This window comes from Streptomyces echinoruber (assembly GCF_014651135.1).
In the GTDB taxonomy this organism is placed as follows: domain Bacteria; phylum Actinomycetota; class Actinomycetes; order Streptomycetales; family Streptomycetaceae; genus Streptomyces; species Streptomyces echinoruber.
The window spans coordinates 1-57386 of record NZ_BMWH01000032.1; the positions used below are offsets into that span (position 1 = coordinate 1).

Here is a 57386-nt window from a genome sequence, read left to right on the forward strand (position 1 = left end):
CTTCTCCCCCTTCTCCCCCTTCTCCCCCTTCTCCCCCTTCTCTCCCCTTGCGGCTCTCCCGCAGCTTTCCCGCAGCTCCCGCACCACCCCAGGCGACGGAGGACAGGGCATGGCCCCGCGTACGCACGACGACACCGAGCCCCCGCACCGGCCGGCGGCCGCACCGCCGGCCGGACCGGCGAAGCCGCCGGCACCTCCGCAGGACTCCGCCGCGACCCGGGAGCCCGAGCCGAAGGACATGCCCGAGCCCATGCCGGAGCCGAAGGACGCCCCCGAACCGAAGGACACCCCCGAACCGAAGGCCATGCCCGACCCGAAGGCCATGCCCGACCCGAAGAACGCGCCCGAGCCGAAGAACGCGCCCGAGCCGAAGGCCGCACTCGAGCCGAAGGACGCCGAACCGCCCGCCGCCGACGCCCGCGTGGCCGCCGTACGGCGCCTCGCCGCGGCCGGGCGGCGCCGGCACGCGGCCCGGCTGACCGGGTGCGCGGCCCTGCTGGCCGTGGCGCTGACGGCCGGGGCGGTCGCCGTGGGGAACACCCGGGACGGACGTACGGCGCCGGCCGCCGCCTCGGCCGTCGTGTCCCCGCAGTGGCAGACGGCCGGGGACCCGGACGCCGGCGTCCGGGCGCTGCAGGCCCATCTGCGCACCCAGCCGCGGGACTTCACCGGCTGGGCGACGCTGGGGCTGGCGTACGTGGAGCAGGCCCGCACCAAGGGCGACCCGTCACGCTACCCGCAGGCCGAGCGGGCCCTGAAGCGCTCGCTGGCCCTCGCCCCGGGCAACGACCAGGCCCTCGCCGGCCGCGCCGCGCTCGCCGCCGCCCGGCACGACTTCACCGGCGCGCTCGCCTGCGCCGATCAGGCCCTGCGGGAGAACCCGTACAGCGAACGCGCCCTGTCCCTGCGGATCGACGCGCTGGTGGAACTCGGCCGGTACCGGGAGGCGGCGCGGGCTGCGGACACCGCCGACGCGCGCCGGCCCGGCGTGCCCGTCTTCACGCGGTACGCCTACGTGCGGGAGCTGCGCGGCGAGACGGACGAGGCCCGGCGGGTGCTGGAACAGGCGCTGGCCGGTGCCTCTTCCCGCGGCGACGTCGCCTACGTCGCCACGCAGCTCGGCCAGCTCGCCTGGAGCCAGGGCGACCACGCCGGCGCGCTGCGCTTCTACGCCCGCGCGCTGGCCGCCGACGACGGCTACCTGCCCGCCCTGGAGGGCCGCGCCCGCGCCCAGGCGGCGAGCGGCGACACGACGGCCGCGATCAGGGGCATGGAGCAGGTCGTCGCCCGCTACCCGCTGCCCGGCCCGCTGGTCGAGCTGGGCGAGCTGTACGAGGCGCGCGGCCGGGCCGGCGACCGGGCGAAGGCCCGCGCCCAGTACGCCCTGGTCGACGCCTGGGTCGCCCTCGCCCGCGCCAACGGCGTCGACGCCGACCTCGACACCGCGCTCGCCGCGGCCGACCACGGCGACGCCCGGGCGGCGCTGCGCGCGGCCCGCGCCGAGTGGGCCCGCCGCCACACCGTGCACACCGCGGACGCCCTCGCCTGGGCGCTGCACGTCAACGGCCGCGACGCCGAGGCCCTCCGGTACGCCCGGCAGGCCACGGCCACCGGCTACCGCAACGCCGCGTTCCTCTACCACCGCGGCATGATCGAGGCGAAGGCCGGGCGGACGCGGGACGCCCGCACCCACCTCGGCGCGGCCCTCGCCCTCAACCCGGGCTTCTCGCCGCTGGGCGCCCGCGCCGCCCGGGCGGAGCTGAAGCGTCTGGAGGCGTCCCGGTGATCCTGCGCCGCCTGCTCGCCCCCGGCGCCGCCGTCCTCACGGCCGCGGCCGCGCTCGCGCTCGCCCCGGCCGCGCCGGCGGCCGCGCACCCCCTCGGCAACTTCACCGTCAACCGCTACGACGGCCTCGTCGCCGCCCCCGGCGCGCTGCGCGTCGACCACGTCGAGGACCTCGCCGAGATCCCGGCGACCCAGGCCGGGCCGGACCTGGAGCGGCTCGGCCGCGCGGAGTGGGCCCGGCGGCGCTGCGTGGCGGCCGCGCGGGGCAGCCGCGTCACCGTCGACGGCCGGGCCGCCGCCCTCACCGTGGCCGGCGGTACCGCGCGGCTGCGGCCCGGCCAGGCCGGGCTGCACACGCTCCGCGTGGAGTGCCGGCTGACGGCCCCGCTCCCGCACCGCGCCCGGGTCACGGTCGGCTTCCGCGCCGAGGGCGCCTCCTCCGGCCCCGGCTGGCGGGAGATCACCGCGCGCGGCGACCGCATGACGCTCACCTCGTCCGACGTGCCGAGGACCTCGGTGTCGCACGAGCTGACCCGCTATCCCGCGAAGCTGCTGTCCTCCCCGGCCGACACCTCCACGGCCCTGCTGCGCGTGCGCCCGGGCGGCCCCGCCCTCGCCGGTGCCGGTGCCGGGCGGGACGACGCGCCCGCCGCGGCCGTGCTGCCGCGCGGCGCCGACCGCTTCACGCGGGCCCTGGACGCCCTGGTGGCCCGGCACGACCTCACCGTCGGCTTCGCCGCGCTCGCCCTGCTGGTGGCGATCGGCCTGGGCGCGCTGCACGCGCTCGCCCCGGGCCACGGCAAGACGCTCATGGCCGCGAGCGCGGCGGCCCGCGGGGGCCGGGCCCGCCTGAGGGACGTCCTGCCGCTGGCCGCCTCCGTCACCGTCACCCACACCCTGGGCGTCGTCGCCCTCGGCCTGCTGGTCACCGCCGGTTCGGCCGCGACCGTCCCGGTCATCTCCTGGCTGGGCGTGGCCAGCGGCGTCCTGGTGACCTTCGTGGGCGCGGGCCTGGTGCGCCGGGCGTGGCGCAACCGGGGACACGGGCACGGGCACGGCCACCCGCACGACCACGGCCACGGCCACCCGCATGACCACGACCACCCGCACGAACACGGCCATCCGCACGACCACGACCACCCGCACGGGCACGGGCACCACCATCACCACTCCCACCACTCCCACGACCACTCCGCCGCCCCCTCCCTGCGCGGCACCCTCCTCATGGGTTTCGCCGGCGGGCTCGTGCCCAGCCCCTCGGCCGTCGTCGTGCTCGTCGGCGCGGCGGCGCTCGGGCAGGCGTGGTTCGGGCTGCTGCTGGTCGTGGCGTACGGCCTCGGACTGGCCCTCACCCTCACCGCGGCCGGGGTCGCCGTCGTGCGGCTGGGCAGCGGCGTGAGCCGGCTGCTGGAGCGACGGCCGCGCTGGACGGCGGGGCCGGTGGCGGCGCTGGTCCGCCGGGCGGCACCGCTGGGTTCCGCGTGCGTGGTGCTGGCGCTGGGAGCCGGTCTGGTGTTCAAAGGGGCGGCATCCGCACTGGGCTGAGCTACTTTTGGGGAGAAAACACCCGAGACGTCGGCCGACAGCAGGGGGCGCCCGTGTCCGAACCTCCCAGCGGTGAGCGGGTCGTCGCGGGCCGTTACCGACTGCTGTCCCGGCTCGGCGAGGGCGGCATGGGCACGGTGTGGCGCGCCCGTGACGAGGTGCTGCGGCGCGAGGTCGCTATCAAGGAGGTCCGCGCGCCCGCGGGGCTGCCCGAGCCCGAGGTGGAGCGGCTGTACACCCGGCTGGAGCGCGAGGCGTGGGCCGCGGCCCGGGTCGCGCACCCCAATGTGGTGACGGTGTACGACGTGGCCACGGACGGCGGCCGGCCCTGGATCGTGATGGAGCTGGTGCGGGGCGTCTCGCTCGCCGACGTTCTGGAGGCGCAGGGCCCGCTCGACCCGCGGCGCGCGGCGCACATCGGCGCCGAGGTGCTGGCCGCGCTGCGCGCCGCGCACGCCGCCGGGGTGCTGCACCGGGACGTGAAGCCGGGCAACGTGCTGCTGGCCAACGACGGCCGGGTGGTGCTCACCGACTTCGGCATCGCGCGGGTCGAGGGCAGCTCGGCGCTGACCATGACCGGTGAGGTGATCGGCTCCCCCGAGTTCCTCGCCCCGGAGCGGGCGCTGGGCCGCCGGCCGGGCCCGGAGTCGGACCTGTGGTCGCTGGGCGTGCTGCTGTACGCGGCGGTGGAGGGCGTCTCGCCGTTCCGTCAGGACACGCCGCTGAGCACCCTGCGCGCCGTCGTGGACGAGGAGCTGCCGCCGCCGCGCCGGGCCGGGCCGCTGGCCGGCGTCATCGAGGGGCTGCTGCGCAAGGACCCGGCCGAGCGGCTGCCCGCCGACCGGGCGGAGGAGGCTCTGCGCGCGGTGGGCGCGGGCGGCTCGCCCCGCGCGGACACCGTGGGCCCGTACGCGCCCACCGCCCCGCTCCCCTCCGGGCAGCCGCCGACCCGGCCCTACCCCGCTCCCTCCGCCCGGTCCCGGTCCGCCCGGCCGCACCCGGCGGATCCCGCCCCCGCCGCCCCGCCCGAGCGCCGCGACCGCCGCACCGCCGTCGTGCTGGTCGCGGGACTGGTCGCGCTCGCGCTGGCGCTGGCCGGCCTGACGTACGCCCTGCTGCACCACGAGAACACGGGCGACGCGGCGGGCGGCGGCAGCAGCCGGAGCGGCGCGGTGCTCTCGCCGTCGCCGGCTCCGCGCACCACGCCGCGGACGACGAACCTGTCCCCCACTTCGGGCATTTCGGGCACTTCGGGCAACAGCGCCTCGCACACGGCTTCGGCGCAGTCGGTGACGGTGACGGTGACGGGGGCGCGCACGGAGTACGACGGCGCGTGTCCGCCGCCGCGCGCGCAGGCTCCGTCGTTCACGGCGACGTTCACGGTGGGGCGGCTGCCCGCGCACGTGTCCTACCGGTGGGTGGCGAAGGGCGGTGCGGTGGCGGACGGCGGCTGGCGGACGCTGTCGTTCCCGGCGGGCGGCGGCCGGTCACGGCAGGAGAGGGTGGCCGTGACGACGTACTCCAAAGGCGGGACGCTGCGGGACGCGGTCGGCGTGGAGGTGCGCGATCCGGTGCGCGCGAGGTCGAACACGGTGCCGTTCTCGGTGACCTGTGCGTCGGAGACCCCGACGGGCGGGGCCTCCGGTTCCGCGTCGGCGAGCGCGTCGCCGTGAGGAGCGGCGCCGGTCAGGCCGCGTTGGTGAGCACCGGCAGGTAGCCGCCCGACTGGCCGGCGGCGGTGGGGTGGTAGGACTCGCCGATGTTGAGCCAGTCCACGCTGTGCAGCCAGGCGCTGCCGGAGCAGAGCTCGTGGCCGGTGAAGGTGGTGCGGACGTCGCCGAAGACGAAGCCGTGGCGGCCGGCGACGGCGGCGATGGCGCTGTCGAGGTGGTCGGCGGCGTTGTTGATGGCGGAGCGCTTGGTCTCGGACAGGCCGAGGCAGGTGGTGCCGAGCTTGTAGAAGCGGGGGTAACCGAGCACGACGACGCGGGCGTTGGGGGCCTTGGCGCGGATCGCCGAGTAGACGCTGTCGAGCTTGCCGGGGAGCGTGGAGTCGACGTACGCGGTGGCGGTGGCGATCCGGGACAGGCAGGTGCTGTCGGACTGCAGGACACAGGTCGTCATGACGTCGGAGAAACCGGCGTCGTTGCCGCCGACGCTGATGGAGACCAGGGCGGTGTCGGAGCCGAGCGGGGCGAGCTGACCGGCGAGCACGTCGTCGGTGGTGGCGCCCGAGCAGGCGGTGAAGGCGAAGGACGCGGGGGCGTGGGCGGCGTTCCAGAGGTAGGGGTACGCCTTCGTGCTGCGTTTGCAGTCGCCGCTGGAGCTGATGTAGCTGCCCGAGCCGACACCGGAGGAGTAGGAGTCGCCGAGGGCCACGTAGCCGCCGGTCGCGGACGCGGATGCGCGGGCCTGGGTCGCCCCACCGAACGCGAGACCGACGGCAAGGAGGAATGCACCGAAACGGGCGGTAAATCGGGAACGTCTCATGGAACCTCCCTTTAGCAGGATCTCTGCCGTAACCGTGGTAGCAACTACGCGCGTTGATCGGAAGTGTTCATGCCAAGAATTTTTGATCCGTACTAATGCCGCGACTGATCTGACGAAACGTCACCCGACCTGCGCGGAGCGGGGATACGACCGCCCGCCGGCTCCGGCGGAATCCCCCGTACGGGCGCACCCGGCCGGGCACACGTCTCCGCCACGGCCGGATGGGGCATCTTGACGCCCCCTCGGGACTGCGGGACGCTGAAGCCCGGCAATCCGGCGCTTCAGGGGGCGAAGTCGCCAATGCAGTCCATACGCGTCAAGAGAGCGACGCCGTCCGACGCCGCGCGCGGCCGGCCGGGACCGGAAAGGGGCCTGGCGGCACCGCTGCTGGCCGGCGTCGCGACGGCCGCCGGCGCGACGGGGGCGCTGTGCGCGCTCACCGGCTGGGGCTCGCCGCTGCGCGGCCCCTTCACCCTCTTCTTCCTGCTCGCGGCACCGGCCGCGGCGCTCGCCACCGCCCTGCGCGGACTCGACCCCTTCGGCCGTGTCCTGGCCTCGCTGGCCGGCGCGGTCGTCGTCGACATGCTGGTGGCGCAGGGCATGCTCGCCGTGCACCGCTGGTCGGTCCGGGGCGGCGTCGTCGCCGTGACCGTCCTGAGCTGCCTCGTCCTGCTGCTCGCCCACGCCGCCCGGAGACGGGGCGTCCGACCCGCCCGAAGGGGGTGACATTCCGCCATATGCCGTACGACAACGGCATACAAAGGCCGAACCATTAAAAACTGGGTCCCGTACACCCAGGTCTTGCCATTCTGGTTCAACCGTCAATACCGTCAGACATCTCACCGCACCGGCCCGTCGGTACGCGGCTCCAGGGGAGGGGAAAGGACCGCGACGGTCCGGCGCGGGGCGCGGTAGGGGGGTGCCGTGCTCGGTGACGCACGCGTGACCGAGCCGTGCCGCGCGACCGGCCCACCCTGTTCGGGGGTCGGCCAGCTCTGCCAGCTCACCCCGGCGTGCACGGAGTTCCATGCCGTCGTGCCGTGAGTGACACCAACCCCCCTTTCGAACCGGACCGACAGCCGGGCCGCCCGGGGGCGTGGCGGTCCGCCGGACGAGAGGGACACACCGATGACTTCCGCTCTGCACCCGCCCGCCTCGGGCGGGGATTCCGTGACAGCCCACGTGACAGCCCACAGGTACCGGCCCGTCTCCACCCACCTGGCCATCGCGCCGCCGGTGAGCGTGGTGATCCCCGCCATGAACGAGGCGGAGAATCTCCCGTACGTCTTCAAGACCCTGCCGGAGTGGATCCACGAGGTCGTCCTGGTGGACGGCAACTCCACCGACGCCACCGTCGAGGTCGCCCGCGAGATGTGGCCCGGCGTCAAGGTGGTCCGCCAGCGCGGCCGGGGCAAGGGGGACGCCCTGATCACCGGCTTCGCGGCGTGCACCGGCGACATCATCGTCATGGTCGACGCGGACGGGTCGGCCGACGGCAGCGAGATCGTGTCGTACGTCTCCGCGCTGGTCTCCGGCGCCGACTTCGCCAAGGGCTCCCGCTTCGCCAACGGCGGCGGCACCGACGACATGACCCTCGTGCGCAGACTGGGCAACCGCGTGCTGTGCGCGATCGTCAACCGCAAGTTCGGCGCCCGCTACACCGACCTGTGCTACGGCTACAACGCGTTCTGGCGGCACTGCCTGGACCGGATCGACCTGGACTGCACCGGCTTCGAGGTCGAGACGCTGATGAACATCAGAGTGGTCAAGGCCGGCCTGAAGGTGCAGGAGATCCCCAGCCACGAGTACCTGCGCATCCACGGCACCAGCAACCTGCGGGCCGTGCGGGACGGGCTGCGCGTGCTGAAGGTGATCCTGAGGGAGCGCTCCAACCGGCGTGCGCTGCGCCGCCGCGGCGGCCGCTCCCCGCTGCTGCACACGGTCTCCGGGGAGCCGCGTTGAGCGCTCCCGGCATCTCCGTCGTGATCTGCGTCTACACCGAGGACCGCTGGGAGGACATCCTCGCCGCGGTCTCCTCGGTGCGCGCGCAGTCGTACCCGGCCCTGGAGACCCTGCTGGTCGTCGACCACAACGAGGCGCTGCGGGACCGGCTCGCCCGGGAGTACAAGGAGACGGACGGGGTGCGGGTGCTCGCCAACGCGGGCCCCCGCGGCCTGTCCGCCGGCCGCAACACCGGCATCGCGGCCGCGCGCGGCGAGGTGATCGCCTTCCTCGACGACGACGCGGTGGCCGAGCGGGACTGGCTGCGGCACTTCGCCGCCGCCTACGCCGATCCCCGGGTCATGGCCGTCGGCGGCCGCACGGAGCCCGTCTGGGCCTCGGGCCGCCGGCCGGCGTGGTTCCCGGAGGAGTTCGACTGGGTGGTGGGCTGCACCTACCGCGGCCTGCCGCCCGGCCGGGTCCGGGTGCGCAACGTGCTCGGCGGCAACGCCTCCTTCCGGCGCACCGCGTTCGCCGCGGCGGGCGGTTTCGCCACCGGCATCGGCCGCGACGGCGACCGGCGGCCGCTGGGCTGCGAGGAGACGGAGCTGTGCATCCGCCTCACCCGTGCGGTGCCCGGGGCGGTGCTGCTGATCGACGACCGGGCGGTGATCCACCACCGGGTGCCGCGGGCACGCGAGCACTTCCGCTACTTCCGCGCCCGCGCCTACGCCGAGGGCCTGTCCAAGGCGCTGGTCGCGCGCAGCGTCGGCGCCGGCAAGGGGCTGGAGTCGGAACGCCGGTACGCCACGCGCGTGCTGCCCGCCGGGGTGGCGCGCGGCGTGCGGGACGCGCTGCTGGCCCGGCCGGGCGGCGCCGGCCGCGCCGGGGCGATCGTCGCGGGCGTACTGACGGCCGCGGGCGGCTACCTCGTCGGCAGCGTCCGCGCCCGCCGGGGCGCCGTCGCCTTCCCGGTGGCGGGCGGCGCGGAGAGGGGCGGTGCCCGGTGACGGCCCCGACCGCCCCCGTGCCGGTGCTGATGTACCACGCGGTGGCCCGCGATCCCAACGACTTCAGCCGGCGGCTGTCGGTGACGCCGGAGGCGTTCGCCGAGCAGATGGCGCTCCTCGCCGAGCTGCGCCGCACCCCGCTCACCACCGCGGAACTGGCGGCCCGCTGGCGGGACGGCGCGCCGCTGCCCGCGCGGCCCGTCCTGGTCACCTTCGACGACGGCTACGCCGGCGTGCACCGGCACGCGCTGCCCGTGCTGGCCCACCACGGCTTTCCGGCCACGCTGTTCGTCTCCACCGGCTGGCTGCGCGGCGCCTACGACACCGGCGGCGCCCCGGACACCATGCTGGACTGGGACCAGGTGCGCGAACTGGCCGCCGCCGGCGTGGAGATCGGCGGGCACAGCCACACCCACCCGCAGCTCGACCAGCTCGGCGACGCGGCGCTGTGGCGGGAGCTGACCCGCTGCCGGACCGCCGTCGCCGAGCAGCTCGGCGCCGAGCCGGTCTCGTTCGCCTACCCCTACGGCTACTCCAGCCGCCGGGTGCGCCACCGCGTACGGCAGGCGGGGTTCGCCCAGGCCCTCGCCGTCGGCAACGGCCTGGCCCGGCGCCGCCAGGGGCCGTACGCGCTGCAGCGGCTCACCGTGCGCCGCAGCACCGGCATCGAGGAGTTCGAGCGGCTGGTGTGCGGCCGCGCGATCACCCGCACCTTCGCCCGGGACCGTGCCCTCACCAAGGGGTACGCCCTGGTCCGCAGAGCCCGACAGGTCCGCCGGAAGGCCACCACAGCCCGTGTCTGACACGAAGACCAGCATTCCCGAGGCGCCGCGGACGGCGACGGACGACCGGCCGGGACGCCGGTTCGGACTGCCCGGACGGGGCGGGGGCGGCGGCAACCCGCTGTTCCGCAACGCCTACGCCCTGATGCTCAACACCGGCGTCTCCGCCGTGCTGGGCCTCGGGTTCTGGCTGGCGGCGGCCCGCTACTACCCCGACGCGGCGGTCGGCCAGGGCTCCGCCGCGATCGCCGCGATGAAGCTCCTCGCCGGGCTCACCGCGGTGACCCTGACCGGTGCCCTGGCCCGGTTCGTCCCGATCGCCGGACGCGCCACCGGGCGGCTCGTCCTGCGCACCTACGCGGGCAGTTCCGCTGTCGTCGCGCTGGCCGCGGCGGTGTTCCTGCTCACCCTGGACGTGTGGGGGCCGTCGTACCGCTTCCTGCACGGGACGCTGCACGGGCTGGGGTTCGTCGGCGCGGTCGTCGCCTGGAACCTGCTCACCCTGCAGGACGGGGTGCTGACCGGGCTGCGCAGCGCCACCTGGGTGCCGGTGGGCAACACCGTGTTCTCCGCGGTGAAGCTGGGTCTGCTGGTGGCGTTCGCGGCGACGCTCCCCACCAGCGGCGTCTTCGTCTCCTGGATCGCCGCGATCGCCACCTCCGTCCTGCCGCTGGGCTGGCTGGTCCTGCGGCGCCTGGTGCCCCGGCACGCCGAGGCGACCCGGGGGCACGCCGATCCGCCGACGCTGCGGGAGATCGGCCGGTTCCTGGCCGGCGACTACACCGGCTCGCTGTTCTCCCTGGCCGTGGTCTACCTGGTGCCGGTCATCGTCGCCTCGCAGGTCGGCAGCGAGGACAACGCGTACTTCTACATCACCACCACGATCGGCGGCACGGTCAACCTGCTCGCCGTCAACATGGGCGCCTCGCTGACCGTGGAGTGCTCGCACGACCCGGCGCGGCTCGCCGCCAACACGCGGGCGGCGCTCCAGCGCATGGCGCGGATCATGCTGCCGGTGTGCGCGCTGCTGTTCGCCGGCGCGCCCTGGATCCTCGGCGTGTTCGGCTCCGGGTACGCGCACGCGGCGACGCCGCTGCTGCGCCTGTTCGCCGTGGGCGCGCTGCTGCGGGTGGTGATGGAGACGTACTTCGCGGTGCTGCGGGCGCAGAGCCGCACCGCCGGACTGGCCTGGCTGCAGGGCCTGCTGTGCGTGCTGGTGCTGGGGCTGACGCTGCTGCTCCTGCCCCGGATGGCCCTGACCGGGGCGGGCGTGGCGGAGATCTCCAGCCTGGCGGTGATCGTGGCGATCGCCGCGCCCCGCCTGTACCGCATCGTCCGGGCCGCCCCGGCCGTCCCCGAGGACGTGCCGCCGGACGGGGACCTCGCCGACCTGGGGACGCCGAAGGCACCGGCCGCGCCGCGCGTGCGCCGGCCCGCGTGGGCCCGGGACGCCGACACGCTCGCCCTGGGCATCCACGCCGACTTCGACCACCAGGAGCGCCGGCCCGACGTGCGGCCCGGCCCCGGCACCCCGCCCGCGGGCGTTCCGGCCGGCGGGCTCCCGCCCACCCGGGTGCCGGGGGTGCGGGCGGCGGAACCCGCGCGGCCGCCGGCGGGGCGGGAACCGGGCGCGGCGGCCCCGGCGGGGCGGGAACCGAGCGCGGCGGCCCCGGCGGGGCGGGAGCGGCCCCCGGCCGGGAAGGGGCCCGCGCCGTCCACGCCGCCCACGCCGTCCACGTCGCTCACGCCGCCCGGTGACACGGCGGCTCCCGCCGACCCCCGCGCGGCCTCCTCGGTCCCGCCGTCCCGCACCGGGCGGGCCCGGCTGCGGCCCACCCGGCCCGGCGCGGTCCTCGGCGGCCTGCTGGCCGCGGCACTGCTGCTGTACTGGCTGCCCGCGCTGCGGCTGACCGAGACGGACCTGGACCGCATGGGCGGCCTGGGACTGGTGTCCGTGCTGCCGCCGCTCACCCTGGCCGGGGCGGCGCTGCTGGTCGTCGTGTTCACCTCGGCGCTGTGGCTGCGCCGCGAGCACCGGGCGCTGCTGCTGGTCGCCCTGCTGGCGACGGTGGTGTCGCTGCACGCGCTGCCCGCGGTGCTGGAGAGCCAGCCGCGTTTCCCGACGGCCTGGCAGCACCTGGGCTTCCTCGACCACATCGACCGCACCGGCGCGGCCGTGCCCGACCTGGACGCCCGCTGGAGCTGGCCCGGCTTCTTCGCGGTGGCCGCGTTCGTCGGCCGCGCCTGCGGGATCGGCGACTTCACCGAGGTCATCCGCTGGTGGCCGACGGTGATCCAACTGCTGTACCTGGCGCCGCTGTTCCTGCTCACCCGGGCGATGCGGGCGGGCTGGCGGGCCAAGTGGACCGGGGTGTGGGTGTTCGTGCTGGGCGGCTGGGTCGGCCAGGACTACTTCTCCCCGCAGGGCTTCACCTACCTGCTCTACCTCGCCTTCGTCGCGATCGTGCTGGTGTGGTTCCGGGCGCCGCGCATGCTGTGGGGCCGGATGCGGCCCGGGGAGGCCGAGGTCGCGCCGTCCACCAGGCGGCAGCGGGCGGTGCTGCTCGCGGTGGTGATCGGCCTGTTCGCGGCGAGCGTCCCCGCCCACCAGCTCACCCCGTTCGTGATGCTCGGCGTGCTCGCCGCGCTGGTCGTCCTCGGCCGCAGCGAACTGCGCGGCCTGCCGCTGCTGTTCGCCGTGCTGGTGGCGTTCTGGGTCGGCTATATGGCGGAGCCCTACTGGTCCGGCCACTTCGACGAGCTGTTCGGCGGCGTCGGCGGTGTCGGCAGCAACGTCTCCACGTCCGTCTCCGGCCGTATCGAGGGCGGCAGTTCGACGCACAAGCTGGTGCTGTACACCCGGGTGCTGCTGGCCGGCGGCGTCATGGCGCTGGCCTGCTGGGGCTGGTGGCGGCGGCGCGCCCACCGGTACCGCGAACGCGCGCTGCCGGTGCTCACCTTCGTGCCGTTCCTCGGCTTCGGCATGCAGTCCTACGGCGGCGAGATGGCGCTGCGCGTCTTCATGTTCGCGCTGCCCGGCGCGGCCCTGCTGGCCGGACTCGCGCTCTTCCCGCGCACCGGCGCCACCGCGGAGGAACGCGAGAAGGACGCCGCCAGTCTCGCCCCGCTCGCCGCCCTCCTGGCCGGCCTGCTGCTGATGGGCGGCTTCCTGGTCGCCCGCTGGGGCAACGAGCCCTTCGAACGCGTCCGGCCCGGCGAGGTCGCCGCCATGGACTACGTCTACGCCCACGACCGGCCGACCGTGCGCCTGCTGTGGCTCAGCGACGACACCGTCAACGACGTCACCCCGGCGATGCCCTGGGGCGCGCGGGACATGGAGTACGTCCAGTACGTGCCCACGCTCGCCCCCACCGACCCCGTGCTGGTGTCGAGCCTGGTCAAGGCGCTGAAGGAGGCCGGCCCGAACTCGTACCTCATGGTCAACCGCAGCCAGAGCGTCTACCTCCGCCTGGACGCCGGCTACCCGGCCGGCTGGGAGACACGGCTGCGGGCCAACCTCGACCGGCGGCAGGAACTGCGGACGGTGTACGCCAACCGCGACGTCACGCTGTACGCGCTGCGCACCCCGCCCTCCGGCCGGGCGCCCGCCGCGGACCCGGGGCCGATCGGGCCGCAGGTGACCTGGACGCCGTGGTCGGTGGTCGGCGGGCTCGCCACGGCCGCGCTGGTGGTGCTGCTGACCACGCGCGAGGCGGTGCGGGTGGCGGCGCGGCCGAGCGTGCGCAAGCTGCGGTGGCTGCAGAGCAGCTTCTGGTTCGCGCTGCCGCTGCTGACGGTGGTGTTCGCGTCGCTGGTGCAGCGGTTCCTGACGATCAAATAGCGCAAGTGGCGGCCGGGCGCGTGCGGCAAGCAGCGTCCGGGTGCGGTCCGGCGCGGCTCAACGGCCTTGGCGGGTACGGTTCGTGCGGCTCAACCGCCTTCGCGGATGCGGTCCGCGCGGCTCAACGGCCTTGGCGGTCGAGCCACTTCACCTCGTGGGCCGCCATGTCGAAACGCCGGCCGTCCACCTTGGCGCTGATCGTCCGGTTCAGGGTGTTGACGACGAGGACGGTCCTGTCGTCGGCCAGGACCCGGACGTTGGGCACGTCGTCCGGGGCGACGGACACGCTCGTGTAGCGGGTGCCGGGCGGGAAGGCGGCCGCGAAGCGGGAGAGCAGGCGGTACATCGGCAGGGCGCGGCCGCCGCCGGCGGTGCCGGTCGGCGTCCACAGGCAGCCCGGGCAGGCGGTGCCCCGCTCCTTCTCCGGGTTCCAGTAGAAGGCGGAGGAGGCGCCGCCCCGGGCGAGCGCGATCAGGCCGGCGGCCTGGACGGCCACACGGTGCTCCTCGCTCCAGCCGGCGCGCTCGTCGTCGCCGTCGGCCGGCTCGACGTAGTACTCGGCCCACCACAGCGGCAGGCCGCCGGTGCGCTGCCGCAGCCAGCGGCCGACGGCGGTGAACTTGTCGGTGGCGGCGAACTCGTCGGGCAGCAGGTCGTCGTCGTTGGTGTAGCTGGAGCCGTCGACGACGACGAAGTCGGCGCCCTTCTTGTGGGCGTTCCAGTAGGCGAAGGCGTCCAGGACCCGCTGGTCCATCGCGCCCCAGGGACCGGCGAGTTCGGTGGAGGCGTACTCCTTCTGGCGCGGGTCGACGCTGTCCATGACCAGGTAGGGGCCGCCGACCCGGATGTCCCGGTCCACCTTCTTCAGCGCCGTGTAGACCAGGTTGTACAGCCGGGTGTAGCCCTCGTAGTCCCAGCGGCCGGCGGAGGTGTTCCAGAAGCCCTTGAACTCGTTCCAGACGAGGAAGTGCTTCACGTCCGGGTAGCGCCGGGCGACGGTCGCGGCGAGGTCGGCGAAGTCCTGGTAGTGGTCGGGCGTCGGCGCGGTCTCCAGCGCGGAGCGGCTCCAGTCGGTGTGGTCCGCCCCGGCCCTGCCGCCCTTCATCCAGTCCGGGGCGCAGCACAGGGTGATCACCGGGGTGCCGCGGGAGGCGCGCACGAAGTCGACGCGGCGGTCCAGGTCGGCGAAGTCGTAGTGGCCCTTCACCGGCTCGGGGTTGTCCGCGCCCCAGCCCATGATGTGCTGGTTCTGCGGCAGCCCCGGGGAGGCGGCCAGCAGCCCGCGCACCCGCCGGGTCGCCGCGGCGCCGCCCTCGTCGGCGCTGAACTGGGTGTGGGTGAAGCCCCAGCCGACGTACGGCTCCGGCGGCCGGCCGGGCGTGGCGGGCGTGCCGTGCACCCGCGCGCCGTCACGCGTGGTGCCCGCCGTGCTCGCGCCGCCACCGGGCGGCGTGCCGAGCAGCGTCACCACCAGGGCCACCGCGGCCGCGCCCACGCCGAGCAGCGCGGTGAGCCGCCACCGCCACGCCCCCGAAACCCACCCACGACGTCCCATCAAGGGCAACAGTAACGGCGCGAGGGCCGCCGCGGGCAGGGCTCGGCCGGTCCCGTCCGCGCTCCGCCGCGCGGCACGCGCGCCGGGGGCGCACATGCCGCGCACGGGTGGGACACGTATGGGACACGGCTGGGAACGGCGGAACCGGCACCGCCCGCCCGGCGGGGACGACGAGGCCGGAAGCGGACGCCCGGCGGGAACGGAGGGACCGGAAGCGGACGCGCGGGAACCGGCTGCGCAAATCCGGTGCGCGCGGCGCCCCGGTGCCGGATCATGGGCGGCATGTCCGCGAACCCGCATGACGCCCTGCCGATCCGGCTCACCGTCGACGACAGCGACTCCCCGTCCGACGTCGTCGACGCGTTGTTCCTCGGCCGTTTCGCGACGGGCGAGCAGCCGTACGCGCACGCGGCGAACATCGACCGCGTACGGGCCGGCGTCACCCTGCTGCCGGCGGGCGCCCGGGTGCTGCGCGTCGCCCGCGACGACGACCGCAGCGCGACGCTCGCCGAGGGCGACGGCTGGACGATGCTCGTCTCCCGCTGGAACCGCGGCGCCGACGTCACCGTGACCGCGACCAGCGCCGAGCTCGCGGCGAAGGTGCTCGACGAGGCCACGGACGGCGCCGCCGACGAGCCCGAGCCGCAGCCCGAGCACGTCACCATGGGCTTCTGGTACTTCTCGCCCCGCCGCGGCCCGCACCGCACCACCCGCCGCATCTCCGCGGGCACCTGGCAGGAGGTGCGCGGCAACTACACCGCGCCGGTCGCCGAGGCCATGGACACCCTGATGCGCGTCACGCCCGAGGACATCGCCGGGCGCCTGCTGCTGCTGCACGGCCCGCCCGGCACCGGCAAGACCTCCTTCCTGCGCACCCTGGCCCGCTCCTGGCGGGACTGGTGCCAGGTCGACTGCGTCCTCGACCCCGAGCGGCTGTTCTCCGACGTCGGCTACCTCATGGACATCGCCATCGGCGAGGAGGACAGCGCGGGCAAGGGCCGCTGGCGGCTGCTGCTGCTGGAGGACTGCGACGAACTCATCCGCGGCGAGGCCAAGCACACCGCCGGCCAGGCCCTCTCCCGGCTGCTCAACCTCACCGACGGCCTGCTCGGCCAGGGCCGCAACGTCCTGGTCGGCGTCACCACCAACGAGGACCTGGAACGCCTGCACCCCGCCGTCGTCCGCCCCGGCCGCTGCCTCGCCCGCATCGAGGTCGGCCGCCTCACCCGCCGCGAGGCCGTCGAGTGGCTCGGGCGCGAGGAGGGCGTCGGCCGGGACGGCGCCACCCTGGCGGAGCTGTACGCGTTGCGGCGCGGGACCTCGCCGACGGCGCTGCCGGAGCCCCGGGGCGGGGTGGACGCGGGGCTGTACCTGTAGCCGCGCCGTCGTGCCGTCGCGCCGTTCGTGCCGTCGCGTCCCCGGTGTTCCACGGCGTTCCCCGCCCGTACGGCCGTGCCCGTACGACCATGGCCGTACGACCATGGCCGTATGACCCTGTACATCGGGACGTCCGGCTGGCAGTACCGGGACTGGCGGGGCGTGCTGTACCCGCCGGGCTGCCCGGCGCGGCGGTGGCTGGAGGAGTACGCGCGTCGCTTCGGCACGGTCGAGGTCAACAACGCGTTCTACCGCCTGCCAGGCCGGGAGACCTTCGAGACCTGGCGTGCCCGCACCCCGCCGGGTTTCGTCGTCGCCGTCAAGGCCAGCCGGTTCCTGACGCACGTCAAGCGCCTGCGGGAGCCGGAGGAACCGGTGGAGCGCCTGCTGACCCGGGCCGCCGGGCTCGGTGACCGCCTGGGCCCGGTCCTGCTGCAGCTGCCGCCCACCCTGCGCGCCGACCCCGCGCTGCTGGACGCCTGCCTGGCCTGCTTCCCGCCCGGCGTCCGCGTCGCGGTCGAACCGCGCCACGACTCCTGGTGGACGCCCGAGGTGCGCGCGGTGCTGCGGGCCCGGGGCGCCGCGCTGTGCTGGGCGGACGTCCGGGCCCGCCCGGCCACCCCCCTGTGGCGCACCGCCGACTGGGGCTACGTCCGCTTCCACGCCGGCGTCGCCCGCCCCTGGCCGCGCTACGGCCGCCGCTGTCTGGCCACCTGGGCCGGCCGCGTCGCCGCCGCCTGGCCGGACGACCGGGACGTGTACGCCTACTTCAACAACGACCCGGGGGCGGCGGCCGTCCGGGACGCGGCGGCCTTCGCCCGGCTGGCCCGGGCGGCGGGCCGGACGGTGACCCGCACCCCGGGGACGCTCCCGGTCACCGACGTTCAGGGGCGGCGTGTCTAACCGCCGTAGGCCGCGCGCAGGGCGTCGTGCACGGCGGCCAGCGCCGCGTCCCGGTCGAGTCCGAGCCGCCTCGCCCGCTCGGCGTACGCCTGGGCGGCGGCCGCCGCCTCCCGCTCGGCGGCCTGGCCCGCGGCGGCGACGAACGTGCCGTTGCGGCCCCGCGTCTCGATCACGCCGTCGGCCTCCAGCGCCCGGTAGGCCTTGGCGACGGTGTTCGCGGCGAGCCCCAGCGACTCGGCCAGCCCGCGCACGGTCGGCAGCCGGTACCCCACCGGCAGCGCTCCCGACCGCGCCTGCTCGGAGATCTGCGCCCGTACCTGCTCGTAGGGCGGTGCGCTGTCGTCGATGCGGATCTTCAGGGTCACGGAGTCGATTCTCCCGTACCCGCCGCCGTGCCGGTCGGACGTCCGGCCGGGGGCCGGGGTGTCCGCGCCCGCCGGGGGGTGGGAGCCGCGGAGGCCGGAGACGGGAGCCACGAGGGCCGGGGGTGGGAGGCCGCGGAGGCCGGGGGTGGGAGGCCGCGGGGGCCGGGGGTGGGGTGTCCCGCCGGAAAAGGGGAAGCGGTCCGGTGGTGTGCCGCCGTAGCGTGCGCGTCATGACCGTCACCGTCCGCGCCCTGCGCCCCGACGCCCGGGCCGACCTGGAGGGCTTCGCGCGCGTCCGGCACGCGGCGCTCCCGTTCATCCTCTTCACGCCGGACTCCGTCGCCCACGACCTCGCCCACCTGCCCCCGCGGGCCCACTACCGCCCGCTCGTCGCCGTCGCGGACGGCGAGGTGATCGGCACGGCCCAGGTCCATCTCGCCTTCGACAGCCCGCGGCCGGACCAGGGCTGCGTGAACGTGTACGTCCACCCGCGGCACGCGGGACGCGGCGCCGGGCGGCTGCTGGTGCGGGCCGCCGAGGAGCACCTGGCCGCCCACGGGGCGCGGACCCTGTACGCCTGGGTCCTGGACGAGCCGCGCAACCGCGCCTTCGCCGAGCGGCACGGCTACCGCCCCAGCCGCTCGGCCCACTTCCTGCGCCTGGACCTGGCCCGCGGCGCCCTCCCGCCCCGCCCGGCCCCGCCGCCGGGTGTGGAAATGCGCACGGGCGCGGACTTCGCCGACGACCCGCGGCCGCTGTTCGCGCTGGACGCGGAGACGATGGCCGACGAACCGAGCGACCTCGACGCCGAGATGACCGACTACGAGGCGTGGCTGGCGCAGACCTGGCGGCACCCGCTGGTCAGCCCGGAGCTGACCTCGGTGGCGGTGGTGGACGGCCGCCCCGCCGCGTTCACCCTGGCCCGCACGGACGGCGGCACCCGGTACGGCACGGTGATGACCGGCACGGCCCGCGCCTTCCGCGGGCGCGGGCTGGCCAAGCTGGTCAAGAGCGACTCCCTGCGCCGCGCCCGCGCCGCGGGCTGCACGCAGGCGTTCACGGGCAACGACACCGGCAACGGCCCGATGCTCGCGGTCAATCGGTGGTGCGGGTACGAGGTGTGCGCGACGGAGGTGCGGTATGTCCGGGAACTCGGATGAGGCGGTGGCGGCCGGGGCGGGCCGCCGGGTGGACGTCGTCCTGGTCAAGGCCGGCCGGACGAAGATCCGCTACCCGGCGGGGCTGCTGCGGGACGACGGCACGCGGATCGTGGTGCGGGCGCCCTTCGCGGGCGGGGCCGTGCGCGACTTCGGCTTCGTGCGGTTCGAGCCCGGCGACGTGTTCACCGAGTACTACTGGCGCGACCGCTGGTACGCGGTGATGGAAGTCCGCGACGCGGCGGGCGTGCTGAAGGGCTGGTACTGCGACATCGCCCGCCCCGCCGTGCTGTCCGGCACCGAACTGGTCGTCGAGGACCTCGACCTGGACCTGTGGCGCTCGGCCGACGGACGGGACGTGCGGCGGCTGGACGAGGACGAGTTCGCCGCGAGCGGGCTGACCCGGACGGACCCCGAGGCCGCGGCGGCGGCCGTCGCCGCGCTGGCGGAGCTGGAGGCGCTGGCGCGGGAGGGCTCCGGCTTCCTGGCCCTGCTGTCCTGACTCCGCTGCCCTGACCTGACCCTGCTGTCCTGGCCCCGGCGGCTTCGGCGGCCCGGAGAACGGCGACCGCGGAGGGGGTGACCGCGGAGGGGGTGACCGCGGAGGGAGCGGACGGCGGCCGCGGGACCCGGGAGGCCCGGGGCCGGACGGCCCGGGAGAGCCGGGCCGCGGCCGCCCGGCTCAGACCATCGCCACCACCGCGTACCGTTCGTCCGTCACCGGTCGGCCCCACAGCCGGGCGTCGCCGGAGAGCGGCTCGAGGCGCTGACGCGCCACGAGGGGGGCGAGCAGAGCGGTGAGCCGCTCGGCCGGTATGCCGACCGGGTCGACCGTCCCCCACACCCCCTCGACCAGCACCAGCCGTCCGCCCGGCCGCAGCAGCCCGCACCAGTGCCGCAGGACTTGGCCGGGGTCGGGCAGCGTCCACAGCACGTGCCGGACGAGCACGGCGTCGAAGCGCCGCTCCCCGACGGGCGGCCGTGCCGCGTCGCCGACGAGGAACACCGCGTCACGGCCGGCGAGTTTGGCGCGCGCCCGCTCCACCATCGCCGGGGACAGGTCGACGCCGGTCACCCGGTGTCCCCGTTCGGCGGCGAGGAGCGAGAGGCTGCCGGTGCCGCAGCCGAGGTCGAGGAGGTCGCCGGGGCGGGCGGGCAGCCAGGCGGCGAGCCGGTCGGCCCAGGCGGCGCGTACGTCCGCGTCGCGCAGACCGTGGTCGGGTTCGTCGTCGAAGGAGGCGGCCGCGGTGTCCCAGTCGATTCCGCCGGGGTGGGCGCCGGTCGCGGTCGTGGCGTCGTCGCTCGTCATGCGGCAAGGGTGACACCCACCACTGACAACCGGATCGTGACCGACATCACAGACAAACCCGCACCGATGAGGAACTCTCGCCCGAAAGGTCTACCTCCGTGAGAGCGCGGAACCCGGTAGACGTTGAAGGAGGCACCGATGCGCCGCATGACAGTGCAGAAGCCCCTGAGGAAAACCGATGCCCGCCGGGTTCGTGAGGAAACCGACGAGTATCCCGCGGAGCGTCCGGAGATCCGCAGGGACATCGCCCGCACCTGGTGGCCGGACGGGTGAGGACACTCCGGCCGACGGCACACGACCGGCGCACGACCGTTCCCTGACCCGCGCACGCCGCGGGTCGGTGCACGACACGGGCCGGCACACGGCGCGGGCCGGCGCACGGCGCGGGTCAGGTCAGCCGTTTGCGGTAGTGGATCCGGTCGTAGGGCCCGTCGACACGGCGCTCGACGGCCTCGTATCCGAAGCGCGGACAGATCTTCTGGTTCTCCCGCATCAGCGCGTTCGTGTACAGCCTGATCTCCGGCAGGCGCAGCGCCCGCGCACGTGCCTCCACGAACTCCAGCAGCCGCCGTCCCACCCCCGGCCGTGGGCGTCGGGGTGGACGGCGATGCTGTCGAGGAACAGGTGATCCGCGCGCTCCTCCAGCACGACCAGGCCGATGACGGGCTCGCCCGTGACGAACACCCTGCCCGCGGCCACGTCCGCCGCGTGGTCCGCCTCCATGGGCTGCGGCACCACCCCGATGCGCGCGAGGTACGGCCGGTAGGCCGCGTCGGTCACCGCCCGCACCGCCGCGACGTCGGCGGCGACGGCCGGATCTCTTCACGCGCGTCCCGCGACCGGTTGTCCATGCCGGGACGGCACCTGTCTGATGCCAGCCTCAGCACGTCCTTAAGAGGAGCCTAAGGATCTCCGATCACGGCTCTCATCAGGGGATTCCGCGGTTTTCCGGGGCTAGGTTCTGATCGCCGTCAGGACCCAGCCCCGGAAACTTCCCGGAAGTTTCCGGCAAGCCGCGAGGAGTTCCGCATGTCCGCTCGCCGTCGTCAGACCGTCGCCGCGCTCGCCGTCGCCGGTGCCGCCCCGCTCGCGTTGACCGCGCTCGCCGCGGCACCGGCGGCGGCGCACGGGTCGCTGGGCGACCCGGTGAGCCGGGTGGCGCAGTGCTACGCGGAGGGCCCGGAGAACCCGAAGTCGGCGGCGTGCCGGGCGGCGGTCGCGGCCGGCGGCACGCAGGCGCTGTACGACTGGAACGGCATCCGCATCGGCGACGCGGCCGGGCGGCACCGGGAGCTGATCCCGGACGGCAAGCTGTGCAGCGCCGGCAACGAGGAGTTCAAGGGCCTGGACCTGGCGCGCGCCGACTGGCCGGCGACCGCGGTGCACAGCGGCTCGTACACCTTCAAATACCGCGTCACCGCCCCGCACAAGGGCACCTTCACCGTCTACCTCACCAAGCCCGGCTACGACCCGGCCAAGCCGCTCGCCTGGGACGACCTGGACCTGCGGCACCCGGTGGCGACGGCGACCGACCCGGCCGCCTCGGGCGGCTTCTACACGTTCTCCGGCACGCTGCCGGAGCGCTCCGGCCGCCAGCTGCTGTACACGGTGTGGCAGCGTTCGGACAGCCCGGAGGCGTTCTACTCCTGCTCGGATGTCGACTTCGGCGGGTCGGGCGGCAGCGGCGCCGGCGCGGCTCCGGCGGCCTCGGCGCCCTCCGAGCGGCAGATCGCGGCCGGTGCCGACAAGTCGACGATCGAGCACCACGGGCACGGCGACGACGACGCCCGCACGACGGCCGGCCCGACGGCCGGCCCGGTGTCCGCGCCCGCGGGCGGCTCCCCGGCGGACACCGGCACCCCGGCCGCCGCGGCCGACGACGGCACCGCGTCCCCGACCGCGGCCGGGGACGGGAACGGGAACGCGGACGCGGATGTCTCGGCGAACCACCCGAAGGCCGCCGGTTCCGCCGTGCGCCTCGCCGAGACCGGCGGCGACGGCAGCACCCCGTACCTCGCGGTCGGCGGTGCCGCCGCCCTGGCGCTGGGTTCTGCCGCGCTGTTCGCCTCGGTGCGGCGGCGCGCGGCACGCGGCCGGTGACGCGCGCCGCCGCCCGCGTCAGCTGAACGCCGAGGCGCAGGTGGTGGGGGTGGCGTGCGCCGGATCCAGGGCGTTCGCCACCTCGTGGAAGGCGATCCGGTCGAACAGCCCGACGGCGACGTGCTCGGACAGGTCCACCGGGCACAGGTCCTGCAGCAACACGTTGCGTACGTCCGGTCCGCTCAGGAACTGGCTGCGGTACGGCGTGACCACCTCGTCGTAGCGGGTGGCGATGACCGTGTAGTGGACACCGGGCACGGTGTCGCCGCCCTCGTTGAGCCGGGTGAGGAAGGCGGAGCCGGTGACCTGGTCGGTGAGGGCGGGGGTGTGGGTGGTGAGCAGGTCCTCGATGCCGGGGAAGTACGGCAGCAGCGCGGTCAGGCCGGACAGGGTGGTGCCGTGGTTGCTGGGGGCGATGCCGACCAGGGCGTTGACCTTGGCCGCCCCGCCGAGGAAGCGCAGGTAGTAGCGGGGCATCATGCCGCCCTGCGAGTGGCCGACGAGGTCGGCCTTGGCGGCGCCGGTGGCGGCGAGCACCCTGTCGACGAAGGCGGACAGCTGCTTGGCGGAGTCGGCGACGGGACCGAGGCCGTGGAAGACGGCCACGCCCGGCAGTTCGCCGTAGTCGAGGGAGAAGACGCAGTAGCCGCGGGCCGTCAGGTAGGGCGCGAGGGACAGCCAGTTGTCGACGGAGTTGGCGAAGGTTCCGTGGACGAGGACGACCGGGCGGGGATGGGCGGCGGACGGCCGGCAGGAGTAGTCGTTCCAGCCCCTGTCGGGCGCGGTGGCCGCGTGGGCGGTGGCGGCGGGGACGGTGACGGTGGCGGCGACGGCCAGCAGCAGTGCGGCGAGGGATCTGAACTTCCGTTTCCAGGGCAGCATCGCGTGATCTCCTTGCGGCTCTAGGGGGTGCGACGGCGCTACGCCCTGTGATCCGGATCACGAGGATGCTGTTCTCCCTTCAAGTTACGGACGAGTAGTCCAAGCGTGAAGTTACGCGTCGGTAAAAAATCCAACGGCGGCCGGTTGCTGTGATAGTGGCGGCGACATAAGGTGACGAGCCGTCACTAAACATCCCGAGCGGGCATGTTGGGCTCGAAGCGCAGCCGGACGTCCTGCGCCGCGCCCGTCCCCGCCGACCGGGGTGCGGGGCGCCGTCACCCGCGGGTCGCCCTTCCTGTCGTCGGCGCGGTCTGCCTCACGTGCCCTTCAGCGCCTCCTGCGTGGGCGCACCGCACAAGCCGGCTCTCCGGAATGCCCTGCCGGGTGGCGGCGGTCGTCACCGCACGGGCGGGAGCCCCCGGTTCCCGCCCGCACACGCGAAAGTCCCGCCCGCACACGCGAAAGCCCCCGCACACCGTCGTGTGCGGGGGCTCCGCTCAGCTACCGCCGACCGCGCCGGGGCCTTCCGGACGGCCCCGGGCCGGGTGGATCACGTCAGTGGACGTCAATAGACGTCAGTAGACGCTCAGTAGACGCTCAGTAGACGTGGACTCCGTAGGCGCTCAGCGCCTCGGTGACGGGCTGGAAGAAGGTCGTGCCGCCGGAGGTGCAGTCGCCGCTGCCGCCGGAGGTCAGGCCGTAGGCGACGCCGCTGTTGGAGTAGAGCGGGCCGCCGGAGTCGCCGGGCTCGGCGCAGACCGTGGTCTGGATGAGGCCGGACACGATGTCGCCGCCGCCGTAGTTGACGGTCGCGTTGAGCGCGGTGACCCGGCCGCTGTGGATGCCGGTGGTCGAGCCGCGCCGGTAGACGGTGGTGCCGACGGACGGCGTGGCCGCGCTGGTGATGTCGACGCTGCCCACCGTGCCCGACTTGGTGACCGAGCTGTTGGTGTAGCGGACGATGCCGTAGTCGTTGCCGGGGAAGGACGAGCCGGCGGTGGTGCCGAGGGTGGTCGAGTGGGAGGAGTTCGACCACCAGGTGCCCGCGCCGTCGGTGCAGTGACCGGCGGTGAGGAAGTAGTAGTTGCCGCTGTTGTCCTGGACGTTGAAGCCGAGGGAGCAGCGCCAGCTGCTCGCGTAGATGGCGTCGCCGCCGGAGATCAGCTTCTTGAACGTGCCCGGGGTGCGCTTGATGGTCAGCGCGCCGGCGTTGGCGCCGGCCTGCTGCTTGATCTTCGCGATCTCGGCCGGGGAGACCGTGCTGTCGACGGTCACGAGAACGCGGTGGTTCTTGCTGTCGACGGCCCAGGCGGTGCCGGGGACGTCGGCCTTGAGCACGGAGCTGCTCGCGCTCTTGAGGGCAGCGGCGCTGAAGGTGGCCGGGGTGTCCGACGCGTTCGCGCTGGGGACCGCGAGCGCGGCGGCGGCCACAAGGCCGGAGGCCACGGCGATCAGCCTGGCCCGTCTTGCGATGCCGCTGCGGGGGGTGGTGCGCTTGATCCTCACTTTTCGTTCCTCCGCTGGGGAAGTCGGGGGCCCGCGTGGGGTCGGGGCCCGTGAGGCGCAGCCGGGAGCCGTGAGTGTCCGGATTCCGAACACGCCGTGCCCCTGACAAGCGCTGTGGGGGAGTATTCGGCCGAACGTACGGTCGCCGCAAGATGGCCTTTCGGCCGCGCGACTGTGTGCGGTCTGCGGGGAACGTGTGCGGTACAACCGGTTTGACGGCCCATCGACTCTTTTCGGCCTCCCTCTCCCCTCGTCGCGACACCTCCCGCTCCCCCTCGCACGCCGGCGTCACGAGGCGGCGCGCACCCGGCGTGACCCGCGGTTCCGCCACTGGCCCGGGGTCCGCACCGAGGCCCACCGGCCGGTCGGCGGCCCCTCCCCCGCGGCGACCCCACCGGTTCCGCCGGCCGGGGGCGACACGTCGTTTCCTGTCCGATTTCCCCGCCCCGGGGTTGGCTGGAATTCGCCCCTCCGGATGGCCGCGAGTCGGCACGTGTCAGCGCGGCCGGCATCCGGGAGATACGCCGCGGAACGGACGAGTCGGCAACCGCGCACGGGCATGACGCCCCTGTGGGCGGCCGGCCCAGGACGACCTGAATCACCGTCAGAACCAATATGAGCGTTATGCGGAATAATCCATAGACACGCCCAAAAAGCCCGCGGCACCCTCTCGGGGCCGTACGCAGACCGCGCGGACGGGCCGGCCACCCGTCCCGGCGGCCGACCGCCGAGGCGGTGGCGGTGCGACCCGGCGGCGCCGGACGCACACGACGCCCCCGCGGTATCCGTGACGCTGAGCTGCGGCGTCACCCGCAGTTCCGCGTTCACCCGTACGCACCGTGCATCACCCGGTCGCCGTGAACTGTCATATTTCACTCACAGTCAGCAGCCGTTTGGGGCGCGACCCTTGGGAAACGAGGGCTCTCGACGGATACGCCGTGCACCAGTACCGTCACAAACCCCCCGCGCGGCGCCTATTCCCTTGGCGCGCCGTCCGCATCATGGATGACCATAGGGATGCGGAAAGCAGGAAGAGACCGCAGTGAGAGGAGGCGTCCATGGGATCGGTACGCAAGGCGAGTGCGTGGCTCGGCCTCGTCGACGACAACGATGACGAGGGCTACTACGACGACGACTACTCCGAGGGCACCGAGTCCGGGGACGCCTGGGTCACCGACCCGCGGGTGAAGGTGGCGTCGGACACGGCCGAGGACAAGGGCCGCCGCATCGGCACGGTCACCCCGGACAGCTTCCGGGACGCGCGCGCGATCGGCGAGCTCTTCCGGGAGGGCGTCCCGGTCATCGTGAACCTGACGGCCATGGAGCCCGCCGACGCCAAGCGCGTGGTCGACTTCGCGGCCGGGCTGGTCTTCGGCCTGCGCGGCTCCATCGACCGCGTGTCCCACCGCGTCTTCCTGCTGACCCCGTCCGACACGGAGATCATCAGCGGTGAGCCGGCGGCGCACCGGTCGGACGGGTTCTTCAACCAGAGCTGAGACCGCGGCCATCAGGGCCGAGAGCACAGCCCTCAGGGCTGAGACCGCAGCCGCCGGAGCCGAGACCGCAGCCGGGCCGCGCCGCGGCTCCCGGGCTCACCGGAAGGCGTCGAACCCGGTGAGCGCCTTGCCCAGCACGAGCTGGTGCATCTCCACGGTGCCCTCATAGGTGAGCACCGACTCGAGATTCGTCGCGTGCCGCATCACGGGGTATTCGAGGGAGATCCCGTTGGCACCGAGGATCGTCCTCGCCGTACGGCAGATCTCGATCGCCTCCCGTACGTTGTTGAGCTTGCCGAAGCTGACCTGCTCCGGACGCAGGCGGCCGGCGTCCATGCGCCGCCCCAGGTGATGGGCGAGCAGGATCCCCTTGTGCAGTTCCACCGCCATGTCGGCGAGTTTGGCCTGGGTGAGCTGGAAGCCCCCGATGGGCCGCCCGAACTGCTCCCGCGAGCGCGCGTAGTCCAGCGCCGCCTCGAAACAGGCCCGCGCCGCCCCCATCGCGCCCCACACGATCCCGTACCGGGCGTGCGACAGGCAGCTCAGCGGGCCGCGCAGCCCGGTCACCTCCGGCAGCACGGCGCCGGCGGGCAGCCGTACGTCGTCGAGCACGAGCTCGCTGGTGACGGAGGCCCGCAGGGACCACTTGTGCTTGATCTCGGGCGCGGAGAAGCCGGGGGTGCCGGCGGGCACGAGGAACCCGCGGATGCCGTCGTCGGTCTGCGCCCAGACGACGGCGACGCCGGCGACCGAGCCGTTGGTGATCCACATCTTGCGGCCGTTGAGGACCCAGTCGCCGCCGTCCTTCTTGGCGTAGGTCCGCATCGACGCCGGGTCGGAGCCGTGGTCGGGCTCGGTCAGCCCGAAGCAGCCGATGACCTCGCCGGCGGCCATGCGGGGCAGCCACTCCTGCCGCTGCTCCTCGCTGCCGAAGCGGTGGATGGCGTACATGGCGAGGGAGCCCTGGACGGAGACGAGGGACCGGATGCCCGAGTCGGCGGCCTCCAGCTCCAGGCAGGCCAGACCGTACTGCACGGCGCCGGCCCCGGCGCAGCCGTATCCGGTGAGCGACATGCCGAGTGCGCCGATCCCGCCGAGCTCGCGCGCCAGCTCCCGGACGGCCGGCAGCTCGCCCTTCTCGTACCACTCCGCCACGTACGGCAGCACCCGGTCCGCCGCCCAGGCGCGCACCGTGTCCCGGACCGCCAGGTCCTCCGGCTCCAGCAGGTCGTCGATGCCGAGCGGATCGGCGGGGTCGAAGGGGGGCGGCTTGGGCGAGGCGGTCGGCATGAGCACCCTCCGGCAAGGAAACTAGCAGCGCTAGTTAAACGGTTCCGGTCCCGACGTTACGACGCCGTTCCCCCCGAGTCCAGCCCCGCATCCGCCCGGCGACCGTCCGTCCGGCGGACCGTCCGGGCGGCGCTCACGCCGACACCCGGGACCGCTCCCTCTCCCGCTGGGCGGGAAGCTCCATGGCACCGCCCGCGTCCTCCCTGTCTTCCGCGGTCTCCGCAGTCTCTGCGGTCTTCGCGGTCTCCGCAGTCTCTGCGGTCTTCGCGGTGTCCCTGATCTCCGCAGTCTTCACGGTGTCCCCGATCTCCGCGGCATCCCCGGTCTCCCCGCACTGCATCACCCGCGGCAGCCGCAGCGCCATCAGCGCCCCGAGCAGCAGCAGCCCCGCGCTCACGAGCAGCGTGACGTGCAGCCCGTGCACGAAGGAGTCCCGGGCCGCCCGCCGCAGGGCGCCCCCGGCGGGGCCCCCGAGCCGCGCGGCGACGTCGTACGCCTCCCCCAGCGAGTGGGAGGCGGCCGCGGCCGACTCGGCCGGCACACCGGGCACGCCGGCGAGCCCGGGTGCGTACGCGGCGTTCATGACGCTGCCCAGCAACGCGATGCCGATGCCCGCCCCGAGCTGGTAGGAGGTCTCCCCGATCGCCGCCGCGCCCCCGGCCTGCTCGGCCGGTGCCTCGCTGAGCATGGACTCGTACGCGCCGAACAGCGTCGTCTCCAGCCCGAACCCGAGCAGCACGAACCCCGTGAGCAGCAGCGCCACGTCGTCCCGGCCGCCCATCCCGGTGAGCGTGAGCACGGCCACCGCGGTGAGCAGGAAGCCGGAGCAGACCATGCGCCGCGGCCCGAACCGCCGCAGCATCCGCTCCCCCGCCAGCCCGGCCGCCATCGCGGCGAAGGTCAGTGGCAGCAGCCGCAGGCCCGTCCGGAGCGGGGAGAGCCGCAGCACGAGTTGCAGGTACTGGGCGGCGATCAGCTCCAGGCCGACCAGCGCCAGCATCGCCAGGACGATGCAGCCGACGGAGGTGCTGAACGCCGGCCGCCCGAACATCCGCAGGTCCACCAGCGGATGCGCCCGCCGCCGCTGCCGCCGGACGAACGCCACGAGCAGCGCGGCGCCGACGACGAGCGGCAGCACGGTCCACACGCCGGTGACCGGCTCGCGCCCGCCGAGCCGTTTGACGGCCAGGACGACGCCGAGCAGGCCGGCGGCCGCCATCAGCGACCCGGCCACGTCCCACGGGCCGTCGTGGCCCCCCGTGGACTCCGGCAGCAGCAGCCGCCCCACGGGCAGGCTGACCAGCATCAACGGGATGTTGACCAGGAAGACCGAACCCCACCAGAAGTGCTCCAGCAGGAATCCGCCGAGCAGCGGCCCCACGGCCGCCCCCACCGCCGCCACCGCGCTCCACACGCCGATGGCCAGCGCCCGCTCGCGGCGGTCGGGGAAGACCTGCCGCAGGATCGACAGCGTGGCCGGCATGATCATCGCGCCGCCGACGCCGAGCAGCGCCCGCGCCACGATGAGGGTCTGCGGGTTCGGGGAGAAGGCCGCGAGGGCGGAGGCGAGGTCGAAGAGGCCGTAGCCGAGCAGCAGGATCCGTCTGCGGCCCACCCGGTCGCCGAGCGTGCCGAAGAGGATCAGCAGCGAGGCGCAGACGAGCGGGTAGGTGTCGACGATCCAGAGCAGTTCGATGGCGCCGGGCCTGAGGTCCTCGGTGACGGCGGGGACCGCCACGTGGAGGACGGTGGCGTCCACGGCGACCAGCAGCAGGCTGACGCAGAGGACGACGAGGACGACCCAGCGGTTGGCACCGGCCCCGGCCGCCCGACGGCGCAGCGCGGTGGCGGCCGTGGTCGTCCCGGACATGTACGTACCTCCCAGATGAACCCTCGCGTTCGGCGGGCTCGCGGGGTGGGGAGCCCCCGCGACTCGACCGGGGAGGAGCGGTGGTCCCCGGTCCGCGCTACGAAAGGCGAGTGACACGTCAGCGTACGCGAGCCGGGCGGTCCGGGGCGTGGCGGACCTCTCAGACATCGCCGGAACAGGTGTGGCGTGCGCCACTCTCCTCACCTGTGCGTCACCTGCGCATCACCCGCGCGTCACCCGTGTGTCGCACCCGGTGACGCCCGGCCGCTCCCGGCGGGCTCCGGGCCGACCGGGAGCGGCCCGGTCGATACCGGCCGATAGTCGACACCGGCCGATAGTCGACACCGGTCGATAATCGAGCCCGTGAGCGATCTTGCGACGCGTGCCGACCGGGCCCCGGCCCTACCGCGAGCCGCCCCGGCCCTGCTCGGGTACGCGGCCGTGCGGGCCCTGGGCCTGGCCGTGCTGGCCGGGTGGAGCGCGGCGCACGGCAGGAACGCCCACACGCTGCTGACGGCCCGCTGGGACTCCCTGTGGTACGCGCGGGTCGCCGGGCTCGGCTACGGCTACGAGGTGCGCCTGCCGGACGGCGCCGTCCACTCCGACCTCGCCTTCTTCCCGCTGCTGCCGTGGCTGGAGCGGCTGGGGGCGGCGGTGACGCCGCTGGGGTACGGGGACGTCGGCCTCGCCGTCAGCCTGCTCGCCTCGCTCGCCGCGGCCTGGGGGATCTTCGCGGTCGCCGACCACCTGTACGGCCGCCGGGCGGGGGTGTGCGCGACGCTGCTGTGGGCGGTGCTGCCGGTCGCGGTCGTGCAGTCGATGGCGTACAGCGAGTCGCTGTTCACGGCGCTGGCGGCCTGGGCGCTGTACGCGGCGCTGACCGGCCGCTGGGTCACGGCGGGCGCCCTGGCACTGGCGGCGGGCCTGACCCGCCCGGTGGGGCTGGCGGTGACCGCGGCGGTGTGGACGGCCGGCGCCGTGTCGTTCGCCCGGGAGCGGCGCGCGGCCCGGGAGCGGTCCGCTGTCCGGGACCAGCTCGCGGCCCGGGAGTGGCCCGCCGCCCAGGAGCAGTCCGCCGCCACCTCGTCCGGGTGCACCGGGAGCCCGGCGCCGACGGGCGGCGTGCGGGAGGTCGTACGCGCCCCCGCGCGCACGACCGCGCCCCCGCGCGGGGGCGCACCGGCCCGGCGGCGCGCCCTCGGCATGCTGCTCGCGCCGCTCGGCTGCGCCGGGTACCTGCTCTGGGTCGGCCACCGCACCGGCCGGGGCCTGTGGGGGTACGCGCGGGTGCAGGCCGGGTGGCGCAACGGTTTCGACGGCGGCCGGGCCTTCGCCCGCTTCACGGCCGAGAAGTTCACGTCACTCCCGTCGGCCCCGGCCGGCCTGGGCCTGGTGGCCGGCGTCGCGCTGGTGGTGTGGCTGTACGTCACCTGCGTACGGCAGCGGCAGCCGCTCGAGCTGCTGGTGTACGCGGGTGTCGTCACCGCGCTCGCCCTGGGCGCCTCCGGGTACTTCGGTTCCAAGCCGCGCCTGCTGCTGCCCGCGTTCCCGCTGCTGCTGCCGCTCGCCCTGGCCCTGGCCCGGCGGCCGGTCCGCCGATCGGCGCTGGTGCTGGGGGCCGTCGCGGTGCTCTCGGCGGTGTACGGGGCGGTGTGGCTGAACGGCACCGGTCCGCCGTGACCGGCCCGGCCGCGCGGCCCACCCCGGTCGAGCATTCGGTGAACGCATTCGTAATTCCGGTAAAACGTCCGCCCGTAATGATCAAATAAATTGCTGGGATCCGGTCGGCGTGCATTGCGGAATCCCGGGAATTCGGCGGCCGCCTGAGAGCAATCCCACATCACATCGTCATCACAAACCCGGTGATTCGACCGGGAAGTGACCTCACTCGCTGTAACGTCGATTGAGTGCGTACCGAACGAACACTCACCCGTCTGGACCGGCTGTTCGCCCGGCTGGACCGTGAGCCGGAACGGCCGGCACACATCGACGTGCCGAGGATGAGCCGGCACCGCGTCGTGCTGCTCGCCGCGACACTCGCGTTCTACCTGGCGATCGTCTGGGCCGTGGTGACCACCTCCTGGCTGGTCCGGCTCGACTGGCAGGTCATGTTCTTCCGGCCGTACCAGCAGTGGCCGCAGATCCACGCCTTCGCCGACTACTACGTCGTGCTCGGCCAGCGCGGCCCCACCGCCGTGATGGTCGCCGCGTGGCTGGGCTGGCGTTCCTGGCGGCAGCACACGCTGCGCCCGCTGCTGGCGCTGGGGGCGGCGCTGCTGCTGCTGAACGTCACCGTCGGCGCCGCCAAGTACGGCATGGGCCGGCTCGGCCCGCACTACGCGACCGTCATCGGCTCCAACGAGATGGGGCTGGGCGGCGACATATTCCCCAGCGGCCACACCGCCAACGCCGTGGTGACCTGGGGCATCCTGGCCTACCTGGCCTCCACCCCCAGGGCGCGCCGCTGGCTGTCGGCGCTGTCGGCGGTGACCGCGCTCGGCGTCGGCCTGACCACCGTCTACCTCGGTACGCACTGGCTGAGCGACGTGCTGCTGGGCTGGGCCGCGGGGCTGCTGATCCTGCTGGCGCTGCCGTGGTGCGAGCCGCTGATCGCCCGCTCGGAGGCGGCGCTCCTGGAGCTGCGCGACCGCCGGCGCGCCCGGTACGGCCGTCCCGCACCCCGGCCCGCTCCCGCTCCTGCCCCCGTCCCCGCGGCCGGTCCGCCCGTGGCGCTCGGGCCGCGGGTCCTGGCCGACGCGGAGGCACCGGCCCGCGACGCGGTGCCGGCGGCCGCCCGTCCGCCCCGGGCGCCGGTCTACCTCGCCCCCGGTCCCCATCTGGCCCGGTCGGAGCGCACGCCGGTCACCCCGACCGGCAGCCGCAGGCCCCCGCACGCCGACCGCCTGCCGCGCGGCACCTCGACGGCCCGCCCGCTCACGGGCGGCTGACCCGCCGGACGGTACGCGCACCCCGGCTTCGCGCCACGGCTGCTCCGGTACGACGGCTCAGGCCCCGGTCTCCCGCCCAGGGAGCCGGGGCCTTCACCGTGCGGCCGCTGCCGTGCGGCCGGTGCCGTGCGCCGGCGCGTCACCCCTTCCAGGCGCGGGTCACGCGGCCGTCGGCGACCTCGAAGTTCAGCCGGCCGGCGCGGTACTCCATGGTGATGATCGCGCCCGGCGGCAGCGACCGCACCGTGGACCAGCCGCGCTCGCGGGCGAGGTGCTCGGCCCGCCGGGCGTCGAGTCCGACGTACCCGTCCGGGTTGTCGTGGGGCTCCGTGGGCGGAGTGGGAATCGGTGCCATGCCGCCACCGTAGGCGCCGCGGGGCGGCCGGGAAAGCGGCCGCCCGCCCGAGGGCGCCCGCCGGCGGCGCCTCGCCCCACGGGCACCGGGTACCTCTCCTGTCACGCTTCTGTCACAGGACTACGACAGATCCCGACAGCGCGCCGGGGCTTGCAGGTCACCCGGACGGGCGGTTCCCCGGGCCTTCCAGGTGTCTTCCGCGGGTAATCCGAGGTAATTTCCGAGGAGGGTGGACGGAGCCGCTCCCGACGTGCCGGAAAACGCCGGAAGTAAGAATCGAGTAAGGGTCCGGGTCCCTTTCCCGCCCATTCCACGCAGGGGCCGAGACCGCACCGTCGCACAGGAATTTCACGGTTTCGGCACATGACGTTCGAACGCCTCTGTCTTGAGTGCCCCCTGTCGGACCGGGCGGCGGAGGCGCATCATGGCGTCAACCCGTGGGTACACGGCGTGCGGCCACGGCGGGCCCAGGACGCGATGAGCGAAGGGGCGACGAGGCGATGGGCACGGAGACGGCGCCGGCGGCCATCCGGCCGCGGGGCACCAGGCGGCGCGGCCGGATGGTCGTCGACTGGCTGACCACCACCGACCACAAGAAGATCGGCCACCTCTACCTGATCACGTCGTTCGGGTTCTTCCTGGCCGGCGGGTTCATGGCCCTGCTGATGCGGGCGGAGCTCGCCCGGCCGGGCCTGCAGCTGATGAGCACCACGCAGTTCAACCAGCTGTTCACGCTGCACGGCACGATCATGCTGCTGCTGTTCGCGACGCCGAGCTTCGCGGGCTTCGCCAACGAGCTGATGCCGCTGCAGATCGGCGCGCCGGACGTGGCCTTCCCCCGGCTGAACATGCTGTCGTACTGGCTGTTCCTGTTCGGCGGGCTGATCGTCATGGGCTCGCTGGTCGTGCCGGAGGGCCCGGCCGCCTTCGGCTGGTTCGCCTACGCGCCGCTCAACGACGCGGCGCACTCCCCCGGCGTCGGCCCCGACCTGTGGATCATGGGCCTGGCGCTGGCCGGGTTCGGCACGATCCTCGGCGCGGTCAACTTCATCACCACGATCATCGGGATGCGCGCGCCGGGCATGACGATGTTCCGCATGCCGATCTTCACCTGGAACACCCTGTTCACGTCCATCCTGATCCTGATGGCGTTCCCGGTGCTGGCGGCGGCGCTGCTGGTGCTGGAGGCGGACCGCCGCTTCGGCGCGCACGTCTTCGACCCGACCAACGGCGGGGCGATCCTGTGGCAGCACCTGTTCTGGTTCTTCGGCCATCCCGAGGTGTACATCATCGCGCTGCCGTTCTTCGGCATCATCACCGAGATCATCCCGGCCTTCGCCCGCAAGCCGGTCTTCGGCTACCTGACGCTGGTCGGCGCGACCATGGCGATCACCGGCCTGTCGGTGATCGTGTGGGCGCACCACATGTTCGCCACGGGCGCGGTGCTGCTGCCGTTCTTCTCGTTCATGAGCTTCCTGATCGCCGTGCCGACGGGCGTGAAGTTCTTCAACTGGACCGGCACCATGCTCAGGGGCTCGCTGTCGTTCGAGACGCCGATGCTGTGGGCGAACGGCTTCCTGGTGACGTTCCTCTTCGGCGGCCTGACCGGGGTGATCCTGGCCTCGCCGCCGCTGGACTTCCACGTCACCGACTCCTACTTCGTGGTGGCGCACTTCCACTACGTCGTCTTCGGCACGGTGGTCTTCGCGGTCTTCGCCGGCCTGTACTTCTGGTGGCCGAAGTTCACCGGCAAGATGCTCGACGAGCGCCTCGGGAAGATCCACTTCTGGACGTTGTTCGTCGGCTTCCACACCACGTTCCTGGTGCAGCACTGGCTGGGCGCGGAGGGCATGCCGCGCCGGTACGCCGACTACCTGGCCGCGGACGGCTTCACCGCGCTGAACACGGTGTCGACGATCGGCGCGTTCCTGCTGGGCGCCTCCACGCTGCCGTTCCTGTACAACGTGGGGAAGACGCACCGCTACGGCGCGAAGGTGGAGGTCGACGACCCCTGGGGCTTCGGCCGGTCACTGGAGTGGGCGACCTCCTGCCCGCCGCCGCGGCACAACTTCACGGCGCTGCCGCGGATCCGCTCGGAGTCCCCGGCGTTCGACCTGCACCACCCGGAGTACGCGGCGCCGCCGGAGGAGCCGCTCGGAGCGCACGCGTCAGCCGGTCGCGAGCGGCCCTGATGGTCTCCACCAGCTCCGGCGGCTCGAGCACCTCGAACTCGAAGCCCGTCATCAGCACGTGCACCACCATGCCCTCCAGGCTGGGCGCGCCGGTGCGCAGGACGCAGGCGTGAGGCCCGTCGGGCTCCAGCACCCCGGCGGAGGGCGAGATCCGCTCGGCGGCCTCGGGCAGCGGCACCAGCAGGCGCAGGACGGCGTGGGTGGCGTAGGCGCGCGTGGAGACGCCCCGGGAGACGTAGGCGGCGAGGTCGTCGGCGGGCGGGCGGCGCGGGGTGAAGCGGGGGCCGTGCGGCGGCCTGGGGGTGATGCGGTCGACGCGGAAGGTGCGCCAGTCGTCGCGGTCGAGGTCCCAGGCGACCAGGTACCAGCGGCGCTCGGTGCACACCAGGCGGTGCGGTTCGACGGTGCGGCGGGTGGTGGTGCCGGCGGGACTCCCCCCGCCCGGGTCCGTGCGGGAGCGGGGGTGGTCGCGGTAGTCGAAGCGCAGGCGTTCGGCGTCCCGGCACAGGCCGGCGAGTTCGGTGAGCAGGGCCGGGTCGACCGTCTCGGGGGGATGGCCGCGCAGCATGGGCACGGTGAAGGCGTGCAGCGCGCCCACGCGGCGGCGCAGCCGGCCGGGCAGCACCTGCTCCAGCTTGGCCAGGGCGCGCACCGAGGCCTCGCCGATGCCCTCGATGCCCTGTCCGGCGGCCGTGCGCAGTCCGACGGCGACGGCGACGGCCTCGTCGTCGTCCAGCAGCAGCGGCGGCAGCTCGGCGCCGGCGCCGAGCCGGTAGCCGCCGCCCGTGCCGGGGCCGGCCTCGACCGGGTAGCCCAGCGCGCGCAGCCGGTCCGCGTCGCGGCGCACGGTGCGCTGCGACACGCCGAGCCGCTCCGCCAGGTCGGCGCCGGACCACGCGCGGCGGGCCTGGAGGAGGGACAGCAGGCGCAGCAGGCGCGCGGAGGTCTCCAGCACGTCTCCGAGTCTGCCAGCCGCCGCCGGCCGGCCGCCGCCGGTTGCCGGCGGTGCCCGGAGGTCAAGGGCTGTAGGGCAGCTGCGGCACGGTGAAGCAGGTGCGGTTCATGTCGCCCTGGGACACCCAGCCCCGGCCGTCCTGCCAGCGGGCCACCGACAGGCAGGCGCGGTGGGTGGCGGGCGGCTTCGCCCGGGGCGTGAAACCGGCCGGCAGCAGCAGGCCGTGCGCGGTGTAGGCGCGGGTGCGGCTCATGAAGGCGTCCAGGCACGCGCGGGTGACGCCCCCGTGCCGGGCGCAGGAGCGGGCCGCGTCCGTGAACCACAGCGCGGCCGCCCAGCCCTCGAGCTGCCACTGGGAGTGCGTGGCCAGGCCCCTGGTGGCGTCCCGGAACTCCTTCACGGCCGGGTGGGAGGGGTCGTCGTAGTTGCGGCTGGAGCCGGTCGCCCACAGCGCGTTGCGGCAGCGCGGGGCGTCCCGGTAGTCGTCGGGGACGGTGGAGGACCAGTTCTGCACATTGGTCACCTTGGCGGTGACCCGGGCGCCGACGGCGTCCATCGCCTGGCACAGCCGGGCGTTGCCGTGGCTGTCGACGGCGTCGAAGACCAGGTCGGCGCCCTGCTGCCGCAGGTCGGCGGCGGCGGCGCGGAAGTTGGGCAGCGCGAAGTCGAGCTCCTCGGTGACGACCCGGTAGCCCTCCGCCTTCAGGCCGCGCTCGACGAGCCGCGCGTAGGCGGCGGAGGCGGCCTGGTTGTACGACACCACGGCGGCGGTGCGGGCGCCGTGCTCCCGCTTGAAGTACCGGTAGACCTCGGTGCCGCCGTACAGCTTGCCGTTCCAGCCCGGCTTCCCGTTCCGGGGGGCGCTGCTGCCGTAGATGCTGTACAGGTGCCGGTAGGTGTCGTAGGCGGCGCCGATGGGCTGGCCGCCGATGTCGGGCACGCCCGCGCGGGAGACGCGGGCGGCGCCGGCGTAGTTCAGGGCGGTGGTGGCGACCAGGGCGACGACCTTGTGCCCGTCGATCAGCCGGTGCACGCACTCGCTGTTGCCGACGCCGCTGCCGCCGTCGTCGCACAGGTGCACCCGCACGCGGCGGCCGTCGATGCCGCCGCGCGCGTTGAGCCGCTCGAAGTAGGCCTCGGCGCCGTCGCGCGGGCCGGTGAAGGCGTCGCCGCCGACGGGGCTGGTGGCGCTGGTGATGATGCCGACCGCCAGGGGGGCGGCGCGGCCCGGGGCAGGGGCCGCCGGGGTGCGGGCGCCCTGCTCGAAGTCGCGTTCCGGCAGTCGGCTGCCGCAGGCCGTGCCCGCGAGGAGCAGCAGCGCCGCGGCAGCGGTCTCAGCAGCCCGGCAGCGCCGACGCCGAGGCATGGCCGCTCATCTGCACCAGCGCGCACAGCGTCTTGTCGGACACCTTCCAGGTGCCGTCCTGCTGGACGGCCGTCCCGGCGGCGCCGGGCAGGGCGGTGGCGCCCTTGAGGAGGAGGTCGTAGGTCACGCCGGCCTGCGTGGGCGAGGTGAACACCACCTTCGTCACCTGGGCCCGCACCTGCCGGCCGCGCTGGTCGCCGCTGAACGCCCGCAGCACCAGGGTCATGCGGGCGCCGTTCTCCAGTACGGCCTGCTTCTCCTTCAGGGGGGTGGCCGGGTCGAAGAACTTCTGCCAGTTCTGCTTGATCTCCCGCTGGGCGGCCGCCGGGTCCTCGGGCCCGGTCGGCGGTGTGCCCGTGGACTTCTGCGCGGAGGAGGCGGGCGGGGTGCTGCTGGTGCCGCCGCCGTAGCCGTTGCCCTTGCCGTTGCTGCAGGCCGCGAGGGACGGTGCGAGGATGAGAACCAGGGCGGCGGCCGCCGCTGCCGTACCCCGTCCCGCCGCCCGCGGGCAGCGTCCCCGCCGTGTCTCCCCCCGCCTGGGGTCGCTCCCGAGAACCATCTGGCTCACCACCGGATGTCGGTCCGAGCCGGGTTACGCCCGGTTCTTTCAGGTTCGGCTTCCGGTGGGCATAGTGCAACCCATCGGCTGTCACGGGCGGATACGTGGCAGACGTCCGAGGTGTTCCGAAGTGTGGTGAGTCGGCGATGCGCACAGCCCGACCGCGGACCGCGCACCCCGCGCACCCCGTGCTGTGGGCCGGCTGGGCCGCGCTCGCCGCGGGCGCCGTGCTGTGCGTCCTGGGCTGGTACGGCGTCTCCGGCGAGCGCTACGCCGAACGGCAACTGCCCTACCTGGCGTCCTGCACGATCCCCGGCGCCGCGCTGATCGTCGCCGGGGCGGTGCTGCTCACCCACGGGCGGGGCGCGCTCGCCGCCGCGCGCGTGGAGGAGCTGTACGGCCTGCTGGTGTCCGCCGGCCACGAGGAGACGGCGCGGTCCGCGCGGCCGCCCACCGCGCCGGTCGCGGTCGGCGAGGAGCTGCTGGTGGTGCCCGGCGGCACCCTGTGGCACCGCGCCGACTGTCCCCTGGTGGCCGGCAAGCCGGAGGCGGTGCCGGTGGACGGCGCGCCGCCGGCCGGCGGCGGACTGAGCCCCTGCCCGGTCTGCGAGCCGCCCGGCGCGGCGGACGGCTGACGGCGCGGGTGGGTCATGGCGTCGCTGACGTACGAGCTCACGCTCGCCGGACTGTCGGTGGGCAGCGCCGCCGCGCTCACCGGGGTCGGCCTGATCGTGACGTACCGCGCGACCGGGGTGCTGAACTTCGCGCACGGCGCGCTCGCCATGGTCTGCGCCTACGCGCTGCGGCAGTGCGTGGTCGGGTGGGGCTGGCCGCTGTGGCTGGGGGCGGCGGTGACGCTGGTGGTGCTGGCCCCCGGCCTCGGCGTGCTGCTGGAGCGCTGCGTCTTCCGTCCCCTGGCCGTGCTCGGCGGTGACCCGGCGCGGACGCTGGTGGCGTCCATCGGCGTGTTCGTGCTGCTGGTGGGCGGGGCGGCGCTGGTGTGGGGACCGGGTGCCCGGGACGACGCGCCGCGGCTGGTGCCGGACGAGCCGTGGGTGCAGCTCGCGGTGGTGCTGGTGCTGGCGGCGGGCGTGGGGACGGTCCTGCGTCCTTCCGGGGGACGCTGGTGGACCCCCGGGCGCGGGACGCGGTTCGGCATCGAGCTACGGGCCGTCGTGGACGACCGGCAGCTGGCCGTGCTGGGCGGCATCGACGCCGACCGGGTGGCCGCGGCCGGCTGGGCGTTCGGCTCGTTCACGGCCGGTCTGACGGGGGTGCTGCTGGCGCCGTACGTGCGTCTGGACCCCTACGGTCTGCCGCTGCTGGTGATGGAGGTGGTGGCGGTCGCGGTGGCGGCGCGGATGCGCAGTCTGCCGGTCGCCGTGCTGGTGGCGCTGGGCCTGGGCGTGGCGCAGAGCCAGCTGACGCGGGTGCACCTCTCGGGCCGGGCGGCGCCGCTGCTGGAGGCGGCCGGCACCAACCTGTTCGTGGTCGCGCTCCTCGTCGCCGCCCTGGTGCTGCCCGGCGTGGGGGCGCGGGACACGTCGCCGCGCCCGGCGGCCGGGCGCGGGCCCGCCCCGCGCGGCGCCCGGGTCGCCGTGGGGGCGCTGTTCCTGCTGCCGCTCGGCTTCACCGGCACCGACCTGCACCTCGCCGTCCGGGTCCCGGCGCTCGGCGTCGTCCTGCTGTCGCTGGTGGTGGTGACCGGCCGGGGCGGCCAGATCTCACTCGGCCAGGCGGCGTACGCGGGCTTGGGCGCGCTCTTCACCGCCCTGCTCGCGGCCGGCCGCTTCCCGGGGCTGCCCCGCGTGCCGGAGCTCGCGGCGCTCGCGCTGGCGGTGCTGCTGGTGGCCCCGCTGGGCCTGCTCACCGGCCGGCCCGCGATCGGCCGCCGGGGACTGGCCCTGGCGCTGGCCACGTTCGCCGTCGGCGTCGGCGTGAGCCGCTTCGTCTTCGACCAGCCGTACGCCACCGACGGGCTGTCCCTGGGCCGCCCCGCGGGCTTCGAGGGCGACCGCGCGTACTACGTCCTGGAACTCGCCCTCCTGGCGGCCGCCCTGCTGTTCACGCGCGCGCTGCGCGCGGGCCGCACGGGCCGCGCCCTGGCCGCCCTGCGGGACCACGAGGCGGGCGCGGCGGCCGCGGGCGTGCCGGTGCCGTCCCTGAAACTGCTGGCCTTCGTCTGCGGCGCCGCCCTGGCCGCGCTCGGCGGCGGCCTGCTCGGCATGGGCCTGCGCGCGTTCGACCCCGGGGCCTACGACCCGGTGCGCGGCCTGCTGTGGTTCGCCGCCGTGGTGGTCCTCGGCGCCGACAGTGTCCTGGGCGCGCTGGTCGCCGCGGCCCTCCTCGTCGGTCTGGACGCCGGCACCCGCGGCGGTGTCGCCGCCGCCCTGGTCGGCGTCCTGGCCGTCTGCGTCGGCCGCTTCCCCGGCGGCCCGTACGAGGCGCTGCGCACGGCGGCCGCCCGGCTGCGTCCGCGCCGCGCCGCCCGGCTGACCCCGCTGGGCGCCCGGGTCCGCGCCCGAGTGCACGCCCGGGTGCGCCCGCCGCGCCCGCCGACGCCGCACCGGCCGGCGGTGGCGGGGGTGACGGGGGTGACCGAGATGACGGCGGTGCCGGACGCGGCGGCCCCGCGGGGGGCGGGCGGGCGCGCCCGGTGGGCGCGGCAACGCCCGGCGCGCCGTCCGGGCCGGGCCGGGAAACCCCCGGCCCGGCGGGGCGCGGCCGCGCGGCCCCCGCGGCCCGGCTCCGCGCCGGTGTCCGGGCCCGGGCCGCATCCGGTGCTCGCGGCCCGGGGCCTGCGGGTCCGCTACGGCGGGTTCACCGCCCTCGACGGGGTCGGCCTGGACGTGGCGGCGGGCCGGGTCACGGCGGTCGTGGGGCCCAACGGGGCCGGGAAGAGCACCCTGTTCCACTGCCTGGCGGGAACCCTGCGGCCCGCGGGCGGGCGGGTGCTGTTCGACGGATGGGACGTCACGCGGCTGCCCGCGCACGCCCGTACCCGGCTGGGGATCGCCCGTACGTTCCAGCAACTGGCCGTCTTCCCGACGCTGACCGTGGCCGAGAACGTGCGGATCGGTGCGGAACACGGCCGGATCGCCGACCCGGCCGCGGTGGAGCGGGCGTTGCGGCTGTTCGGGCTGGACGGACCGGTGCGGACGCTGCCCGCCGCGGGGCTGCCGACCGGCACGCTGCGGCGGGTGGAGCTGGCACGGGCGTTCGCCGGGGCGCCGCGCGTGCTGCTGCTGGACGAGCCCGCCGCCGGCCTGGACACCGCGGAGGTGGCGGCGCTCGCGCGCGTGCTGCGCGCCCTGGCGGCCGACGGGACGGCACTGCTGGTCGTCGAACACGACCTCGACCTGGTCGCCGGTCTCGCCGACGTCGTGCACGTGATGGCGGCCGGCCGCGTCGTCGCCTCCGGCCCGCCCGGCGGTGTCCTGGACGCGGCCGGCGCACGGGAGGTACGGCCATGACGCCCGTCGGGGAGGTACGGCCATGACGCCCGTCGTCGCGCTGCGGCACGCGCGCGTGCGCTACGGCCCCCTGGAGGCCCTGCACGGCGTCACCCTGGTCGCCCCCGGTCCGGGCCCGACCGTGCTGCTCGGCCGCAACGGCTCCGGCCGCAGCACCGCCCTGCACGCCCTGGCGGGGACCGTGCCCCTCTCCGGCGGCGCGGTGGTGTGGGACGGCGTGGACGTCACCCGCCTGCCCGCCTTCGCGCGGGCCCGGCGCGGCCTGTGCCTGGTGCCGGAACGGCGGGCCGTCTTCGCGTCGCTGACCGTGCGTGAGAACCTCCGGCTGGCCGCCGCGGACCCCGCCCCCGCCCTCGACGCCTGTCCGGAGCTGCGCCCGCTGCTGCCGCGCCGCGCCGGCACGCTCTCCGGCGGCGAGCAGCGTGTGCTCGCCCTCTCCCGTGCCCTGCTGGCCCGCCCGCGCGTGCTGCTGGTCGACGAGCCGGCGCAGGGCATGGCCCCGGCTCTCGCGGCCCGCACCTACGAGCTGCTGGCCGGCCTGGACGCCTGCGTGGTCCTCGCCGAGCAGCGGCTGCCGCCCGCGCTGCGCGGCCGTCGGGCGTTCGTGTACGAACTGCGCCGCGGCGCGGTCGTGTTCGCCGGAGAGGCGGCCGAACTCGCGCGCCGGGAGCGGTGACGGGCCCCGCTCCGCGGCCCCGCCCGGCCGGGTGGCCGGGCGGGGCCGCGCGCGGGGTGCGTGGCGTGCCGGGGCGTCAGACCTCCAGGCGCATCCCGGGCGCGATCACGTCGGGGTCGCCGCCGATGACGGACTTGTTGGCCGCGTACAGGCGCTGCCAGGTGGTGCCGTGGCGGGCGGCGATGCCGCTGAGCGTGTCGCCGGGGCGGACGGTGTAGTCGCCGCGGGAGGAGCCCCGGGTGGTGTTGGCCGCCGACCGCTGCGGCGTCTCCGACCGCGTCGCGGGGGCCGTCTTGGTGGTGTCGGCCTTCTTCATGGCCGCGGTGCCGTCCGGCGCGGACGCGGCGCCGGGAGCGCTGCCAAAGGCTCCGGCGCGGGCCGAGCAGACCGGCCAGGCGTCCCAGCCCTGGGCGCGCTGGACCTTGCCGGCGACGGCGATCTGCTGCTCTCGGGTGGCCTGGTCGGCGGTCGGCGCGTAGGCGGTGCCGCCGTAGGCGCGCCAAGTGCCCGCGGAGAACTGCAGTCCGCCGTAGTAGCCGTTGCCGGTGTTGATGTGCCAGTTGCCGCCGCTCTCGCACTGGGCGATACGGTCCCACACTCCGCTGTCCGCGGCTTCGGCGTTGCCCGTGGCGGCCAGTATCCCGAGGGGCGCGAGCAGCGCCGCCCCGGTGAGGGCCGCCGTCGTACGCGTCTTGCGCGCCTGGTAGCGAGTGTTATCGGCACATTCGGACATGAAACTCCCTCTCGCGCGACTCGGGGTCCCCCGAGCGGGGCGTGCCGCCCGCGTCCCTACGCGGTCGCCACGCTCCACCCCGCCCGCCGGATGCCGGACTGGCCATTCCCCGCGCCGTGGCGGCGCGGCCGACGGGCGAACCCGAGCGGTGCTCGGTGCACACGGCGGAGGAATGTAGGAAGAACAGCGAGCCGGGATCAATCACATCGCCGTCCTTCCAGGCCAGTCGGGGGTTACCGACGGTATCGTCCTTTTTCTGTCCACCCCTCTATACCCATATATACGGATTTTTTGACTACCCCTTTCCGGTTCGTGTGACCCACTTCACCGGAACCAATCGGCTTGTCCTGCCTGGGAATTGACGGGGAGTGAGGGGCTCCGCCCGGGCCGTCACCCTGTGCGCCGGATGGTTCAGTTCCGTTCGCTCTAAGGCGTGACTCCCGCCACAGATCGGCCGTTGTCTCCTTCATGAGGCCGACCGGCCGTCAGGAGGCCAACCGGTCGCACCAGCACCAGGCATCACATCCCGAGGGAGCCACCCGTGCCGCGCATGCTCGACGTCAGCGACGCCGTACGCGCCGAGATCGGCGACGAAGAAGCCGACCGGCTGCTCGCCGGAGAGAACGCCCCGGGCAGTTACGACTGCACGTCCTGCCGCACCCCGGGCCACTCCGAGCAGGAACACACCAGCACCGTGCTGTTCGTCGGCGACGAGACCGCCGTCCTCGCCTTCGCCCACGCTCGCTGCCTGCCCTCCCAGGTCGTCCAGGTCACCGAGGAGCAGCTGCGGGGCGCGGTCCGCGCCATCGCCGCCGACGGCCGCGTCCCGGCCCAGGCCGCCCCGGCCGCCCAGGCCGCTCCGGCCGGTGCCGCCCCGGCCAACTCCGAGCAGGCCGTGCTCGGGGTGACCAGCGGACTCGTCCTGGTCGCCGGGGAGTTGCACCCGGCGCTGGTGGTGGAGCCGACCTCGCCCGTGGTGCGCCCGGGCACCACCGGCCCCGGCGACGACTTCCTGCCGCTGCTCGTCGAGCACGGCTTCTCGCCCGTGGCCGAGCTGACCGCCGCGCCGCCGGTGCTGCACGGCTGGTCGGTGCTGCTCGCGATGGGCCGGCTGCACGCCGTGCTGCAGCCCGGCGCGGACGGCGGGCAGCCGGTGGCCTGGTGGCAGGCGCACCAGCCGCTGCAGGTCACCGACGGCTGGCGGGCGGCCGCCACCAAGCACCGGCAGGTACTGGTGTTCGCGGCGCCGGTCGGCTCCATCGGGCGCCAGCCGCGGGAGGACCTGCTGCGGGAGGCGCTGGACAGGGCGGCGGCGAACGGCAGGCTCGTGGGGGCCACGCTGCCGCTGGCGGGGACCTGAGCGCCCGGGGACCGGGCGGGCCCGCTCACCGTATCCATTCGGTCACCGAGTCGTTTGTCGTCACGTGTACGTATACTCCGTTTCCCACCGTCCCTCCGCCCCCGCGGGCGGGCCGACGGCCACGCCGATCTACGACGCGCTCTACGCCGAGTACGTCCGGTCCTTCCGCTCGCTGCCCGGTGACCGCAGTGGGGAGGAAAACCTGAGGTTCTCGCCGTTCGGGAAGTTCCCGCACGAGATGCGGCCCTCCTCGCTGCACGCGCCGGCGGCGCTGCCTCCCGCACGCCGGGGCTCCTGACGGCGGACGACGAGCAGAGGGGCGGCCCCCGCCATCGGGGGCCGCCCCTCTGCTCGTCGCGCCGCTCGCCGTGGCGCCTTCGCTTCTTCGCCGCTACTTCTTCTTCGCGCCGCGCCGTTCGCGCACGCGGACCGAGATGTGGATCGGCGTCCCCTCGAAGCCGAACTCCTCGCGCAGGCGGCGCTCGATGAAGCGCCGGTAGCCCGCCTCGATGAAGCCGGTGGCGAAGAGCACGAACCGCGGCGGCTTGGTGCCGGCCTGTGTGCCGAAGAGGATGCGCGGCTGCTTGCCGCCGCGCACGGGGTGCGGGTGGGAGGCGACCAGCTCGCCCAGGAAGGCGTTCAGACGGCCCGTCGGAACGCGGGTCTCCCAGCCGGCGAGCGCGGTCTCGATGGCCGGGACGAGCTTCTCCACATGCCGCCCGGTGCGCGCCGAGACGTTGACGCGGGGCGCCCAGGACACCTGGGCGAGATCGGTCTCGATCTCCCGCTCCAGGTAGTAGCGGCGCTCCTCGTCGAGGGTGTCCCACTTGTTGAAGGCCAGGACCAGGGCGCGGCCCGCCTCGACGGCCATGGTGACGATGCGCTGGTCCTGCACCGAGATCGACTCGGCGGCGTCGATCAGGACGACGGCGACCTCGGCCTTCTCCACGGCGGCCGCGGTGCGCAGCGAGGCGTAGTAGTCGGCGCCCTGCTGGAGGTGGACCCGCTTGCGGATGCCGGCGGTGTCGACGAAACGCCAGGTCTTCCCGCCGAGTTCGACGAGTTCGTCGACCGGGTCGCGGGTGGTGCCGGCGAGTTCGTTGACGACGACCCGCTCCTCGCCCGCCACCTTGTTCAGCAGCGAGGACTTGCCGACGTTGGGCCGGCCGATCAGGGCGACGCGGCGCGGGCCGCCGACGGTGGTGCCGAAGGTCTGGGCGGGCGCCTGCGGCAGCACCTCCAGCACCTTGTCCAGCATGTCGCCGGTGCCGCGGCCGTGCAGCGCGGAGACCGGGTGCGGCTCGCCCAGGCCCAGCGACCACAGATAGGCGGCGTCCGCCTCGCCGCTGGGGCCGTCCACCTTGTTGGCGCACAGCACGACGGGCTTGCCCGCCTTGCGCAGCAGCCGTACGACGGCCTCGTCGGTGTCGGTGGCGCCGACCGTGGCGTCGACGACGAAGACGACCGCGTCGGCCGCCTCGATCGCGTACTCGGCCTGCGCGGCGACGGAGGCGTCGATGCCGAGGACGTCCTGCTCCCAGCCGCCGGTGTCGACGACCTTGAAGCGGCGGCCGGCCCACTCGGCCTCGTAGGTGACGCGGTCGCGGGTAACGCCGGGCCGGTCCTCGACCACCGCCTCGCGGCGGCCGATGATGCGGTTCACCAGAGTCGACTTGCCGACGTTCGGGCGGCCGACGACGGCGACGACGGGCAGCGGGCCGTGCCCGGCCGCCTCGATGGCGTCCCCGACCTCCTCCGGGTCGAAGCCCTCGTCCGCGGCGAGCTCCATGAACTCCGCGTACTCGGCGTCACCGAGCGCCCCGTGCTCGTGCTCGTGGGCCGCCTCGGGCGCCTCCGAGCCGTCGGGCTGGATCTGGTCGTTCATGAAGTCCGTACCTCGTCGTTCATCGTGGTGATCGGTGGGGCACCGCACGCGGTGATCCACTACTGAAATGTCGCCCGGCGCCCGGTGAGGCGCCTGGCGTTTTCCAGGTGCGCGGTGAGCTGCTTCCGGATGCGCCCGGTGGCCTCGTCCAGCGCCGCGCGCGTGCGCCGCCCGCCGGAGTCCCCCGCCTGGAACGGGTCGCCGAAGACGACGTCGACGCGGTGCCGCAGCGGCGGCAGCCCCCGTATCAACCGCCCGCGCCGCTCGGAACTTCCCAGCACGGCGACCGGCACGACGGGCGCGCCGCTGCGCACCGCGAAGTAGGCGAGCCCGGCGCGCAGCGCGGCGAAGTCCCCCTCGCCGCGGGTGCCCTCGGGGAAGATCCCCAGGACGCCGCCCCGCTCCAGCACGCCCAGCGCCCGCGTGACGGCGGCGCGGTCGGCGGTGGAGCGGTCCACCTTGAGCTGCCCGATGCCCCGCAGGAACGGGTCGAGGGGGCCGACGAAGGCCTCCTTCTTGATCAGGAAGTGCACCGGGCGGGGCGCGACGCTCAGCACCATCGGGCCGTCGATGTTGTGGCTGTGGTTGACCGCGAGGATCGCCGGGCCGGTGGCGGGCACCCGCCAGGCGCCCAGCACGCGCGGCCGGAACAGCCCGTACATCAGGGGCGCGCCGATGCGCCTGCCGACCTCGGCGCTCCGCGCGGAAGGTGCCGAAGACGCCGTCACTTCCCGGCCCGCTTCTCCTCGACGAGGGTGACGACGCACTCGATGACCTGCGGCAGCGTGAGGTCGGTGGTGTCCACCTCGATCGCGTCGTCGGCCTTGGCCAGCGGCGAGGTCTTGCGGCTGGAGTCGGCGGCGTCCCGCTTCAGCAGCGCCTCGCGGGTGGTGTGGACGTCGGCGCCCTTCAGCTCGCCGCTGCGGCGCGCGGCCCGCGCCTCCGGGGAGGCGGTGAGGAAGATCTTCACATCGGCGTCCGGCAGCACGGTGGTGCCGATGTCGCGGCCCTCGACGACGATGCCGCGCTCGGCCGTCGCGGCCAGCGAGCGCTGCAGCTCGGTGATGCGGGCGCGCACCTCCGGCACCGCGCTGACCGCGCTGACCTTGGAGGTGACCTCCGGGGTGCGGATCGGACCGGAGACGTCGACGCCGTCGACGGTGATCGTCGGGTGGTTCGGGTCGGTGCCGGAGACGATCTCCGGCTTGTCGGCCGCGGCGGCGACCGCGGACGGGTCGTCGACGTCGATGCCGTTGGTCACCATCCACCAGGTCATCGCCCGGTACTGGGCGCCGGTGTCCAGGTAGCTCAGGCCGAGCTGCGCGGCCACGGCCTTCGACGTGCTCGACTTGCCCGTGCCGGAGGGACCGTCGATGGCGACAATCACGGGCTGGGCGGCGCCGTTTTCCACGGAGGGACACCTTCCTGGTGCGAGGTGCGGGCGGGATGCGGGACGCGAGGGCGCCCCGCACAAGGTTACTTGCTTCCCGGCGGCCCCCTCACGGGCGCAGGGCCCAGCCCCGCTCCCGCAGCGCGGCCGTGAGCACGGGGGCCGCCTTCGGCTCGACCATGAGCTGCACCAGACCCGCCTGCTGCCCGGTGGCGTGCTCGATGCGGACGTCCTCGATGTTGACCCCGGCCCGGCCCGCGTCGGCGAAGATGCGGGCCAGCTGGCCGGGCTGGTCGTCGATGAGGACGGCCACGACCTCGTACACGCGCGGTGCCGAGCCGTGCTTGCCGGGGACGCGCACCTGGCCGGCGTTGCCGCGCCGCAGCACGGCCTCGATACCGGCGGCGCCCTCGCGGCGCTTGGTCTCGTCGGCGGACTGCAGCGCGCGCAGCGCCCGCACCGTCTCCTCCAGGTCGGCGGCGACCTCGGTGAGCAGGTCGGCGACGGGGCCGGGGTTGGCGGAGAGGATGTCGATCCACATCCGCGGGTCGGAGGCGGCGATCCGCGTCACGTCCCGGATGCCCTGCCCGCACAGCCGGACGGCGGCCTCCTCGGCGTGCTCCAGGCGCGCGGCGACCAGGCTGGAGACCAGGTGCGGCATGTGCGAGACGAGGGCGACGGCCCGGTCGTGGGCGTCGGCGTCCATCACCACCGGCACGGCACGGCAGTGCGAGACCAGCTCCAGGGCGAGGTTGAGCACCTCGGTGTCGGTGTCCCGGGTCGGCGTCAGCACCCACGGGCGGCCCTCGAACAGGTCGCCGGTCGCGGCCAGCGGGCCGGACTTCTCCCGGCCGGACATCGGGTGGGTGCCCAGGTAGGCGGTGAGGTCCAGGCCCCTGGCCTCCAGCGCGCGGCGCGGGCCGCCCTTGACGCTGGCCACGTCGACGTAGCCGCGGGCGAGCCCGCGGCGCATGGCGTCGGCGAGCACGTCGGCCACGCGCGCGGGCGGCGCCGCGACGATCGCGAGGTCGACGGGCCCGTCCGGCGCCTCGTCGGTGCCGGCGCCGAGCGCGGCCGCCGTACGGGCCTGCTCGGGGTCGCGGTCGGCGAGGTGGACGGTGACCCCCCGCTGCGCCAGCGCGAGGCCGGCGGAGGTGCCGATGAGGCCGGTGCCGATGACGAGGGCGGTTCTCACTGGGCGATGTCCTTGCGCAGGGCGGCCGCGGCGCCCAGGTAGACGTGGTTGATCTCCGAACGGGGCCGGTCGGTCTCGACGTGCGCCAGGAGCCGTACCACCCGGGGCATGGCCCCCACGACGTCCAGCTCCTGGGCGCAGATCAGCGGCACGTCGGTGATGCCGAGCTTGCGCGCGGCGGCCGCCGGGAAGTCGCTGCGCAGGTCGGGGGTGGCGGTGAACCAGATGCTGATGAGGTCGTCCGTGGTCAGGCCGTTGCGTTCCAGGACGGCGGTGAGCAGAGCCCCGACCTGCTCGTCCATGTGACCGGCGTCGTCCCGCTCCAGTTGCACGGCCCCCCGGACCGCTCGTACCGCCACGGCGCTGCTCCTTGCTGACGTGCGTGCTGCTGTCGGTGCGTCCAGCCTAGTCAGGCCGGGTCGGGCCGCGCCCCGGCGCCCGAACGGCGAGACGGCTCGGGTGTCCCTACGAGGTCGGGTGTCCCTACGAGATCGGGCGTCCTACGGTGCCGGGCGCCCCGCAGTGCCGGGCGCCCCCACCGTGCCGGGCGCCCCGCGGTGTCAGGCGTCCCACAGCGCGCCGAGGGCCAGCAGCTCCTTTCGGTACTCGATCCGCTCGGCCCACTCGGCGGGCCAGGCCCCGGCGCCGAGGTGGGCGCCGGCGAAGGCGCCGGCCAGGCAGGCGATCGAGTCGGAGTCGCCGGCGGTGCAGGCGGCGCGGCGCAGGGCGGTGACCGGTTCGCCGGGGAAGAGCAGGAAGCACAGCAGGCCGGTGGCCAGGGCCTCCTCGGCGATCCAGCCCTCGCCGGTGGCCAGGCACGGGTCGCTCTCCGGGGACGGGTCGCGCAGGGCCGCCTCGAGCCGGTCGAGCACGGCGAGGCACTCGTCCCAGCCGCGCGCGATGAAGTGCTCGGGCGTGGGGTCCTGGGCGCGGCTCCACAGGTCGCCGAGCCAGGCGTGGTGGTAGCGGGTGCGGTTCTGCCGCGCGTACGCCCGCAACTGCCCGACCAGGGCGGCCGGCTCGGTGCCCTCGGCCAGCAGGCGCACCGCGTGCGCGGTCAGGTCGGAGGCGGCGAGCCCGGTCGGGTGGCCGTGGGTGAGCGCCGCCTGGAGCTGGGCGGCGCCGGCGCGCTGCTCGTCGCTCAGGCCGGGGACGAGGCCGACGGGCGCGACGCGCATGTTGGCGCCGCAGCCCTTGGAACCGGTCTGGCTGGCCTCCTGCCAGGGCCGGTGCGTGTCCTGGAGCAGGTCGCAGGCGCGCAGGCAGGTGTTGCCCGGGGCGCGGTCGTTCTCCGGCGACCGGTACCAGTCCACGAACTCCGCGCGCACCGGCCGCTCCAGCCCCTCCGGCGTCAGCGGACCCCGCTCGGCGGCCGTGCGCAGCCCGCGCCCGAGTGCCAGCGTCATCTGGGTGTCGTCGGTGACGAGCGCGGGCTCGGGCAGCTCCAACTCCCGCCACGGCCCGAGGGAGGCGAGGATCAGCGGCACCGACTTGAACTCGGTCGGGCGGCCGAGCGCGTCTCCGAGGGCGAGTCCGATCAGGGTTCCGGTGGCTGCCTGCTTCACGTGTACCGTCCTTCCGGCGAGTGACGCAGCACAGCCTACGAGGAACCCGTCCCGCCCTGGGGCCTGTCGTTTGGATCACGCCGCAGACGCGGGGTGATCCAGACGACAGACCCTAGAGGTCGACCTCCTTCATGAGCATGCCGACCTCGGTGTTGGACAGCCGGCGCAGCCAGCCCGACTTCTGGTCGCCCAGGGCGATCGGGCCGAAGGCGGTGCGCACCAGCTTGTCGACGGGGAAGCCGGCCGCCGCCAGCATGCGGCGCACGATGTGCTTGCGGCCCTCGTGGAGGGTGACCTCGACCAGGTAGTTCCGGCCCGTCTGGTCCACGACGCGGAAGTGGTCCGCGCGGGCGTAGCCGTCGTCGAGCTGGATGCCGTCCTTCAGGCGCTTGCCGAGGTCGCGCGGGATGGGGCCGACGATGTGGGCGAGGTAGGTCTTGGTGACGCCGTAGCGGGGGTGGGTGAGGCGGTGGGCCAGCTCGCCGTGGTTGGTGAGCAGGATGATGCCCTCGGTCTCGGTGTCCAGGCGGCCCACGTGGAACAGCCGCGTCTCGCGGTTGGTGACGTAGTCGCCCAGGCACGGCCGGCCCTCGGGGTCCTCCATGGTGGAGACGACACCGGCGGGCTTGTTGAGGGCGTAGAACTGGTACCGCTGGGTGGCGACGGTCAGCCCGTCGACCTTGATCTCGTCCTTCTCCGGGTCGACGCGCCGGCCCTGCTCGACGACGATCTCGCCGTTGACCTCGACCCGCCTCTGGTCGATCAGTTCCTCGCAGGCGCGCCGGGAGCCGAAACCGGCCCGGGCGAGCACCTTCTGCAGCCGCTCGCCCTCCTGCTCGGCGCCGGGGAAGGTCTTGGGCAGCCGGATCTCCTTGCGGCCCTCGTACCTGGCCCGATTGCGCTCCTCGAGCTGCAGCTCGTACTCGCGCGGGCGCGCGGGCGCCGTACGGCCGCGGCCCTGCCCCCTGCCCGCGCCACCCTTGGCCGGACCGCCGCCCTTGGCCGGACCGCCGGCCTTGGCCGCGCCGCCGCGCCCGGACTTCGGGCCGTCCTTGGTGGCGCCGGGGCCCACGTCGTAGCGGCGCTCCTCGGGGCGGGGCCTGCGGGGGCGGCCCTGCCCCTGCCTCTGGTCCCTGTTGTTGCCGGCACCGCGGTAGTTGCCGCGCCCGTTGTTCCTGCCGCTGCTTCGCATCAAAGGTTTCCGTCTTGGTCGTCTGCGTCGTCGGTGTCCGGGGCCGCGGGGCGGCCCGGTGCGACCGGCGCGCCGTCCTCGGGCGCGTCCGGGTCGAACGACGGCACCCCCTCCTGGGTCTCGGCCTCGATCGCCTCCGCCTCCGGCAGGAAGGGCGCGAGCTCGGGGAGTTCGTCCAGGCCGCGCAGGCCCATCCGCTCCAGGAAGTAGTTCGTCGTCCTGTACAGGATCGCACCTGTCTCGGGTTCCGTGCCCGCCTCCTCCACCAGCCCCCGCTGCAGCAGGGTGCGCATGACGCCGTCGCAGTTGACGCCGCGCACGGCGGAGACGCGGCTGCGGCTGACGGGCTGGCGGTACGCCACCACGGCGAGGGTCTCCAGGGCGGCCTGGGTGAGGCGGGCGGTCTGCCCGTCCAGGACGAGGCGCTCGACGGCCGGGGCGTACTCGGCGCGGGTGTAGAAGCGCCAGCCGCCGGCGACATGACGCAGTTCGAAGCCGCGGCCCTGCGCGGTGTACTCGTCGGCCAGCTCGCGCAGCGCGTCGGCGACCTGGCGGCGGGGCCGTTGGAGGATCCTCGCCAGGTGCTCCTCGGTGGCCGGCTCGTCCACGACCATCAGGACGGCCTCCAGGGCGGGCTTGAGGTCGAGGCCGGCGACGGCGCTGTCCGGGCCGGCCGGGGTGTCGGTGCTGCGCCGGCTCACGCCTTCTCCTCCTCCCCGGCCCCCGCCTGCGCGGGCGGCCGGTCGAACTCGTCGGTGATCCGCAGGTGGGCGTCGCCGTCGCCGCCGGTCCAGCGGACGGTCAGCTCCCCGAGGGCGGTCTCCTGCTCCAGCGCCACGGCCTTCTCCCGGTACAGCTCCAGCAGCGCCAGGAAGCGGGCCACGACGGTGAGGGTGTCGTCGGTGTCCTCGACCAGTGTGCGGAAGCTGGCCTCGCCGAGCTCCCTCAGCCGCGCCACGACGATCCCGGCCTGCTCCTGCACGCTGACCAGCGGCGTGTGGATGTGGTCGACGTACACCTGCGGCCTGGGTTTGGGCTGCATCGCCTTCACGGCGAGTCGCGCGAAACCCTCCGGGCCGATGCCGAGGACCACGTCCGGCAGCAGTGCGGCGTGGTGCGGTTCGAGCCCCACGGTCCGCGGGTACCGGCGGGCCTCCGCCTCCAGGCGCTCCCCGAAGAGGGCGGCGACCTGCTTGTAGGCGCGGTACTGCAGCAACCGCGCGAACAGCAGGTCCCGCGCCTCCAGGAGCGCGAGGTCGGCCTCGTCCTCCACCTCGGCGGCGGGCAGCAGCCGCGCCGCCTTGAGGTCGAGCAGTGTGGCGGCCACCACCAGGAACTCGGTCGTCTCGTCCAGGTCCCAGTCCGGTCCCATGGCCCGGATGTACGCCATGAACTCGTCGGTGACCTTCGACAGCGCGACCTCGGTCACGTCCAGCTTGTGCTTCGAGATCAGCTGCAGCAGCAGGTCGAAGGGCCCCTCGAAGTTCGCGAGCCGGACCGTGAAGACACCCTCGCCCTTGTCCTCGCCCTCGCCCTTGTCCTCGCCCTCGCCCTCGTTCTCGGGCGCGGGGGCCCCGGTCCGCGCACCGCCGGAGCCGGACGCGTCCGTCGCGGAGGCCGCACCGGTGTCCGGCCCGTCCTCCGGCCCGTCCTCCGGCGCGGCGGGCTCCGGCGCCGGCGCGGCGGGCGCGGCCCCGCTCTCCGGCACGTCCGGCACGGCGGACCCGGCCTCGGGCACGTCCGGCACGGCGGACCCGGCCTCGGGCACGTCCGGCACGGCGGACCCGGCCTCGGGCACGTCCGGTGCGGCGGCTTCGTTCCCCCCGTCGTCCGCCGGGACCGGCGCCGATACCGGTACCGGCGCCGGCGGGGCCCCCGAGCCGGGGGCCGTCCCGGGTCCCTTGCCCAGGGCACGCCGACGGCGGCCGTTCGGGCCGGAGGCGGGGGCGGGGGGGCCGTAGGTCATGGTCCCCGCAGGCTACCGCTAGCGGCCGCGCAGCCGCCGTACGAGGATGCTGGCCTCCCCGCGGGTCTCCAGGTCGGCGAGGACGACGGCGACGGCCTCGCGGACGATGCGGCCGCGGTCGACGGCCAGGCCGTGCTCGCCCCGGAGCACCAGCCGGGCGTGTTCGAGGTCCATGAGTTCCTCGGCGGAGACGTACACGGTGATCTTCTCGTCGTGCCGCTCCCGTCCGCTGGGCCGCCGCGCGGCCCGTCCGCGCTTGCGCGGCTGGGCGGCGTCGGCCGGGGCGGCGGGACCCTCCTGCGCCGCCGGGCGCCGGGCCGGTCGTTCCCCGGTGGTCCGGCTGCGGGACTCCGCGGTCTCCACCGCCTCGGCGTCCACCGCCACGTGTTCCACGCCGTCGCCGTCGCCGCCCTGCACGGGCACCGACTGCGGCGCGTCCTCGGCGGGTGCCGCGTCGCTCTCCCCCGCGGGAGCGGGCACCCGGGCCGCGTCGCCGTTGGCGCGGCGGGGCGTGGACGGCTGGAGCGCCATGCCGCCTGTCGTACGGAAGAGTTCGTCGGCCCCCGGCAGACTCACTCGGCGTGACACCGGGCGAGCACCTCCCTGGCGAGCTGGCGGTAGGCGGCGGCACCGACGGAGTTGGAGGCGTAGGTCGTGATCGGCTCACCGGCGACCGTGGTCTCCGGGAAGCGCACGGTCCGGCCGATCACCGTGTGGTAGACGTGGTCGTCGAACGCCTCGACGACGCGCGCGAGCACTTCGCGGCTGTGCACCGTGCGCGAGTCGTACATCGTGGCGAGGATGCCGTCGAGCTGCAGGTCGGGGTTGAGCCGCTCCTGCACCTTCTCGATCGTCTCGGTCAGCAGCGCGACTCCGCGCAGCGCGAAGAACTCGCACTCCAGCGGCACGATCACCTTGTGCGCGGCGGTGAGCGCGTTCACCGTGAGCAGGCCGAGCGAGGGCTGGCAGTCGATCACGATGTAGTCGTAGTCGGGCACCAGCGGCTTCAGGGCGCGGGCCAGCGAGGACTCGCGGGCGACCTCGGAGACCAGCTGGACCTCGGCGGCCGACAGGTCGATGTTGCTGGGCAGCAGGTCCATGTTGGGGACCGCCGTCTTCAGCAGGACCTCGTCCGCGGACATGCCCCGCTCCATGAGCAGGTTGTAGACGGTGAGGTCGAGCTCCATCGGGTTGACGCCCAGACCGACCGACAGCGCGCCCTGCGGGTCGAAGTCGACGAGCAGCACCCGGCGGCCGTACTCGGCCAGCGCGGCACCCAGGTTGATGGCGGAGGTGGTCTTGCCGACGCCGCCCTTCTGGTTGCACATCGCGATGATCGTCGCGGGTCCGTGGTCGGTGACCGGGCCCGGGATCGGGAAGTACGGCAGCGGGCGGCCGGTCGGGCCGATGCGCTCGCGGCGCTGGCGGGCCGCGTCGGGCGCGAGGGTGGCCGCGTACTCGGGGTCGGGCTCGTACTCGGCGTCGGGGTCGTAGAAGTGTCCGTCGGGCAGTTCGTCGTAGTCGGCGAAGTGGTCGTGGGGCGCGCCACTTCCGTCGCCGGCCATGGCGTTCACGTGTTGACCGTCCAAGCTCTGGTGTGCCGCCCGCATCAGGTGCGGGCTCTGGTGGGCTGCGAAGGTGCGCACCGCTACGGAGCCGACAGCCTCGAGCCCCGTGGGACCCTGGCCCCGCGCAGGCGTTCCTGGTTGACCACCCCCGGGAGAAAATGTCGACTCATTCACAAGTCGTCTTACCTCCTTGGTGACCAGGAAACTTCTAGACAGGTCAGCGTGGCACCATGCCGACGATGGGCGACTCTATGGCGTGTCGGCCGTCCGCAGCAACACAATCCGCCGGACCCGGCCCGATGTGTCGGCAATGAAACATCCCGCTGTCAAGGGCGTACGGCCGTCGCACGACAGGTTCACCGGCGCGTGCAGGGGTGGTTGGTTTGCGTTCGAAGCGAGTTGACCGGGTGCGACGGAGTGACCCTACACACATCCGGCCGGACCTTCGCGGGCAAGGTCCGGCCGGTCGCGTCGCGTTGGCGCATCGTGTTGACGTCGTGTTGACGTATCGCCTTTCGGCGAAGGCGACTTGTCAGCCGAGGAGGGTCTCGAGCTGCACGTGCTCCAGGCCGTGCGCCTCGGCGACCTCCTTGTAAACGACCTTGCCGTCGTGGGTGTTGAGACCCTTGGCCAGCGCGGGGTCGCGGCGCAGCGCCTCGACCCAGCCGCGGTTGGCCAGTTCCACGATGTACGGCAGCGTGGCGTTGGTCAGTGCGTAGGTGGAGGTGTTGGGCACCGCGCCCGGCATGTTGGCGACGCAGTAGAAGACCGAGTCGTGGACGGTGAAGGTCGGCTCGGCGTGCGTGGTGGGCCGGGAGTCCTCGAAGCAGCCGCCCTGGTCGATCGCGATGTCGACAAGGACACTTCCCGGCTTCATGCGGGAGACCAGCTCGTTGGTGACCAGCTTCGGCGCCTTGGCGCCCGGGATGAGGACGGCGCCGATGACAAGGTCGGCGTCCAGGCAGGCCTTCTCCAGCTCGTAGGCGTTGGAGATCACCGTCTGGACCTTCGTGCCGAAGATCCGGTCGGCCTCGCGGAGCTTGTTGATGTCCTTGTCGAGCAGGGTGACGTGGAAGCCCATGCCGATGGCGATCTGCGCGGCGTTCCAGCCGGAGACGCCGCCGCCGATGACGACGGCCCGGCCGGCCTGCACCCCGGGCACGCCGCCGGGCAGCACGCCGCGGCCGCCGTTGGCGCGCATCAGGTGGTAGGCGCCGACCTGCGGAGCGAGGCGGCCGGCGACCTCGGACATCGGCGCGAGCAGCGGCAGGGCGCGGTTGGGCAGCTCGACGGTCTCGTAGGCGATCGCCGTCGTGCCCGACTCCAGGAGGGCGTCGGTGCACTCCTTGGAGGCGGCCAGGTGCAGGTAGGTGAAGAGGGTCTGGTCCTTGCGGAGGCGGTGGTACTCCTCGGCGATGGGCTCCTTGACCTTCAGCAGCAGGTCGGCGGTGGCCCAGACTTCGTCGGCGGTGTCGAGGATGCGGGCGCCGGCGGCGGTGTACTCGCCGTCCGTGATCGAGGAGCCGACGCCCGCGCCGCGCTCGATGAAGACCTCGTGGCCGTGGCGCACCAGCTCGTGCACACCGGCGGGGGTGATGGCCACCCGGAACTCGTTGTTCTTGACCTCGCGGGGGATGCCGACCTTCACGTCGATCACGGTCCTTGGCTCAGAGGGTTTGGGTATAGCACGACGTACCCGGGCGCAGCGGGCACACCGGGACACACCGCAGGAGAACGTGCGGCAGAGCCAGTCTAATGAAGGTATTCCCGGTGTCTAGCCTTTCATTGCATGGAATCTTCTGCGGGTGCCCTGCGGATTTCGCAAGCGTGCGCGTCGTGTCCCGGGAGTGGCTCACCTGCGGCGCCGTCCTGGACCGCCTCCTCATCCCCCAGGATGCGCTCGGCCGCGCGGCGGTGCAGCCGGGCGGCGGCGGGGTCGCCGAGCCGTTCCAGGGTGCCGGCGAGCCGCAGGTGCAGGGCCGCCCGCAGCCGTGCGTCGTCGGCGCGGCGCGCCCACTCCACAGCCTCCTGGCAGGTGCGCAGCGCCTCCTCGGGCCGCCCGGCGTACTCCTGCACGCGCGCCAACTCGCCGAGCGCGCGGGCGTGTGCGGCCGCGTCGCCCAGCCTGCGGTGGCCGGCGGCCGCGGCCCGCCAGTTGCGCAGCGCCTCGCCGTGGCGCCCGGCGCCGGTGTGCGCGGCGGCGATACGGCCGTAGAGCCGGGCGGCCTCGGCGTGCTCGGCACGGCCCAGCCGGTGGGTGAGGGCGCGGCCGTACCAGTCGGCGGCCCGGTCGTGGTCGCCGAGCTCCAGGTGGGCGTCCCCTACGGATTCCATCGCGCGGGCGGTGGCGTGGGGGTCGTCGGCCTCCCGTGCGGCGTCCAGCGCGGTCCGGTAGCGGGCCAGCGCGTCGGCGGTGCGGCCCGCGCGGGCGTCGAGGTCGGCGAGGTTCAGCAGGGCCGCGGCCTCCTCCCGGGGCAGGTGCTGCCGCTCGGCCACGTCCAGCATCATGCGGTGCACGTCGTACAGGTCGGGCGCGGCGGCCCGGGTGCCGACATGGGCGACCAGGGCGCGCACGAGCTGGGACAGCAGGCGCCGGGCCAGGTTGTCCAGCTCGCCGTCGGCGACGGCCACGCGGGCGGCGGCCAGCAGGGCGGGGGTGCGCAGGCGCAGCCAGTCGGCGGCCGCGCGGGGGGTGGGGAAGCGCAGCTCGCGGGGCAGGGCCTGGACGCGCTCGCGGGCCTGCGGGTGGTCGGTCTCGGTGATCGCCCGGCAGGACTGCAGCAGCCGCACGGTCCGCTCCAGCA

General features: G+C 74.6%; 48 protein-coding genes and 2 pseudogenes (1 of these 50 running past the window's edge). 23 read left to right on the top strand and 27 right to left on the bottom strand.

Annotation, left to right across the window (positions count from 1 at the left end):
• The first annotated feature begins 109 nt into the window (after positions 1–109).
• Genes IE225_RS27925 through IE225_RS27935 form a run of 3 tightly spaced genes read left to right on the top strand, consistent with a single transcriptional unit; the run spans position 110 to position 5003 of the window.
• Positions 110–1786, top strand: coding sequence for a tetratricopeptide repeat protein (locus tag IE225_RS27925; RefSeq protein ID WP_190060407.1), 1677 nt, complete (start codon positions 110–112; stop codon positions 1784–1786).
• Positions 1783–3330 (top strand): HoxN/HupN/NixA family nickel/cobalt transporter, encoded by a 1548-nt coding sequence (locus tag IE225_RS27930; protein WP_190060408.1) that lies wholly within the window; start codon positions 1783–1785, stop codon positions 3328–3330. The genes IE225_RS27925 and IE225_RS27930 overlap by 4 nt, the downstream gene beginning before the upstream one ends.
• A 53-nt stretch (positions 3331–3383) precedes the next feature.
• On the top strand, positions 3384–5003 hold the full coding sequence (locus IE225_RS27935; protein ID WP_190060409.1) for a serine/threonine-protein kinase: 1620 nt from the start codon (positions 3384–3386) through the stop codon (positions 5001–5003).
• Positions 5004–5016: 13 nt separating this feature from the next.
• Here IE225_RS27935 and IE225_RS27940 read toward each other — a convergent pair whose 3' ends face one another.
• Positions 5017–5820 (bottom strand): SGNH/GDSL hydrolase family protein, encoded by an 804-nt coding sequence (locus tag IE225_RS27940; protein WP_190060410.1) that lies wholly within the window; start codon positions 5818–5820, stop codon positions 5017–5019.
• 300 nt (positions 5821–6120) lie between these two features.
• On the opposite strand from IE225_RS27940, the gene IE225_RS27945 reads away from it, so the two are divergent.
• The 5 genes from IE225_RS27945 (at position 6121) to IE225_RS27965 (ending at position 13394) form a co-directional block, all read left to right on the top strand.
• Positions 6121–6546: a hypothetical protein gene (locus IE225_RS27945; RefSeq protein WP_229880134.1), complete on the top strand. Its 426-nt coding sequence runs from the start codon at positions 6121–6123 to the stop codon at positions 6544–6546.
• A 402-nt stretch (positions 6547–6948) separates the two neighbouring features.
• Positions 6949–7782, top strand: coding sequence for a glycosyltransferase family 2 protein (locus tag IE225_RS27950; protein WP_190060411.1), 834 nt, complete (start codon positions 6949–6951; stop codon positions 7780–7782).
• The gene (locus IE225_RS27955; protein ID WP_190060412.1) at positions 7779–8771 is read left to right on the top strand and encodes a glycosyltransferase family 2 protein; all 993 of its coding nucleotides are present in this window, start codon (positions 7779–7781) and stop codon (positions 8769–8771) included. Before IE225_RS27950 ends, IE225_RS27955 begins: the two co-directional genes overlap by 4 nt.
• A gap of 29 nt (positions 8772–8800) precedes the next feature.
• Entirely contained in the window at positions 8801–9574 is a 774-nt protein-coding gene (locus IE225_RS27960) for a polysaccharide deacetylase family protein (RefSeq protein ID WP_190060468.1), read from the top strand.
• Positions 9567–13394, top strand: coding sequence for a lipopolysaccharide biosynthesis protein (locus IE225_RS27965; RefSeq protein ID WP_190060413.1), 3828 nt, complete (start codon positions 9567–9569; stop codon positions 13392–13394). Before IE225_RS27960 ends, IE225_RS27965 begins: the two co-directional genes overlap by 8 nt.
• Positions 13395–13515: 121 nt before the next feature.
• Here the strand turns inward: IE225_RS27965 and IE225_RS27970 are convergent, their stop codons facing one another.
• Complete coding sequence (locus tag IE225_RS27970; RefSeq protein WP_190060414.1) at positions 13516–14949, bottom strand: GH39 family glycosyl hydrolase; 1434 nt, start codon at positions 14947–14949, stop codon at positions 13516–13518.
• Between the two features lie 282 nt (positions 14950–15231).
• Here IE225_RS27970 and IE225_RS27975 point away from each other — a divergent pair, with 282 nt between their 5' ends.
• Complete coding sequence (locus IE225_RS27975; RefSeq protein WP_190060415.1) at positions 15232–16326, top strand: DUF5925 domain-containing protein; 1095 nt, start codon at positions 15232–15234, stop codon at positions 16324–16326.
• 111 nt (positions 16327–16437) lie between these two features.
• Complete coding sequence (locus IE225_RS27980) at positions 16438–17229, top strand: DUF72 domain-containing protein (protein ID WP_190060416.1); 792 nt, start codon at positions 16438–16440, stop codon at positions 17227–17229.
• Here IE225_RS27980 and IE225_RS27985 read toward each other — a convergent pair.
• The gene (locus tag IE225_RS27985) at positions 17226–17594 is read right to left on the bottom strand and encodes a GntR family transcriptional regulator (RefSeq protein ID WP_190060417.1); all 369 of its coding nucleotides are present in this window, start codon (positions 17592–17594) and stop codon (positions 17226–17228) included. The two genes, IE225_RS27980 and IE225_RS27985, sit on opposite strands and share 4 nt — an antisense overlap.
• A 230-nt stretch (positions 17595–17824) precedes the next feature.
• Between IE225_RS27985 and IE225_RS27990 the strand changes: the two genes are divergently transcribed.
• Positions 17825–18754 carry a GNAT family N-acetyltransferase gene (locus tag IE225_RS27990; protein WP_190060418.1) on the top strand — a complete coding sequence of 310 codons (930 nt, stop codon included), beginning with the start codon at positions 17825–17827 and terminating at the stop codon, positions 18752–18754.
• Positions 18735–19253 (top strand): ribonuclease FAU-1 family protein, encoded by a 519-nt coding sequence (locus IE225_RS27995; protein ID WP_190060419.1) that lies wholly within the window; start codon positions 18735–18737, stop codon positions 19251–19253. Before IE225_RS27990 ends, IE225_RS27995 begins: the two co-directional genes overlap by 20 nt.
• A gap of 180 nt (positions 19254–19433) precedes the next feature.
• On the opposite strand, the gene IE225_RS28000 is transcribed toward IE225_RS27995, so the two are convergent.
• Positions 19434–20060, bottom strand: a complete 627-nt coding sequence (locus tag IE225_RS28000; RefSeq protein ID WP_190060420.1) for a class I SAM-dependent methyltransferase — start codon at positions 20058–20060, stop codon at positions 19434–19436.
• Between the two features lie 138 nt (positions 20061–20198).
• On the opposite strand from IE225_RS28000, the gene IE225_RS33820 reads away from it, so the two are divergent.
• A complete protein-coding gene (locus IE225_RS33820) occupies positions 20199–20333 on the top strand; it encodes a hypothetical protein (protein WP_268250019.1) in 135 nt (44 codons plus the stop codon).
• A gap of 115 nt (positions 20334–20448) precedes the next feature.
• On the opposite strand, the pseudogene IE225_RS28005 reads toward IE225_RS33820, so the two are convergent.
• Positions 20449–20849 (bottom strand): annotated as a pseudogene (locus IE225_RS28005) (GNAT family N-acetyltransferase).
• Between the two features lie 240 nt (positions 20850–21089).
• Between IE225_RS28005 and IE225_RS28010 the strand changes: the two are divergent.
• Positions 21090–22160 carry a lytic polysaccharide monooxygenase auxiliary activity family 9 protein gene (locus IE225_RS28010; protein WP_190060421.1) on the top strand — a complete coding sequence of 357 codons (1071 nt, stop codon included), beginning with the start codon at positions 21090–21092 and terminating at the stop codon, positions 22158–22160.
• 18 nt (positions 22161–22178) lie between these two features.
• Here IE225_RS28010 and IE225_RS28015 read toward each other — a convergent pair whose 3' ends face one another.
• On the bottom strand, positions 22179–23042 hold the full coding sequence (locus IE225_RS28015) for an esterase/lipase family protein (RefSeq protein WP_190060422.1): 864 nt from the start codon (positions 23040–23042) through the stop codon (positions 22179–22181).
• 597 nt (positions 23043–23639) lie between these two features.
• Complete coding sequence (locus tag IE225_RS28020) at positions 23640–24548, bottom strand: S1 family peptidase (protein ID WP_190060423.1); 909 nt, start codon at positions 24546–24548, stop codon at positions 23640–23642.
• A 1058-nt stretch (positions 24549–25606) separates the two neighbouring features.
• Between IE225_RS28020 and IE225_RS28025 the strand changes: the two genes are divergently transcribed.
• Complete coding sequence (locus IE225_RS28025) at positions 25607–26044, top strand: cell division protein SepF (RefSeq protein ID WP_190060424.1); 438 nt, start codon at positions 25607–25609, stop codon at positions 26042–26044.
• A gap of 96 nt (positions 26045–26140) precedes the next feature.
• On the opposite strand, the gene IE225_RS28030 is transcribed toward IE225_RS28025, so the two are convergent.
• Together IE225_RS28030 and IE225_RS28035 are read right to left on the bottom strand one after the other, a co-directional pair.
• Positions 26141–27334 (bottom strand): acyl-CoA dehydrogenase family protein, encoded by a 1194-nt coding sequence (locus IE225_RS28030; protein ID WP_190060425.1) that lies wholly within the window; start codon positions 27332–27334, stop codon positions 26141–26143.
• A gap of 133 nt (positions 27335–27467) precedes the next feature.
• Positions 27468–29204, bottom strand: coding sequence for an MFS transporter (locus IE225_RS28035; protein ID WP_190060426.1), 1737 nt, complete (start codon positions 29202–29204; stop codon positions 27468–27470).
• A gap of 363 nt (positions 29205–29567) precedes the next feature.
• Between IE225_RS28035 and IE225_RS28040 the strand changes: the two genes are divergently transcribed.
• Both IE225_RS28040 and IE225_RS28045 read left to right on the top strand, forming a co-directional pair.
• Positions 29568–30884: a putative hexosyltransferase gene (locus IE225_RS28040; protein WP_190060427.1), complete on the top strand. Its 1317-nt coding sequence runs from the start codon at positions 29568–29570 to the stop codon at positions 30882–30884.
• A 227-nt stretch (positions 30885–31111) separates the two neighbouring features.
• Positions 31112–32152, top strand: a complete 1041-nt coding sequence (locus tag IE225_RS28045; RefSeq protein WP_190060428.1) for a phosphatase PAP2 family protein — start codon at positions 31112–31114, stop codon at positions 32150–32152.
• 139 nt (positions 32153–32291) lie between these two features.
• Here the strand turns inward: IE225_RS28045 and IE225_RS28050 are convergent, their stop codons facing one another.
• The gene (locus IE225_RS28050; RefSeq protein ID WP_190060429.1) at positions 32292–32507 is read right to left on the bottom strand and encodes an I78 family peptidase inhibitor; all 216 of its coding nucleotides are present in this window, start codon (positions 32505–32507) and stop codon (positions 32292–32294) included.
• 500 nt (positions 32508–33007) lie between these two features.
• Here IE225_RS28050 and ctaD point away from each other — a divergent pair.
• A pseudogene (gene ctaD / locus IE225_RS28055) lies at positions 33008–34690 on the top strand (aa3-type cytochrome oxidase subunit I); the annotation flags it as partial.
• Here ctaD and IE225_RS28060 read toward each other — a convergent pair.
• The 3 genes from IE225_RS28060 to IE225_RS28070 all read right to left on the bottom strand — a co-directional run bounded on the left by IE225_RS28060 (position 34578) and on the right by IE225_RS28070 (position 37579).
• The gene (locus IE225_RS28060) at positions 34578–35654 is read right to left on the bottom strand and encodes a helix-turn-helix transcriptional regulator (protein WP_190060430.1); all 1077 of its coding nucleotides are present in this window, start codon (positions 35652–35654) and stop codon (positions 34578–34580) included. The pseudogene ctaD and the gene IE225_RS28060 overlap by 113 nt on opposite strands.
• A 61-nt stretch (positions 35655–35715) precedes the next feature.
• Positions 35716–37020: an ABC transporter substrate-binding protein gene (locus IE225_RS28065; protein ID WP_190060431.1), complete on the bottom strand. Its 1305-nt coding sequence runs from the start codon at positions 37018–37020 to the stop codon at positions 35716–35718.
• On the bottom strand, positions 36989–37579 hold the full coding sequence (locus IE225_RS28070; RefSeq protein WP_190060432.1) for an MTB12 C-terminal domain-containing protein: 591 nt from the start codon (positions 37577–37579) through the stop codon (positions 36989–36991). Before IE225_RS28070 ends, IE225_RS28065 begins: the two co-directional genes overlap by 32 nt.
• A 146-nt stretch (positions 37580–37725) precedes the next feature.
• Between IE225_RS28070 and IE225_RS28075 the strand changes: the two genes are divergently transcribed.
• Genes IE225_RS28075 through IE225_RS28085 form a run of 3 tightly spaced genes read left to right on the top strand, consistent with a single transcriptional unit; the run spans position 37726 to position 41728 of the window.
• Positions 37726–38214 carry a hypothetical protein gene (locus IE225_RS28075; protein WP_190060433.1) on the top strand — a complete coding sequence of 163 codons (489 nt, stop codon included), beginning with the start codon at positions 37726–37728 and terminating at the stop codon, positions 38212–38214.
• A 15-nt stretch (positions 38215–38229) separates the two neighbouring features.
• Complete coding sequence (locus IE225_RS28080; protein ID WP_190060434.1) at positions 38230–41052, top strand: ABC transporter permease subunit; 2823 nt, start codon at positions 38230–38232, stop codon at positions 41050–41052.
• A 22-nt stretch (positions 41053–41074) separates the two neighbouring features.
• Positions 41075–41728, top strand: coding sequence for an ABC transporter ATP-binding protein (locus IE225_RS28085; RefSeq protein WP_190060435.1), 654 nt, complete (start codon positions 41075–41077; stop codon positions 41726–41728).
• A gap of 76 nt (positions 41729–41804) precedes the next feature.
• Here the strand turns inward: IE225_RS28085 and IE225_RS28090 are convergent, their stop codons facing one another.
• The gene (locus tag IE225_RS28090) at positions 41805–42461 is read right to left on the bottom strand and encodes a LysM peptidoglycan-binding domain-containing protein (RefSeq protein WP_190060436.1); all 657 of its coding nucleotides are present in this window, start codon (positions 42459–42461) and stop codon (positions 41805–41807) included.
• A 541-nt stretch (positions 42462–43002) separates the two neighbouring features.
• Here IE225_RS28090 and IE225_RS28095 point away from each other — a divergent pair.
• Together IE225_RS28095 and IE225_RS28100 are read left to right on the top strand one after the other, a co-directional pair.
• Positions 43003–43821: a DUF8842 C-terminal domain-containing protein gene (locus IE225_RS28095; RefSeq protein WP_190060437.1), complete on the top strand. Its 819-nt coding sequence runs from the start codon at positions 43003–43005 to the stop codon at positions 43819–43821.
• A gap of 64 nt (positions 43822–43885) precedes the next feature.
• Positions 43886–44119, top strand: a complete 234-nt coding sequence (locus IE225_RS28100; protein ID WP_190060438.1) for a hypothetical protein — start codon at positions 43886–43888, stop codon at positions 44117–44119.
• Positions 44120–44212: 93 nt separating this feature from the next.
• Here IE225_RS28100 and der read toward each other — a convergent pair whose 3' ends face one another.
• From der to IE225_RS28165, 13 genes are all read right to left on the bottom strand, one after another.
• The gene (gene der / locus IE225_RS28105) at positions 44213–45706 is read right to left on the bottom strand and encodes a ribosome biogenesis GTPase Der (RefSeq protein ID WP_190060439.1); all 1494 of its coding nucleotides are present in this window, start codon (positions 45704–45706) and stop codon (positions 44213–44215) included.
• 59 nt (positions 45707–45765) lie between these two features.
• Positions 45766–46473, bottom strand: a complete 708-nt coding sequence (locus tag IE225_RS28110; RefSeq protein ID WP_190060440.1) for a lysophospholipid acyltransferase family protein — start codon at positions 46471–46473, stop codon at positions 45766–45768.
• Positions 46431–47117, bottom strand: coding sequence for a (d)CMP kinase (cmk, locus tag IE225_RS28115; RefSeq protein WP_190060441.1), 687 nt, complete (start codon positions 47115–47117; stop codon positions 46431–46433). The genes IE225_RS28110 and cmk overlap by 43 nt, the downstream gene beginning before the upstream one ends.
• Positions 47118–47205: 88 nt before the next feature.
• A complete protein-coding gene (locus IE225_RS28120) occupies positions 47206–48291 on the bottom strand; it encodes a prephenate dehydrogenase (RefSeq protein ID WP_190060442.1) in 1086 nt (361 codons plus the stop codon).
• Complete coding sequence (gene aroH / locus IE225_RS28125) at positions 48288–48650, bottom strand: chorismate mutase (protein WP_190060443.1); 363 nt, start codon at positions 48648–48650, stop codon at positions 48288–48290. Before aroH ends, IE225_RS28120 begins: the two co-directional genes overlap by 4 nt.
• 201 nt (positions 48651–48851) lie before the next feature.
• Entirely contained in the window at positions 48852–49856 is a 1005-nt protein-coding gene (locus tag IE225_RS28130; RefSeq protein ID WP_190060444.1) for an ADP-ribosylglycohydrolase family protein, read from the bottom strand.
• Positions 49857–49968: 112 nt separating this feature from the next.
• Entirely contained in the window at positions 49969–51048 is a 1080-nt protein-coding gene (locus tag IE225_RS28135) for a pseudouridine synthase (RefSeq protein WP_190060445.1), read from the bottom strand.
• Positions 51048–51749 carry an SMC-Scp complex subunit ScpB gene (gene scpB, locus IE225_RS28140; protein WP_190060446.1) on the bottom strand — a complete coding sequence of 234 codons (702 nt, stop codon included), beginning with the start codon at positions 51747–51749 and terminating at the stop codon, positions 51048–51050. Before scpB ends, IE225_RS28135 begins: the two co-directional genes overlap by 1 nt.
• The gene (locus IE225_RS28145) at positions 51746–53014 is read right to left on the bottom strand and encodes a segregation and condensation protein A (protein WP_190060447.1); all 1269 of its coding nucleotides are present in this window, start codon (positions 53012–53014) and stop codon (positions 51746–51748) included. Before IE225_RS28145 ends, scpB begins: the two co-directional genes overlap by 4 nt.
• An 18-nt stretch (positions 53015–53032) precedes the next feature.
• Entirely contained in the window at positions 53033–53602 is a 570-nt protein-coding gene (locus IE225_RS28150; protein WP_190060448.1) for a hypothetical protein, read from the bottom strand.
• Positions 53587–54756, bottom strand: coding sequence for a ParA family protein (locus IE225_RS28155; protein ID WP_190060449.1), 1170 nt, complete (start codon positions 54754–54756; stop codon positions 53587–53589). The genes IE225_RS28150 and IE225_RS28155 overlap by 16 nt, the downstream gene beginning before the upstream one ends.
• A gap of 358 nt (positions 54757–55114) precedes the next feature.
• A complete protein-coding gene (ald, locus tag IE225_RS28160; RefSeq protein ID WP_190060450.1) occupies positions 55115–56239 on the bottom strand; it encodes an alanine dehydrogenase in 1125 nt (374 codons plus the stop codon).
• A gap of 125 nt (positions 56240–56364) precedes the next feature.
• Positions 56365–57386 carry the end of a tetratricopeptide repeat protein gene (locus tag IE225_RS28165; RefSeq protein ID WP_190060451.1) on the bottom strand. 1075 nt of this gene lie beyond the right edge of the window, so only the last 1022 of its 2097 coding nucleotides appear in the window; the start codon falls outside the window, past its right edge — the gene reads right to left on this strand; the stop codon is at positions 56365–56367.

Excerpts from the sequence above, each read along its gene's own strand:
- IE225_RS27925 (WP_190060407.1), top strand. The coding sequence starts at position 110 with ATGGCCCCGCGTACGCACGACGACACCGAGCCCCCGCACCGGCCGGCG.
- IE225_RS28135 (WP_190060445.1), bottom strand. The coding sequence starts at position 51,048 with ATGCGAAGCAGCGGCAGGAACAACGGGCGCGGCAACTACCGCGGTGCC.
- IE225_RS27950 (WP_190060411.1), top strand. The coding sequence starts at position 6,949 with ATGACTTCCGCTCTGCACCCGCCCGCCTCGGGCGGGGATTCCGTGACA.
- IE225_RS28080 (WP_190060434.1), top strand. The coding sequence starts at position 38,230 with ATGGCGTCGCTGACGTACGAGCTCACGCTCGCCGGACTGTCGGTGGGC.
- IE225_RS27960 (WP_190060468.1), top strand. The coding sequence starts at position 8,801 with ATGTACCACGCGGTGGCCCGCGATCCCAACGACTTCAGCCGGCGGCTG.
- IE225_RS28050 (WP_190060429.1), bottom strand. The coding sequence starts at position 32,507 with ATGGCACCGATTCCCACTCCGCCCACGGAGCCCCACGACAACCCGGAC.
- IE225_RS28035 (WP_190060426.1), bottom strand. The coding sequence starts at position 29,204 with ATGTCCGGGACGACCACGGCCGCCACCGCGCTGCGCCGTCGGGCGGCC.
- IE225_RS28015 (WP_190060422.1), bottom strand. The coding sequence starts at position 23,042 with ATGCTGCCCTGGAAACGGAAGTTCAGATCCCTCGCCGCACTGCTGCTG.
- der (WP_190060439.1), bottom strand. The coding sequence starts at position 45,706 with ATGAACGACCAGATCCAGCCCGACGGCTCGGAGGCGCCCGAGGCGGCC.
- IE225_RS27990 (WP_190060418.1), top strand. The coding sequence starts at position 17,825 with ATGACCGTCACCGTCCGCGCCCTGCGCCCCGACGCCCGGGCCGACCTG.
- IE225_RS28145 (WP_190060447.1), bottom strand. The coding sequence starts at position 53,014 with ATGACCTACGGCCCCCCCGCCCCCGCCTCCGGCCCGAACGGCCGCCGT.
- IE225_RS28065 (WP_190060431.1), bottom strand. The coding sequence starts at position 37,020 with ATGCCTCGGCGTCGGCGCTGCCGGGCTGCTGAGACCGCTGCCGCGGCG.
- IE225_RS28010 (WP_190060421.1), top strand. The coding sequence starts at position 21,090 with ATGTCCGCTCGCCGTCGTCAGACCGTCGCCGCGCTCGCCGTCGCCGGT.
- IE225_RS27945 (WP_229880134.1), top strand. The coding sequence starts at position 6,121 with ATGCAGTCCATACGCGTCAAGAGAGCGACGCCGTCCGACGCCGCGCGC.
- IE225_RS28030 (WP_190060425.1), bottom strand. The coding sequence starts at position 27,334 with ATGCCGACCGCCTCGCCCAAGCCGCCCCCCTTCGACCCCGCCGATCCG.
- IE225_RS27940 (WP_190060410.1), bottom strand. The coding sequence starts at position 5,820 with ATGAGACGTTCCCGATTTACCGCCCGTTTCGGTGCATTCCTCCTTGCC.
- IE225_RS27980 (WP_190060416.1), top strand. The coding sequence starts at position 16,438 with ATGACCCTGTACATCGGGACGTCCGGCTGGCAGTACCGGGACTGGCGG.
- IE225_RS27975 (WP_190060415.1), top strand. The coding sequence starts at position 15,232 with ATGTCCGCGAACCCGCATGACGCCCTGCCGATCCGGCTCACCGTCGAC.
- IE225_RS27995 (WP_190060419.1), top strand. The coding sequence starts at position 18,735 with ATGTCCGGGAACTCGGATGAGGCGGTGGCGGCCGGGGCGGGCCGCCGG.
- IE225_RS28070 (WP_190060432.1), bottom strand. The coding sequence starts at position 37,579 with ATGGTTCTCGGGAGCGACCCCAGGCGGGGGGAGACACGGCGGGGACGC.
- IE225_RS28085 (WP_190060435.1), top strand. The coding sequence starts at position 41,075 with ATGACGCCCGTCGTCGCGCTGCGGCACGCGCGCGTGCGCTACGGCCCC.
- IE225_RS28090 (WP_190060436.1), bottom strand. The coding sequence starts at position 42,461 with ATGTCCGAATGTGCCGATAACACTCGCTACCAGGCGCGCAAGACGCGT.
- IE225_RS33820 (WP_268250019.1), top strand. The coding sequence starts at position 20,199 with ATGCGCCGCATGACAGTGCAGAAGCCCCTGAGGAAAACCGATGCCCGC.
- IE225_RS28000 (WP_190060420.1), bottom strand. The coding sequence starts at position 20,060 with ATGACGAGCGACGACGCCACGACCGCGACCGGCGCCCACCCCGGCGGA.
- IE225_RS28025 (WP_190060424.1), top strand. The coding sequence starts at position 25,607 with ATGGGATCGGTACGCAAGGCGAGTGCGTGGCTCGGCCTCGTCGACGAC.
- IE225_RS27970 (WP_190060414.1), bottom strand. The coding sequence starts at position 14,949 with ATGGGACGTCGTGGGTGGGTTTCGGGGGCGTGGCGGTGGCGGCTCACC.
- IE225_RS28075 (WP_190060433.1), top strand. The coding sequence starts at position 37,726 with ATGCGCACAGCCCGACCGCGGACCGCGCACCCCGCGCACCCCGTGCTG.